Below are 44,804 nucleotides of genomic sequence, written 5' to 3'. Positions count from 1 at the left end.
GACTGGCATAAAAGCCGTGTACTGGATTCCCAAAACAATGCGCAGAAATACCAGCAACACAAACACTAATTTTTACCGACCGGCACCATAACGTTGCCATAACCGGCAGCCGGAGCGCAGCGTAGGCTGTCCGGCGCCGATAGGCGCGAAGTTCATGGCCTTGTTAGAGTTCACTTGCTATAAGACCTGGCCAATCTACAAACTTGTGGATTTCTTGTATTTGGGATAAATCTACGAAACAACCTTTGAAATCACCCTCTTCGACAAAGCCTGCGAGAACCTCTTTAAACTTACCCAATACTTCTTCACCATTTTTACACTTGGAAAAATCAATGACATGCCAAGATCCAGGTATTACATTTGGCTCAATAAGTGAGAAAACTTTTTTGGGTGATTTACTTTTAAGTTTATCGGATTTAGCAATAAAAAAAGAAAAACCACCTTTTCCACGTGCAACTTTAACCCAACCAACTGCACGATTCTGTTCCCAGCTGCAGCCATATTCTGTTTGAAGCCTAGAACGAATTTGAATCTGCAGGCGATCGGGAACACTACCGCCGTTTTCAGGTAGCGATATGTTGTCAATTTCCTTCTGCGCTTTGCTAGCTACAAAATCGTTGAACTCTTCTTTGCTCTGTTTATATATGGGAAGGTAGAAAATCACACGGTCTCCTCTTGAACTCTAACGCCGCAATCAGGCGCGGCTTAATTTGTGCACTTTTTGCACGAAAATGGGAGCGCAGCGACCGTGCAAAAAGTGCACAAAGTAAGACGTCGGCTGCATTGCTTTGTTAGCGATATTTGGGCCTACCGGGGTCTTCGATTTTGACATAGCTAGGCTGACTTTCAGTTCCGCCCAAAGAAATAGCTACAACCTTAACCTTTAGCTCAATAGGCTCTTGGAAATATGAAGCTCCATCCAACCAAACGAACATTAACTCTCGAGAGCCTGGAACAGGTGCGATGTAGTCTTCTGGGAAAATACTATCTTCTGCGACGCCATTCTCAATAGTGAACGAGTAACCCGTATTCAGCTTAAAATTCTCTATTTTTAAAACAAGGATGCCGGCGTCTGCGCACATTCCTGGATCGCCTTTTTCCCCTCGCCTAATTTCCTTTACCGTAATTTTTGGAGCTTCGGGTTTAGCATCCTTTCTATAGATTGAAGGAGCCATCAAAAATTTTTGGTAACCCGGTGCAAATGAACATGCATGAGCATAACGAGAAAGAAAACATGCCAATATAATGCCGATAATGATCTTCATACTTCTTACTCGCTAACATTTTAATCGTAGCCCCGAGGGCTGCTATTCAATGGATTCTATTCCATAAGCCATTTAATGCCAAAAGCCAAAAAAATCCAAGCTGGGCCAATGGCTTAAATTTGCTCCCACCTCCACTACCCAAACTCAAAATAGGTCGCCACGGCTACTATTTCGCTTTGCGGAACCAACGTTAACTTATTGATATATATATCATTTTCCACTACCTCAACGCTACCGTGCGAAATAGTGGTCGACGTGTGTGAAATACGTGTTGACTTTCAGTCAACATTAGCGAATATACTGTATATAAATACAGTCAAAATTTGGATGCAAAGGACTGCATGATGGATGATATTCCGATTCCCCTGCCCACTCATCCCAGCAGGTTTATGGATTGCTTCAGGGCGTTTATTCGTTCACGGCATCTTGCTTACAAAACGGAGAAGACCTACTGCCTTTGGGTGAAGGACTTTATCCGGTTTAATGGTATGCAGCGTCCGGAAGAGTTGGGAAAGACGCAAGTCGATGAATGGCTTGGCTATCTGGCTAATCGTCGCGCGGTTTCTGTCAACACTCAGAAAACAGCACTCAACGCTGTTGTTTTTTTGTACAAGCAGTTTTTGAATGTTGATCTGGGCGATCTGCAGTTTGTGCGAACCAGTAAAGGGAAACGGCTCCCGGTAGTATTTACCCATGAGGAAGCCATAGCGGTCCTTGCGAATATGCAGGGCCACCACAAACTCGCCGCCAGTCTTATGTATGGCTCTGGTCTACGCGTGATGGAAACGGTCCGATTGCGAGTTCAGGATGTGGATTTCGGCCACCAATGCTTGTTTGTTCGTGAAAGCAAAGGAGATAAGTGGCGGCGAACGATATTGCCGCGTTCCCTTTTGCAGCCATTGCAGACCCAGGTCGAGTTCGCGCTAGCATTACACAAGCGTGATCTGGAGGAAGGGTATGGCGAAGTGTATTTGCCTGGAGCCCTTGCCAAAAAGTATCCCAATGCCGCAATAAGCCCTGGTTGGCAGTATGTGTTTCCCGCTCCGGAGAGAGCGAAGGCCCCCCGCAGTGATACCATTCGCCGCCATCATATCGGTGAACAACAAGTTCGCAGGGCGGTGGCAGCGGCATTGAGGGCTACCGACATCCGTAAGAAAGCAAGCTGCCATACGTTCCGGCACTCATTCGCGACAAACCTGCTGTCCAAAGGTACCGATATACGCAACATTCAGGAACTGCTAGGCCACAGCGACGTCAATACCACCATGATTTACACCCATGTCGTTGGTGTGCATGAGCGCGGTGTGGTCAGCCCACTGGACTAAGCCATAAAAAAACCCCGCAAAGCGGGGTTTTTTGTTTGGCTGGAGGCCGGCTTACATCATGCCGCCCATGCCACCCATACCGCCCATGCCGCCCATATCAGGCATTGCGGGCTTATCTTCCGGAATATCAGCAACCATGGCTTCGGTGGTGATCATCAGGCCGGCGATGGAAGCAGCCGCCTGCAATGCAGAGCGGGTAACCTTGGCCGGGTCCAGGATTCCCATTTCCAGCATGTCGCCGTACACACCGGTAGCGGCGTTGTAGCCGAAGTTGCCTTCGCCCTGCTTCACTTTGTCGACAACAACGGAAGCTTCTTCGCCGGCGTTGGCAACGATCTGGCGCAGCGGCATTTCCATTGCACGCAGAGCAGCGGCAATACCATGGTTCTGGTCTTCGTTGTCGCCGACGACCTTGATCGCTTGGGTAGCGCGCACCAGAGCGGTACCGCCGCCGGGAACAACGCCTTCCTCTACCGCAGCACGAGTCGCATGCAGGGCGTCTTCAACGCGGGCTTTCTTCTCTTTCATTTCGACTTCGGTGGCAGCACCAACCTTGATCACGGCAACACCGCCAGCCAGTTTGGCTACGCGCTCTTGCAGTTTCTCTTTGTCGTAGTCGGAAGAGGACTCTTCGATCTGGGCACGGATCTGCTTGACGCGCGCTTCGATGTCAGCAACGTTGCCGGCACCGTCGACGATCACAGTGTTCTCTTTGGACAGGGTGACGCGCTTGGCGGTACCCAGGTGCTCCAGAGTGGCGCTTTCCAGCTCCAGGCCGACTTCTTCGGAGATCACGGTACCGCCGGTCAGGATAGCGATATCCTGCAGCATGGCCTTGCGGCGATCGCCGAAGCCCGGAGCCTTGGCGGCAGCTACTTTCACGATACCGCGCATGCTGTTCACAACCAGGGTAGCCAGCGCTTCACCTTCCACGTCTTCTGCGATGATCAGCAGCGGCTTGGAGGCCTTGGCTACCTGCTCCAGCAGCGGCAGCAGATCGCGGATGTTGGAGATTTTCTTGTCTACCAGCAGGATGAATGGGTTATCCAGCTCGGCAGTCATGTTTTCCTGGTTAGTAATGAAGTATGGAGACAGGTAGCCGCGATCAAACTGCATACCTTCAACCACGTCCAGCTCGTTCTCGAGGCCGGAACCTTCTTCAACGGTGATTACGCCTTCTTTACCTACTTTTTCCATCGCTTCTGCGATGATGGTGCCCACGTGCTCATCGCTGTTGGCGGAGATGGTACCAACCTGGGCGATAGACTTGCTGTCTTCACAGGGGGTGGCCAGGCTGGCGATGTGCTCGACGGCTGCAGCAACGGCTTTATCGATACCGCGCTTCAGGTCCATCGGGTTGAAGCCAGCGGCTACTGACTTGAGGCCTTCGGTCACGATGGCCTGTGCCAGTACGGTAGCGGTAGTGGTGCCGTCACCAGCGGTGTCGGAAGCCTTGGACGCCACTTCTTTCACCATCTGTGCGCCCATGTTCTCGAACTTGTCTTTCAGTTCGATTTCCTTAGCCACGGAAACGCCGTCTTTGGTTACGGTCGGGGCACCGAAGGATTTGTCCAGTACCACGTTGCGGCCTTTCGGGCCCAGGGTGGTTTTTACCGCGTTGGCCAGGATATTTACACCGTTCAGCATTTTCTGACGGGCGTCATCACCGAATTTTACGTCTTTAGCTGCCATGATCTTATTTCCTCAATTCTGTGTGCGATGAAGGTTCAGGAGGCTTATCAGCCTTCCAGAACGCCGTAGATGTCGCTTTCGCTCATGATGATCAGCTCTTCGCCGTCCACCTTGAGGGTGTTGCTGTCGGCGTAACGGCCGAACACCACGGTGTCACCCACTTTTACGGACAAGGCGCGTACATCGCCGTTGTCCAGCAGCTTGCCTTCACCCACGGCAACCACTTCGCCTTGATTCGGTTTTTCTTTTGCAGCGCCCGGCAGAACGATACCGCCGGCGGATTTGGCTTCTTCTTCCTTACGGCGTACTACGACGCGGTCGTGTAAAGGACGAATTTTCATGGATTGGCTCTCCATTGAGTTATTTGGGGTTGCAATAACAAGTGGAATCCACGCCCTTATCCGGTCGTGGGACCAGCCCCACTGCATCAACTGCACCGGGGCAAAAACTTGAGGTGCAGGCTATCTAAGGGCCGAGCGGAGGGATTTCAACGGCGGTAGGAAAAAAACTGGGAAAAAATCTGCAACTAACACCAGCCGGAGATGGAGTAGCGCAAAAAACAGGCAAATCTACGGAATTAGTGATTGTCGCCCCCGGAGTTTTTACTCGATTTTTGATCTCTCCCCTCCCGCTGATAGTCACCATCAATGATATTTCCTCCTCCCTGCTCCGGTCCATTTCCTCCTGGGCCGTAACCAGGCCGGACTACAATGATGCGACCGAGCAGTTTCCCGAGCACCAGCTGACGCAACCCCGGAATCAGGCAGATGAACCCCAGCGTATCGGTGATAAAACCCGGGGTGAGCAATAGCACTCCACCAACCGCAAGGAAAATACCCTCCGCTACTTCCCGCGCGGGCACCTCCCCCGCGCGCATCTTGTCCTGAACGCGCATTAGGGTGGAAATTCCCTGATGACGCAGCAGCGCCACCCCCACAACCGCGGTCAACAGAACCAGACCAATGGTGGGCAATGCGCCAACTACGTCTCCAATAGAGATCAACAGCCATATTTCGAGAATCGGCAGGAGGATAAACAGTATCAACAGTGGACGCATGGTCTTGGGCTCCCCAGGTGTACCGCGCCTAGGCGCTGCCCCTGTGTTGAATACCGGCGAATTCCGGTATTTCTAATATGCTTAACGGGAAAACGCGCAGAACCCACAGTATGGGGAAATCGGCGCAAGTCATCGGGTTCGCAGTGTAGCCACTCCCCTGTGTGACGCGCAAATCCGCGCTACCGAACCCTTATCCACAATGACACGGAATCAGCTGCCAGCTGGTTCCGGCAGTGATAGGAGAGACGGAAATATGGAAAGCGACACCGTTACCAACAACCCGCGAAAGAAGGCGCGCACCAAGTCCAGCGCAACAACGAGTTCCTATGCAACACACCTGCTGGCTGAGCTATTGCGGGCTGCGGACATCAGAATAAATGGCGACCGGCCCTGGGATATACAACTGCATCAAACCCGGGCTCTGGATGAAATTGTCGCCCGCCACAGTCTGGGCCTCGGTGAAACCTATATGCGTGGAGACTGGTCCTGTATCGCGCTGGACGAGTTCTTCTACCGACTCCTACGGGCAGATCTGCAAAACCAGATCAAACCATTTCGCCATCTATGGCGAGTCGCGCGCAGCTATTTCATCAATCTGCAGAGCCAGCGCCGGGCGTTTCAGGTGGGCGAACATCACTACGACCTCGGCAACGATTTCTACCGTTCAATGCTGGACAGTCGGATGACATACAGCTGTGGCTACTGGAAGGACGCCGAAAATCTGGAACAGGCACAAGCGGCAAAGCTCGATCTGATTTGTCGCAAACTCGACCTGCAACCGGGCATGCGCTTACTGGATATCGGTTGCGGCTGGGGCAGTCTCGTCAGCTACGCCGCAGAGCACTATGGCGTTGAGTGCGTGGGGGTAACAGTTTCCCGCGAACAAAAACAGTTTGTCGACGAGCACTACGCCAACTTCCCTATTCGTGTCGAACTGATGGATTACCGCAAGCTCAGCGGAAAATTCGATCGCATCGCCAGTGTCGGTATGTTTGAACATGTTGGTCGCCATAACCACCGCACGTTCATGCAGGTCGCGAAACGCTGCCTAGACCCTGACGGTCTGCTATTACTACACACCATCGGCAAGAACCTGCGCCATACCACCTGCGATCCCTGGATCGAAAAATATATTTTCCCCAACGGGGACCTGCCCGCCAACAGCCAGATCTGCGAAGCTGCGGAAAGCCTCCTGCTGGTGGAAGACCTGCACAATTTCGGTTGCGACTATGATAGAACCCTGATGTCCTGGCATCAGAACTTTGAAAACAGCTGGGAGCGTTTCGCAGACCGATATGGGCCGGAGTTTTATCGTATGTGGCGCTACTATCTACTTTCCTGCGCCGGTGCGTTCCGAGCCCGCCATATACAGTTGTGGCAGTGGATACTTTCTGACCGCCGTCACGGCGGCGTGGTCAGGGTGTGCTGAAGCCCGCACCGCGGGCATCTCTGGAAGACAAGCGCGAAGTGCCAGCAATGAACTACATTCTCGCGCCGCCATCCACCTCGATAACACGCCCACTGATGTAATCGTTGTCGATGATAAAGGCCACGGTGCTGGCGATTTCCGCGGGCTCCCCGATACGTCGCAGCGGCACCTGTTTCACCAGGCTGTCGAGAATTTCCGGGCGCATCTGCGCCACCATATCAGTACCGATAAATCCAGGGGCAATGGCAGCAACCCGCACACCGTAGCGCGCGAGTTCCCGAGCCCACGTCACGGTCATAGTGGCAACGCCCGCCTTGGAGGCCGAGTAATTGGTCTGCCCCATATTGCCGGCGCGCGAAACGCTGGAAATATTGACAATCACACCGCCCTCACCCCGCTCCGCCATAATGGCCGCGGCCGCGCGGGTGCAGAGAAACACTCCGGTCAGATTCACATCAATTACCGACTGCCACTGCGCCAACGACATCCTCTCGGTCACCTTGCCATCTTTCACCTTGAGCAGCATACCGTCCCGCATGATTCCGGCGTTGTTCACCAGTACATGCAACCCACCGAAATCCTCTGCGATCGCCGCGAAGGTGCGATCAACAGCCTCTTCCTCAGCGACATTCACCACATAACTGCGCGCTTCAGCACCGATGCCGACGCAGGCGGCAACACTCTCGTCAAGACCGGCCTGATTAACATCGAGCAACGCAAGCCGTGCGCCACGCTCGGCAAGATAAACGGCCATAGATCGACCGAGGCCCTGACCAGCTCCGGTAATAGCGATAACACTGTGTGCAACCTGCATAGCGCCCTCTAAATTGAATGATCGTGCAGCTTCCGGTAGTTCTTTTTGTCGTCTTACCAGGAATAGCCTACACCGACGGTCATTTTTGTGTCTTCTTTTGCACTGTCGAGCGATGGCGTATTGTCATACTGCCAAGCGTATTTCACTTCCATCAAAATGCCTTTCACGAGCGGGGTCCGGACTCCGATTTCCGCATTGCTCTGATAATCTGCGCTACGATCCAGTGACTGCAGCAGTTCCTGGTTGTAATACACCTCGGGGCCCAGTTCGAATTTGTAGCGAAAATCCCATGCGGTACGGCCCGCCGCATAACGCTTGTCGGACGTTTCACTCAGAGAGGGGTCTATGAACTCGTCCTTTACGCTGCTCATACCCCCCTGGATAGAAAATGCAGATTTGTCCGTATCGAAAAACAGGTAACCAAGGCCGAGACCCACAGTGGTACTAAGATCCAGATTGCGTGCTTCTTCATGCAGGAAGGCGCTGTTGCCGGCGGCAAACCATTTCTCGGAAAAGATCCAGCGCAGATCATAGTTGAAACGATATTTTTCCAGATTATCCACGTCGGCACTGTTCTGGTTCTGGTACTGGGTACCCACCAGATGGTGAAAGTCGCCATTGCGAACATCAAAATTGGCGTTGATATCCCAATCCTCTCGCTCGCGGTTTCCATTCTCGAACACTCCGGATGCCGCCACGTTACCGCGGAATACGATCGGGTCGCCCACAAAGTTGACATAGGGTTCTGCATGATCAATGGCGGGAAAGTCCATCACCCAGCCGTCGCCTTCATCGCAGTAAAGCTCCCACTGTTCGCGACGGTGTCCAGCCAAGGCGCAGGGCTCATCCCTGCCGGCTATTTTCAGATCCTTATCGGTCTCCAGAGACAGGATTTTGCCTTTCTCTACAGTAATATCTCCGAAGGTTTCCGATTTCCACACCACGTGATCGCGCTCCACTACCACGAGCTCGCCGTAAATCCGGTCTCCGTTCGCGAGGCTCAATACACCCGCACTGACCTCTGAAGCAGCAGTGGTCAACAGTGCGACAGTCAACAGCGCCGTGGATAGCGGGCGGAGAACTGAGGAAAAAAAGCGGAAAGTTCTGGAAACTAACGTTCTGGATACATCAGAATGCACGAAACAACCTTTAAATAGCCTGGAGTTATTAGCTGAAAGTGCGCAATAAATCTGGAAATGAAACTGTTAAGACTTCAGGGACCAGTACAATGCGGAAAATCAAAAGCGAGGCCAATGATGCCACAAGTCGCATCTGCCTTGCACTTGCACAGGTCCCGTCGGGCCGGGTTGTCACCTACGGACGCCTCGCGGAGCTGGCCGGATTACCGAGGGCGGCTCGCCTTGTGGGACAAACTTTGCGCAAATTGCCTAAAGATACCCGCTTGCCGTGGCACCGGGTGCTGAATGCGCAAGGGAAAATCTCTCTGCCCGAGCCCGGTGCCCAAAGACAGATGAAACGGCTTGAAGCGGAAGGAATCACCTTGATGAACGGAAAGGTGGATCTCGGGATTTATCTCTGGCCGCAAGAAAAAGAACTTTAGCCATCGCCCCGGTTCCTCAAGTGTGGCTAACTCTGCAGTGTCTCCCTTTTTTCTGCGGCATTCGCCGCTTCCTCATCCTTGTAGCGGTACCAGATATAGATGGACAGCAGAACAGCAGGAATACCGAGAATGGCCACGAGGATAAAGAAGGAGTAATACCCCTCAGCATCCACGACGATGCCGGAAAAACCGCTGATAAATTTGCCCGGCAGCGTCATCAAGGAGCTGAACAGCGCGTACTGGGTCGCGGTATAGGATTGATTGACCAGACTCGAAAGAAAAGCAATAAATACCGAGTTGGAAATGCCTGCGCTGATGTTGTCTGCACTGATCGCAATGGCCAGCCAGGTTTTATCCGCACCCAGAGTGGCCAAATGCGCAAATAGCAGGTTGGTTGCGGCAACCATCACCGCGCCCAGTATCAGTGGGCGTAGGATGCCGTACCGCACAACCATAGCGCCGCCCAGAAAGGCTCCGATCATGGTGCAGACAAAGCCGAACAGCTTGCCGATCTGGGCGATATCGTCCTTGCTAAAACCGAGGTCCAAATAGAAGGGATTCGCCATGACCCCCATGGCAATGTCACTGACGCGGTAGATACCGATGAACAGCAGCAGTACGATCGCAAAACGACCATTCCTTTCAAAGAAATCGATAAACGGGCACGCAACAGAGCGCACAAACCACTCACTGATTCTGCTGTGTTTACCACTTCCCAGTACGCGGTCCACCCACTCGTGTTGAAACTCCTCTCCTTGAGCGCGCGTCTTTTGATGGTCAGGTTCAGATACCAGCAGTGTGGTGACGATACCGACAAGCATCAGCGCCGCCATGGACATATAGGCAATGCTCCAGTTGGCGTACTCTGCAATAAACAGAGCGCCCGCCCCGGCAATCAGCAACGCCACCCGGTAGCCAAACACGTACATTGCCGCCATGGCGCCCTGATACTGCTTCTCCATCGCCTCGATTCGGAATGCGTCAATCACCACATCCTGAGACGCCGAGCAGAACGCCACCAGTACACCAAACCCAAAAATCGCGGGGAGCGCAAGCTGCGGGTTGATCCGGCTCATCGCAAACAATCCTGCGGCAATGCCAATCTGAGATACCAGCATCCAACTGCGCCGCTTACCCATGAGGTTGGTAACGAACGGGATACGCAGTGAGTCTATCACCGGCGCCCATACAAACTTGATGGAAAAGGTAATGCCAATCCAGGCTGCAAACCCGATCGTGGTACGGCTGACACCGTAGTCGCGCAACCACGCCGTCAGTGTGGAAAAAACCAGTAGGAGCGGAAGACCAGCGGATATCCCCAGGAAAAACATGGCCAGCACTTTTGGGCGTGAATAAACCTCAAGTGCCTCTCCCCAGGTCATTTTATTTTGCTGCATGGGCGAGTTCTACATCCTTCCTGTATGTGGCAGACAACCAGCGGCCTAACCCGGCAGATCAACGACGGCGGCTCCCGGGGACGGGATCAACGGCCATAAATGACTTCCAGCTGCGCCTCAGCCAGCTTGTTGGCATTCACGTAGTAAGCCACCATGGCTGCCGGGCTGTTCTCGTCCAATGGCAACTGGTCAACTTTGAGCGCGTAGATCCGGAACTGGTAACGGTGGTCGCCGTGTCCCTCCGGCGGGCAGGCTCCACCATAACCTGAGCTGCCAAAATCGGTGCGGCTCTGAATCGCCTCAGGAATCAGTCCTGATTTGGGATCTCCCGCCCCTTCCGGCAGTGAATTCATATCCGCCGGGATATTGAATACGATCCAGTGCCACCAGCCACTGCCGGTAGGTGCATCCGGGTCATGTACCGTCAACGCAAAACTGCGAGTGCCTTCTGGCGCGCCGTGCCAGTGCAGCTCCGGGGATATATTTTCACCACTGCAGCCAAAGCCAAAGTACAGCTGTGCGGGCTGCATACGCGCACCGTTGACAAAGGTTTTTGATGCCAGCGTAAACTTTTTAACATCCGCATGCGCAACCAGAGGCGCAAGCAGTGGCAGCAACAGCAGAACAGCCGCAAACCGGGATACAACTGCACACAGTGTAGCAGCAGACCACCTAACACATCGCGCCGCACGTCCAGGTTCCAGCCGCGCCACAAAGAAAATATCACCGCGTTTCATCCCGCCCTCCAAGTGCCGTTCACTATTGGTCATTCTCTGGATCGGTCAGCAAACCTGCCACTGCCGCGAGATCCATATTTCCCCCACTCAGCACCACAACCACTCGTTTATTGCGAAAGCGTGCTCCGTGTTCGATTACAGACGCCAGTCCCACCGCGGCCGAAGGCTCTACCAGTTGCTTCGTACGGTGCCACAACAACGCCAGAGCCAATCGAATTCCCGCCTCCGACACCGTCACGATGTCGTTAACGTGCTCGCGGATCACGGCAAAATTGCGCACTCCCAGCGTCGTGCGCAAACCGTCCGCAATGGTCTCGGGAACCTGCTCCGTGACCCGCACGCCGCTACGCAGTGAGCGCTGGGCATCGTCCGCACCTGCGGGCTCAGCGCCGAGCACCTTGATATCCGGGGCCATTGCGGAAATAGCCAGGGCGATACCTGCCAGTAGTCCACCACCTCCCACCGGGGCGACAACCAGATCCGGGCAGAAACCCCGCTCACGGCATTGACCCACAATTTCCTGCGCCACAGTGCCCTGCCCCGCAATGATGTGAGCATCATCAAATGGCGGTACCACATGGGCGCCAGTCTTCGCCACCAGCTCTGCCAGTGCGCCCTCCCTCGCCGCCAGCGTGGGGGCGCAGTAGATGATGTCTGCACCGTATGCGGCCACAGCGGCTTTCTTGGCCTCAGGCGCGTTGTCCGGCATAACCACAGTACAGCGAATGCCCCGCTCAGCTGCAGCCCAGGCCAGCGCCGCGCCGTGATTTCCAGAGGAGTGCGTGGCAACCATTTCCGTGCCCGCCGGCAGCTGCAGTACCGCGTTGGCCGCACCCCGTGCCTTGAAGGCCCCCACTTTCTGCAGATGCTCGCACTTGAAATAGATTTCCGCCCCGAGCCACTGATTGATACTTGCAGACGTCATCAATGGCGTACGGTGAATCCACCCATACAGGCGTTCAGCGGCGGTAAACACGTCCGCTGCCGAAGGCAGATCAGACGGCGGGCTGTCGGTATCGGTCACGTAATCCTCAATGCGCAGATTTCAGGAAATCAAAGTGTCCAAGAGCTTGTGTCGTTAGCTGCCAAACAGCACAGCCAACGCCATCACCGTCAGCCACATCAACAGCGCACGGGAGAGCACGCCCTGCATGGCTTCGAGCTCCGCACCACATAGGCGCTGCCCCTCGCTCACCATTGCGCCTGCGCTGCATTCACTGCTGTCGATTCCACCCAGAGCACCTTCAAGATAATTCTCCAGAATATCTTCGGTTCGACTTTCCCGGCACGTCAAGTGTTCACGCCATACCCGGTAACAACCGGCGAAATTGCCAACGATTGCCAGGGTGAACCCCACGGCCCGCACCGGCAACCACTCGATAAGCCACAGCCAGCGCACGGCCAATTCCCGGTCCGCTACGGGAATGGGAGACGCCTGTGTGTCAGTACCCTCCAGCGCCAAAGTGTCTACCGCAAGCCGGCTCAGTCGGTACAGAATCGCGCCCGGAATACCAAGCAGCAGGAACCAGAACAGCACGGCGAACAGGCGTTCAAATGCGCGATATGCAGCGGCGCGAAATACCAGTTGATGCAAGACCTGCGGATCGCTTACCGATGAGACCTCTGCCATATCTCCCGGCGCCAGCAACGGCTCAGCAGCGGCTTTGGCAGCGTCCATATCCCCCTGATACCAACTCCGCAGATAACCGGACATCGCGCCATTGAAATTGCCGCGCCCGAAGCTGTACAGCAGTGCCGGGACACTCACCAGCAAAAGACCGATACCGCCGAGCACCGACTCCGCCGCGACCAGCAACAATGCCATCAGCAGTGCGGGCCCCAGTACCAGCAGACCAAAGCCGATTCCCGGCCTGTCGCGTACCAGCGCGCGCCGGTAGATGAGTTGCTGCCAGTGGACAAACCAGCCGTCCCGATGCACAGGTCCGCCGGAACCCCAGATCTGCACCAGCCCCAATGCCAAAAGTACGATCAAAAGCGCCATACTACCCCCGCTTCAATTTCTGATTATTTGATTGGTCGATCAATGGACGGTACAACTTCCATCAGCGAGCGCCGGCGCCCGATGAGCCGGCTTCCATCAGTCGATCCAGTTTTTCGAAGTACAGAGCCCAGTCGAACCCTGGACCAGGGTCCAATTTTCTTCCTGGCGCGATGTCCGAGTGACCAGTGATGCGCGACTTGTCGATCAGCGGGTAGGCATCCATGATCGCCAGCGTCACCTCAGCCAGGGACTCGTACTGTGCCTCTGTATAAGTGTCGGTATCCAGCCCTTCGAGCTCGATACCGATGGAGAAATCATTGCAGTTTTCCCGGCCACAAAATACGGACTGCCCCGCATGCCAGGCGCGCTCGGAGAGCGGGACATACTGGGTAACATGACCATTGCGGTCAATCAGCAAATGTGCAGACACCTGCAGACTGGCGATTTCAGAAAAATAGGGGTGTGCATCTACATCCAGATGCCCGAGGAAGAAGTCATCAATGTAGGGCCCGCCGTACTGCCCTGGCGGCAGGCTGATGCTGTGAATGACCAGGAGATCCACAGCTGAGCTTTCCGGGCGGCTGTTGCAGTGTGGGCTCGGCAAGCGACGTGCGCCGGACAACCAGCCGGACTGGACCTGATATTTCACAAACGCGACTCCGCTGGAATTAAGCAGAGTACATTTTATGGAAGCAACGTACCAACTGCCACTGGCAATATCCGATTCTGCAGGCCCACACCACCACGGCCAAGCGCGCGCGCAACATCAGAAATCGCCGAACCCCATCCGCAATGCCGCATATGTAACGCATCCGGGACTGCTTTGCTATCCGCTGCCCGTTACAGCCTTCCGATAATAGGGAGGCGGCCTTCAAACGCTGATGGCGAGTCGGCTTTCACCACTACTTCCCACCACATGCTGCAGCGCGCGCTCAAACAGAGGCCCCTGTTCCAACGGCAGTAACTCCTCATCGCGCAAGGCATGGGCAAGTTCCAGGCGAGAGTAAACACCCACCTTGGCCCCCTGACGATTGACGAACATGAATTGGTCCAAGTCAGAGATGATCGCCGCCAGGCGGCACCGTATCGGCAATTTTTCCAGCTGCCGCAGCAGGAACCAGCTGTCTTTGAGGTGGTAGGTCTGCAGCCAGTAGTCGTCATTCTCGGGTAGTGCGGTCAGACCGCCGGATCTGGTCACACTGGCTTTGGTGACCACCTGCTGGATTTCTTCAACTGCGGGGAGAGCCTTCTGAGTGGAAGGCAGTTCACGTGTATCGTCCAACCTTACGGCCAACACATCAAATTCTTGCGTGGCGGCAGAAGTCACGCCATCCGCCACCGGTATGGCCAACACGCTGTCCGCCTCCCGGCGCAATTCCTGGACCAGGCGCTCGCGGATACGGCGCTCGCGCTCGGACTCCACACGCTCACCGAGTTTCTGCCGCTCCCGGTATAGTGCCTCGAGCCCACCCAGCAAGCGCTGGAGATCACCACCGCTCAGAGACAGTGATTGCGCCCCCTCTTCCAACCGCTTTTTAAGATCCGGCAGCAACTGACGCATTTTAGCGCTGCTCTCAGGCATTGGCGCCGCCACACTCCAAATCAGGTCGCGCGCGGTCAACACATGCTGGCGCCAGGAACCACTGTCGGTCCCGTCTCTCAGACAGGTCCGAAACAGCACGCTGCCCCAAACCCGGTCCAGCCATTCGTGCACAACTTTAGGCAGCTTACGTTCCGCGGTGAGCGCATCGAATACCGCAGCCACCCGGGCCTTGGCCGCCTCTACTCGGGCGGAACCCCGGGCCTCATCAATGGTGCGCCGCTCCATAACCGCGGCCCGCTTGCGCTCACGCGCTGAAAATTCGCGAAAGGATTCCAACAGCCGGGCAAACACCTGCTCATCTTCACCGTATTCCGACAACACACCATCCACGATGGCGCAAATTTCATGATACAAGGGATCGTCGAGATATTTTTCACCGGGCTGCCAGCCAATCGCGGCATCGGCCAGCTCGTTCAGCAAACGCCGAGCCGGGTGTCCACTCTTGCTGAAAAATGCCTTATCCGCCACCGCCAACTTCAACATGGGCAACTGCAGGCGGATCAACTGCGCCTTGATGGGTTCCGCCAAGTTGCGGTCTTCCAGCATGAACGAAAACAGCATGTCTACCAGACGGATCACTTCGCCGTCCAGTTCGTGCAGCGAGGCGCTCTGCTTACTGGCGACAAGACTCTGCTGGATAAGCTCGGTAACATTCACCAACTCACCCATTGCACCGGATTGGACTGGCAAGGACATCTGGAACTGCCCCAGATGTTGCAACAACGCCGGTGTTGCCATTGGGGCAGCACCAGACCCCAGAGGCATTAACCCCGCAATGAAATTGCCGTGGCCGGTGGCACCGCCGCCCGCAACCAGCGCGCCCTCCCGCACTGCGGCAGACTGCTCAGGAGTATGCGCGTCGACGACGCCCGGGGAGCCGGGTACTCGCCCCTGACGACTGCGGCGGTGCAGCGAGTCCTCGATTGCGGGCAGCACCCCCTGCTCAATCAACAGGTTGTTGCAGATCTCATACAGTTCTCCCAGGCGGTTGACCAGCTGCAATTCGAACTTCTTGAACACGGTCATGCGCGCGCGCAATAAGATATCTACATCATCAAGCGCATCGGCAAAGGCGGCACAGATGGCTGCCGGGCCCAGGGGCATGTTTTCGCCGTAAATTTTGCCAGGCAACAGCGTGTCGAGGCGAAGGGACAGCGACGCAATGGATTCCGCCTGGTCCCGTTGGACATTCGACACCATGGTGCGAATGGCCACTTGTTGCTCCAGATCGTCGTCATTGAGTAGCGACAAGGGAGGCAGCGCAGAGGATGGATCGCGCTCAAAGCCCTCCCCCGGGATATCGTTGCGCGGAGCGTGAAATCGCTCTTCCACACCGCCGCAGAAATCGCTCAACAGTTTTCTGTGCGCCCCTCGAATAGCGCGAATCGCCAGAAACAGGCGATCCTGCTCTTCCTGCTGGTGGGACTTTTCGGCCATGCTGAACAGGGAATCGTCCACCTGGGCAAATACTTCTTCCGCCCGGGCCTGCAGCCACTGAATTGCTTTCTGATTGACGAGATTCACAGTTTTGGACAATTGTCGCGGCGCCGATGTACGGAGATTCGCGCGGTTTTTTCGATTGCCATTTGTCATTCTCTTGTCGTCATCCGAAGCACCACCGTCGATGACAAATAGCTTTTTATTATCTCTTTCCATATCGTCCATGCTCACCCCAGCTGCCCTCCTGGCAATTGATCTGAGTACTTCCACCGCAGAGGCGTTTACTGCGCCCCCCAATACTCCGCGGCAGACAAAAAGACATTCCACCTGCCGGACAAGCGCATCAGGTGCAAAACCGTAACGGAGTACTGCCGGCCCCCAAACGACGCCTCGCAGAGGATGGCCATCGATATAAGCGGAACTTTTGCGCAATATCCGGCAAACATAAACGACACACAAGTACCAAAAAGGGCCATTTTTGGTCACTTGGAGTGTATAAATCAGGATTTTATTGACAAGTCAGGAAAGTCACGCACGGAGGGGGCTCAGGGGCGGCAGGTTGCTGCGCTTCGCCGCCCTGGGAGTATTCCGCGACAATATGCGGCGACTGTATGAAAAGCCGCCGAAAGGGTTTAAACGTCGAGATATATCGGAAGACCGTTAGTGCATTTCTCCACGGGACTTGCGCACAGTACCAATAACAGACTGCAGCGCGCGCTCAAACAGCATGCCGTCATCCAGTGGCAGCAGCTGTGCCGCTCGCAATGCCTGCGCCAGCTCCACACGGGTGAACTCTGCCACCTTGGCGCCGTTGCGATTGACGAAGATGAACTGATCGATATCTTTGATCACCGCCGCCAAACGGCAACGGAATTGCTCTTCGCCTCCCCGCTTCAATTCGAACCAACTGCCCTGGGCGAGACGGAAGGTCTGCTGCCAGTAGGAATCATTCTCGGGCACCGCCTCGGTTTCCGCTGTTTGTACCTTGAGTTCGACCTCGGCAACCACCTGCTCCAGCTCTTCCATCTGCGGAAGCTCGACGACCTCTTGCACCTCAGCCTGAGCAACTTGCGAGGCAGCGCGAACCTCCTCAAGCACCTCATCGCGCAATTGCTCTCGCACCTCGTCACGCGCTTCTTCGCGGGCCAGGCGGGCGCGCTCTTCAGTAATGCGCTGTGCCAGCGCAAAGCGTTCACGGTATACATCTTTGAGGCCGGCAAACATGCGTCGCGCTTCAAACGAGTTGAGCGACACTGCCTCCACCCCCACTTTTAGGCGCTCCTGCAACGCAGGCAAGAGTCCCTGCAGTTGCTTGCGACTTTCCGGCATCGGCGCATGCACACTCCACACCAGATCTCTCGCAGTGCGCACATCACGGCTCCAGCTTTCACTGTCGGTACCGTCCTTGATACAGCTCAGGAACAGCATGTTGGACCAGACTTTGTTCAGCCACTCAGTGACCACCGGCGGCAGATCCCGCTCTGCCACCAGGGCATCCATGACGGCAGCCACCCGCGCGCGCGCGGCCTGGGTTTTGGCGCGACCATCGGCCTCGTCCACGATACGTTGTTCGAGTTTCTGGGCGCGCTTACGCTCGCGTTCAATGAACTCGCGAAAGGACTCCAACAGCAAGGAAAAGACATTGATGTCCTGATCAAACTCCGCCAACACCCGGGCGACCACCTCACTGACCTTCTTGAACAGCGGGTCGGACTCATAATTATCTTTTGCCTGCCATCCGGTGCAGGCGTCCGCCAGCTCATTCAGAAGCTTGCGGGCGGGATGGCCTCCTTTGCTGAAGAACGATTTGTCGGCAATGGCCACTTTGAGTAACGGCAACTGCAGACGCCCCAGCTGGGTCTTGATTGGCTCGGCGAGATTGCGGTCTTCGAGGATGAACGAAAACAGCATTTCCACCAGCTTGATAATGTCGCTGTCGACCTTGGTAAGCGCCGCCGACTGGCGCACGTCAACCAGACGCTCCTGAAGCAGACTGTTGACGTTCAGCAACTGAATGCCACCGTCACTGTAGCTGCCAGGCAGGTGGCTCTGTAGAGCGCCGAGATGAGAAAGCAGATCCTGAGCCGCCATGGGAGCAACACCAGAATTCACCGGTAGCAGCCCGTAACCCGCTGCGGTAACACTGCCCCCCAATGCCGCCGGTCCGGCGGGTTGCGCGCCCGAGTGTGGCACCGATGTGCTGGCGGCAGGCCGCTGCTGCTGACGCGCGGCGCGGCGCTGCTGCTTGAGCGAGGGCAATACACCCTGCTCTACAAACAGGTCATTGCACTGGTCGTAGATTTTTCCCAGATTGAGCATGACAACCTGCTCGAATTTTTTCAGCAGGGTCAGGCGGGCACGGATATGCAGGTTCAGCGGGCGCGACGCCTCGACGAATGCATCGCAGATAGCGTCGGGGCCTAGAGGGTTGTTCTTGTCATAGATTTTGACAGATAGCAGGGTATTGAGCCGCAGGGATATTTCGGTCAGCGGCTCGGCAAAATCCCGCTTGGCATTGGCGACCATGGTGTCCACCGCGACCAGCTGTTCGAGGTCGTCGTTGTGCACCAATGACAGGTTATCGGCCGAATACAGATCTTCACGCCCGTCTTCGGAGGAATCCCGCACCAGGAATGCGCGCGCCACATTGTCTGCAAACTGGTCCACCACCTTGCGCCGCTCCACCCGCAGCAGACGCAGCGCCTGGAACAGGCCGTCCTGCTCCTCCTGGCCGTGGGCTTTTTCCGCCATGGCGAAAAGTGAGTCGTCCACTTTGGCAAACAGTAACTTGACCTGCTCGGCGAGCAGAGAACGAGCCTTTTCGCGCACTGCGACCACTGGCGCGGGAAGACTGGCGCCTCTCTTGTTCTCGCGCGGCTCCCGTTGTAAACCCTGAATGGATACCACGTTGTTGGAGTCTGTCATTGCCATTTAGCCTCGGCCGGTGGCCCCGTCGGGCAGCCGGGTGATGCAACCGCAGAAGTTCTGGGAAACCGCCTGCGGACCTGATGTCTTATTTTCTGCGCCTAACGCTCGCCATGTGGCAACCACAACATTGCCGCTGGTAGGGTTACGGGAGAGCGGAACAGCCGCGCGAAACGACCTATTCTGGTCAACTCTCGATTCTACGGACTTACGCGCGGGCAGCACAACCGCTGCATCGCTCGCGCGAACCATTTTGCGACAGTAGTCACAGCCCCCGCATGCGCGAGTCGGCGGAAAATAATAATCCGAGTACAACCGCCAATTCGCTTCTGGCCCACCCTGCGAATTTGCTAGTATTGCCAGCCGCAATATCCGGCCGCCCTTTGCGTCGGACTAACCTAGCCGAGGTTCCCTATGACTCCCGCCGACGCCGCTATCCCCAATCTGCAACAGGATATCCAGAGAGCCGTGACAGTCGCATTGGCGGAAGACATCGGCGATGGCGATATCACTGCACAGCTGATTCCACCGAAGCGCCAGGCGCGCGCGCGGGTAATTACCCGAGAGGACTGCGTGTTCTGCGGAAGGCCCTGGGTAGAGGAAGTGTTTCGGCAGCTGGACCCGGCGCTCCAGTTGCAGTGGTACGTGCAGGATGGGGACCGGGTCGCAGCTGGCAGCACGTTGTTTGAGCTATGCGGCACCGCGCGCTCGATCCTGACCGGCGAGCGCTGTGCACTAAACTTTGTACAGACACTGTCCGGTACGGCAACAACGGCGTCAGAGTATGCGGCTTTGGCCGCGGACTCCGAAATCCGTATTCTCGACACCCGCAAGACCATTCCGGGTCTGCGCACCGCGCAGAAATATGCGGTGCTGTGTGGCGGCTGCCACAACCACCGCGTCGGCCTTTATGACGCTTTTTTGATCAAGGAAAATCATATCGCCGCTGCCGGCGGAATTGACAAAGCGGTAAGTCAGGCGCATCGAATCAAGCCCGGCGCCCTGGTGGAAGTAGAGGTGGAAAGCCTGGAGGAGTTGCAACAGGCACTGGATGCCGGCGCCGATGTGATCATGCTCGACGAGTTCACCGATGACATGACCGCACAGGCACTAACACTCGCGCGCGGCCGCGCAAAAATCGAAATTTCTGGCAGTGTGAATGAAGCGCGACTGAAGCAGCTTGCAGGGCTCGCGGTGGATTACATTTCCTCCGGCAGCCTGACCAAGCACCTGCGCGCTATCGATCTGTCCCTGCGATTGCTGTCGGAATAATCAGGAAATCCGACACCCCGATGCGCCCGCGGCATCCCCGACAGTAAACCGCCCGTTCCGACATCAGAGACCGGGTCGGCACCCACCACTTCCCGCAGATGGAACCGCGGGCGGCGCTTCACCTCTTCGTAGATTTTGCCCAGATACTCTCCGATCACCCCAAGGCAGAGCAGCTGCACACTGCCGATAAACAATACCGGCACCATGATAGATGCCCAACCGGGCACGGCAGAGCTGGAAAAAACCTTTACAAACAACACCCAGGCGATCAACCCCAGTGCCAACCCACCGGACACCAACCCAAGCAGGGTGATCGCCCGCAGCGGTGCAATGGAGAACGCCGTTACTCCCCTCCACGCCAGCGACAGCATCCGCCGCAGCGGGTACTTGCTCTCACCTGCCATACGCGGTCTGCGCGCATAGGCAACCGTGGTGGAGCGAAATCCGAGTTCGCGCACCATGCCGCGCAGAAACAGGTTGGTTTCAGGGTACTCGAGCAGGGTATCTACCGCGCGTCGCGACATCAGGCGAAAGTCGGCGTGGTTGAACACCAGATCCACGCCAAGGCGCTGCATCAGCCGGTAGTAACCTTCCGCTGTCATACGCTTGAACCAAGTATCCGTGCCCCGCTCTTCACGCACCCCAAATACCACCTCAAAGCCGGCGCGGAAGGCGTCTACCATGGCGGTGATATTCTCCGGCCCATCCTGCAGGTCCGCGTCAATACTCACCACCATGTCTTCTTGGGTCTGCGAAAGACCAGCGTACAGTGCATTCTGATGACCGCGGTTACGCGAGAGTGCTACCGCCACAACGCGGTTATCGTCACGCGCGATCTTTTCCAGCATCGACCAGGTGGCATCGCGACTGCCATCGTCGACGTAATAGATTTTCGACGTCGCCGAGATTCGCCCCTCCGACGCCAGATTCTCCAATGTCTTCAGCAATTCCGCAGTGGTATCCGCAATCACCTCCTCCTCGTTGTAGCAAGGGACAACGATGGCCAGCGAGGGGGCCAATAGATCAGCTTCAGTTACGAATTCCATTGGGACTCCCGGTAGATCCAGAATTGATGCAGGAGAAAGTTGCCGATCAGTGTGATCAGCGTGGCGACCAGCTGCGCCAGCAGATAGGGCAACAACAGCAGTGCCAGGGAAAAACACAGGGTGTTAGTGGCGAGCCCGATGGTCGCGACTGCCACGAATTTGGGCAGTGCCTGCCGGTGGCGTGCACCACCGCCGAAGGTGAAATAGAAGTTCAACAAATAGTTGAGCGCTGCGGAAAGTGTAAACGCAAGCGCGGACGACAGCACCGTAGCCATCGCGGCCAGCTCCACCAAAACCACCAGCAGCAGGTACTGGACCAGTGTGGCTAATCCCCCCACCAGGGTAAAGCGCCCCGCTCTACCCAGCAGTTGTCGCAACCACCGGGATGTGCTGATCGCGGAATCAGACGACTGCATCATTTCTTTCCCGCCGCTCATCCGCCACCCAGACCTCGGCGGCAGCTGGCAGCCCTGCTTTCGCGGTCGAACCTGGTGTCTGCCACAGCGGCGCTTCGACTTCACTGTCACTCCGCCGTCGCGTGCGGCGGCGAAGGACAGTGGCCAGCAAAATGGCCTGAGTCAGCAACATCCCTTCCGCGGGCTTGCGGTAACGCCCTTCGTTGACCGCAACAGGGAGCAGCCCCTGCACCAGAATCCAGGTCATCAGCAGCACCGCAAACAGGCGTGCACCCCGCAGCCGGCGCCAACAGAGCACCGTGCCCACAAGCAGCAACAGGGTCAACGGAGCCCACAGCCAGCGGCTCTGGTGGTTCACCGCTTCCAGCCAGCGCTCGCGATTGTTATCCGGCCACGAAGAGCCAAAAAACAGGTAGATCAGGTTCTCCCCGGTCAGCGTCAGGTAGCGCTCTACCGTCCAGGGATATCGCGCCAGAGCGCGATCCCAGTCTTCGACGCCGTTCTCAATGCGGATACGCGCGTGCACCTGGCCTTCGCGGGACGTGGTCCAGTCACTGAGCGGTGCCAACGGTTTTTCGCCGGTGGAGGGAGATCCGAACCAGTAATTCCACTGCGCCCCTTCGCGGCTGTAATGCACACGAATTTCCCGTTTGCCGGAACGCAGGTACAGCGCTACCAGCTGTCCAATGCCGTGGGGTGAGACCATATGCATGGCGGCGTAACTGCGGTAGGCCAGTGGCCCCATCAACAGCCCGAGTAACAGCAGGCTGTAGCCGGCCTTGGCGAGTTTCTGCGACTGCACCAGCCACAACCAGGTGGCCACCACCGCCGCCAGAGGAATGGCAATACCGCGGGTCAGTCCCGCCAGCGCCCACACGGTGACCATCAGGAGAAAGCTCGCCAGTGTCTGTTTGCGCCGGCAGCGCCAGCTAGCATAGAGCGCGGTACCAAGCAGAGGCAGTAGCAGCGTCTCTTGCATGAAATAGCTGTAGATGGCAATCCATGAAGGTAACAGGGAGAGCGCAGCCCAGACCGCCGTCGCCTGCAATCGCCCGGGCAGCAACTCGCGGGCAAAGCGATACCAGATCCAGGGCGTCAGACAGGCCAGTAAAGCAGTAAAAAAAGCCACAAGCAGTGGCTCACCCAGAGTGAGCTTGGCGAGCACCCCCACATAGACCTGGTACATCACCGGATCGGTCAGGGTCATGGGGTCCCGCCGCAGGCTCTCGGTACCCTGCTCCCAGTGACGCTGCGGGTCACTCCAGATGTGGTCCATGGGATTGTGGGTAAACACCTGGTCCACCCGCAGCCAGATACCAACGGCGATCAGCAGGTAGAGCCCGGCGTAGGTCCACCAGCGGTGATTCACCCGTCGCACAGCCGGCGGCGTCCTCTCCCATACCCCGAGGAATACCCCCGCTGCTCCACCGTTGGCGCTAAGTCCCGCACTGCGGTCGCGCCACCAGAGTCGCGCACCTGCGGCCAGCCCCCCCAAAACATTCCCCACCATCTGGCACGACTCCTCAATTTCGCTCAGGGGTTGGCCGACGCGGCAATACCTGAGGAAACACTCCCGGTGACCAGCGGTGCCGGCGGCGGCGCGCCCTCTCCGCGATAGAACAAACGCCCGTTGCCGAAGCGCAGAACGGGGAACCAGCGGCCGAGACAGGCAAACAATCCCCGCTCCCCAATGTAATTGGCATAGGCGACATAGACCGGGTCCCAGGAGAGATGGCGTTCCTCGGTGCGCGCCCGCATGAAATAGATGAAGTTCACCATTAGCAACAACAGCGAATGTCGCAAAGCTTCAGGCACACTGGCACTCACCATGAATGGCATGGAGATCATCCACCAGGAGATATTTTTACTGATGTAAGCCGGGTGTTTGGTATAGCGGTAGGGACCATTGGTAAGAATGCCGCGATGGGTCAGGTTGGAGAAGCGGATTCCGAATGGGATGCTCGCCCACACGTACATGGCGATCAACAGCAGGATAATTGAACCCCAGATGCCATACGCCAGCGGAGTATTCCAGAACCAGTATCCCCAGGCCGGGACATCGTCGTACTTGAGGTAGGTACCGGAGAACAGACTCCAGAATGGCTGGTAACCGATCAGCGCCACCCCCCAGCCAAGAAAGCTGGGTTCGGCAGTGCGGATATGGGAATCAAACAGCCGCAAGGTGCACACATAACCCACAGTAACAAACAGCAGATCGATGTAGAACAGGAAGTTGAAGGTGAAATCGAAGACTGCCTTGAAACTCTGCAGCAGGCGGGAAAAATCAAAGGCCAGCAATGTGCCGAGATTATTGCCCATGTACACGAACATCAACGGAAGGAAGAACAGCTTCACCAGCCATCCGAGGTATAACTGGCCGATGGCCTTGCCGGAAATACCCCGGCGCTTGCCCAACAGCCAACTGCCAAGTTGCCAGTAACTGTCTTTAGGCGAGTGCATGGCACCATCAAGCAGGTAAAAATATGGCACCGCGAGCAGCATCCACCAGGGCAGAACGGCGCGTACCACCGAGAAATAGTTGTCGTAGAAGGAGCCGTGGTACTCGGGGAACAGCCAGTATACGAACGCTACCGAACCCACCGCGAAATAAAAGCCCAGCAGCTTCACCGCCGTGCGGCGCAGGCTGTGATTCCTGCGCCCGAAATCCAGCCCTGCGGACGGGTTGCGGTAGGGCTTCAGGAAAAACCACTCAAGCACAATGATCGGTAGGGCGAGCGCCAGTGCCACGATCACCAGTGCCTGTGTTTTCACCTCCAGATCCTGGCCATAGGCGCGCAGCCAGTAAACCGCCGCGAGTGAGACCGCAAGCGCAAACAGATTGATCCAGATACTGGTGGGGGCATCGGGGCAGCGTTGAATTACTGCGGATTCCGAAGTCGATTTTCTACGCTCGGTACCGTTCGCACCGGCTGATTTGCTTTTTATTTTTTTCATAGCCAATCCAGCTGTCACTTCGCAACGTTCTGGCAACATCGAGTACAGTCGAGTTCACGGCCCAAGTGGTCAGGCCAGAAATTGCACAGGCGCCAGTGTACCTGTAACGTCGGAGATCCGCCACGCCGCGAAAAACGCTTCGGACGACGGCGGGATTCAGTCCGCAGAACCGGCGCCGGAGTTCTCACCCGGATGCGGGTTATGATGATGACCACCGTGGCGATCATCCCGCTCTTCCTCCTGAGACGAATTGGCGGGTACAAAATGATGCTCCACAGGCTCAGAATGGTGTGGAGGCGCGGAATTCTGACCAGAATCGTGATCGACATCATGTTCTGGCGCATGTATGTGCCCGGCAGAGTGATTACTGTGCGCACCGTGATCACCGTGCCCCTGATGCCCCAACGCGCCCCAGATGGTCCAGATTCCAAACAATAACACCAGTGCCGCCATGGTAAGGCGTACTCCTGACCGACGTACGATATTCCGCAAACGCGTCGCCGCAAAACCTGTCGCAAGTACCGCCGGCAATGTACCAACCCCAAATGCGAGCATGGACAGCGCAGCCTGCCCACCGCTGCCCTGAGCCAGCGCAAAAGTGAGCGCGCTGTACACCAGACCGCAAGGGAGCCAGCCCCACAGGGCACCGAGGGCAACGGCCTGTGGCGTGGAACTGACCGGCAAGAGCTTGCGCGACAGCGGCTGTATTCCTCGCCACAGCACAGCCCCCGCGCGCTCAAGGCGCGTCAGCCCACGCCACCAGTCCGCCAGATACAATGCCATGGCAATCAACATCACACCCGCGGCCAGGCGCAGTGGTGCCAGGCTGTTGGCAATATCTGTTGCCAGGTAGGCCCCCAGCAACCCTACTAACAACCCCATTAGGGTGTAGCTGGCCACGCGACCGGCAGAATAGCCGAGCAGGCGTCGCCAGGCGGGTTTCTGCCCGGGCACCGCGAGCCCGAGGGCACCGGAAATACCGCCACACATGCCGATACAGTGGCTGCTGCCCAAAAAACCGATGGCCAAGGCCGCTGCGAGGCTGCTCCACTCAGGCATCAGTGCCGCTCCGGGGTGTCATTCGAAGTTGACGACGGTGATGACTCGCTCCCCTGCCCCGCCTGGTCGATACCGGATTTCCGCGGCTGATCGTCATCAAACAGGATGCGCCGCCCCTCGGTCTCCAGGTCATCGTACTGACCGTTGTTCACCGCCCAGAAGAAAAGCTTTACCGCACAGGCGATAAAGAAAATAACGATAGGAACCAGCAAAAATATACTGTCCAAGACTTACCTCAAACGATTTCAGAGACGGTGGCGGGATTTTCCCGGCGGACCTCATAGTTCCGACGGCAGTCAGATTGCCGGCTGCCAACGGGACAGACGCAGCGCATTGGCCACCACGATCAGTGAGCTCAGCGACATACCGATGGCCGCAGCCCACGGCGGCACCAGGCCGAGAAACGCCAGCGGCAGCGCCAGCAGATTGTAGAGAACGGCCCAGGCCAAATTTTGGCGAATGATTGTGCGGCACTTGCGCGCAAGCGCAAAGGCGCGAGGCAGCGCACGCAGGTCCCCCTGCAGCAGAATGGCATCCGCACGCGACTGGGCCAGGTCTGCAGCGGACATCATCGCGATGGAAACATCCGCCCCAGACAACACTGGCACATCGTTGATGCCATCCCCCACCATCAGTAATCGCTCACCGCGCGCCTGCAGCGACTGCAGATGCGCGAGCTTCTGCTCGGGAGAAGCGCCTCCGCGGAAGTGGTCTATCCCGGATAGTCTGGCCAGTCTCGGCACCTCTGCGGACTGGTCGCCGCTCAGCAACTCCGCCTCAAGCCCCTGCTCGCGCAGCTGTGCAATCGAAACGGGCGCGCTTTCGCGCATGGAATCCCCCAGCCCCAGCCACGCCAGAGGTCCGTTGGAGTCTCCCAGCAGCAGCCACTGTCCGGGCTCCGCCGGTGCCTGTAGTTGTGCCAGCTGACACGCCGTCCCGGCGAACCCCTCCTGCACAAAGTCAGCACGCCCGAGGCGAAAACACTCTCCACCACAGATACCAGACACCCCGCGCCCGGTAACCGAGCGCAATTCCTGTGCGGAGCGATTCCCCCCCCAGGGCCGGAACGCCCGCGCCAGCGGGTGATTGCTGTGGGCCTCCAGCGCGGCGGCGATCTCCCGCACCTCAATATCGCTTCCACCCGCACGCAGGTGCACGATCGTTTGCAACCGCGGCTCGCCCTCCGTGAGAGTACCGGTTTTGTCGAAAATAACCCGGCTGAGTGTTGGTAACGTTTCCAGCACATGGCCCCGCGCCACCAACAGCCCCAACTGCTGCAGGCGCAGGGTTGCGGCGGCCAGCGCCGCCGGCGTCGCCAGGGAGAGCGCACAGGGACAGGTCACGACCAGTACCGACAGCGCAATCCAGAAGGCCCGATCCGGCGCCTGTTGCCACCAGAATACAAAAGCCGCGACGGCGATACACAGTACTGCGGCAATAAACCGCCCCGCCAGACGGTCCGCCAGCGCCACCTGCGCCGGCTTGTCCAGCTGCGCCCGCTCCACCAGCTTTTCGATAGCGGAGAGCCGGGTGCTCTTGCCCGCTGCAGCCACCGCCACAGTAAGCGAGGAGTCACCATTTACACTGCCCGCAAATACGGCGCTGCCTACAACCTTCTGCTGCAGCGCGGACTCACCGGTGAGTATGGACTCATCAACACCACTGGCGCCGTCGATCACCACACCGTCAACGGCAATCGTGTCTCCCGGGCGCAGCAATATACGGTCGCCCACTTTCAATGCGGTGACCGGTACCGACTCCTCGACGGTACCGTCGCCCGCTTCCCGCAGCCGCTGCGCCGCGAGCGGCAGCAATTGGGCCAGTCCGCCGCTGGCGAGCCCCGCTCGATGGCGCGCGCGCATTTCCACCGCGCGCCCCAGCAGCAGGAAGAAGGTGAACATGGAAATCGACTCGAAATACACCTCCCCGGTGTCGAATACCGTGGCGTATACACTGGCGCCGTAGGCGAGACCAATCGCTAGGGACACCGGCACATCCATTACCAGCTGCCCACTGCGCAGTGCCCGCCAGGCCACGGCGAAGAAGGGCTGTGCCGCATAGCACACCACCGGCGTGGCCACCACCAGCGACACCCAGCGGAAAAACTGCTCAAACGCGGTTTCTATGCCCTTGCTGGCGCCAAAGTAGAGCGCGATGGCGAACATCATTACCTGCATGGTACCGAGCCCCGCCACCCCCAGCCGGCGCATGGATGCACGGCGTTCCTGTTGGATCAGGCGTTCACTGTTGGCAGCGGTGGCAGGTGCAGGGCGGTAGCCAATAGCGGCAAGGGCGGCAAATAGCAGGCTGACAGCCACCTGATCAGGATCAAACACGATCTGGGCGCGATGGTTACTGGCGTTAACGGATACCCGCTCCACGCCGGGCATCCGCTGTAGCTGCTTTTCGATCAGCCACACACACGCCGCACAGGTGATGCCGCCGACCAGCAGACTGGCAACCCGCAGGGTGACACCCTCGCCCGCGCGCGCCGGCTGATCGAAATCCCGCACGAATTCATCCTGCACTTCCACCAGGTCATAGGCGCTCCAGCGATCGGCCTCAGGTACCGACTCCGGACGCTGACTGCTCTGCTCGCGGAAGCGATAGAAGTTATCGAACCCACCGGCCACAATCGCGCCCGCCACCGCCTCGCATCCCGGGCAACACATGGGTCGACGTACGCCGTCGATCGCGACAGAAAACGCGCTGCCCTCGGCTACCGGCAGACCGCAGTGAAAGCAGTCCGCGGCATCTGCCGACGCAGGGATGTGTGCGGGAGGGGGAGCAGGCGATGCGGTCATACGCTTACTGCTCGGCGGGTTTCAGGGGCACTCCATTGCCGAGGTCGAAATTGATTTCCCCTTTGAGTCGCCACGGGGCGTTGCGAAACTCTTCCGGGTTCAGTTGCGGCGTTACCTGCAGATACCAGCGGTGTTGCAGCGACGCCTGCACCTCGCCCCGGTAGCGGCCGATGGACAGCTGCTCCAGCAGAATATGCTCATCCAGGTCTGCCTCCACCGGATGACTCAGGGACAGCAACAGTTTGTCCGGGTATTCGAGCTGGCCGCGCAGATCCAGCGTGACGACATTCTCCTCCGGAGAAAACAGCAGTACACCGGCCAGGTTCAGCTCCTTCGCCCGCTGATCCTGCTCCGCACTGTAGTGATACAGACGGCTCTCCTTATAGTAAGTGTCACTCACCACGTCATCGCCGTGGCGCACCGCAACGGAGACCAGGGTGAAAGAAATAATAACCACCAGTACCAGTGGCGACATCACCAGCCAGAACCAGGGTTCGCGGTACCAGGGGCGCGGTGTATCGGCGTTTCGATCGACTGTCTGTGACACTTTCTGTTTAACCATCAATATTCGTTACTGCGCAGGTTAGACGGCATCCGTCCGTCGCCCCACGGTCATTTCGGCCCGATAAACACGGTCTTGTGGCGATCTTCAAGCTCTGGAGCATCTTTGGCCTGAATCACGATCTCGATATCGTGCTTGGTTTCCTTCAGCTGCTGCTGAGGCACACTGACCCGGATGGGCACGGAGTATATCTCACCGGGGTTCACCAGAGCGCCCCGCTGCATCCGCAGTGAGTAGTCGTACCCCTCCTTGCCCTCGATTCGGATAGTGAACTCGTGGGGCTTCTGGTCCATATTGTTGATCTTGACCGTATAGACGTTCTGCACCAGCCCCTGGGATACCCGGTACATACGCGCACCGCGGTCCCGCAGCACTTCAGCCTGGACCGGACTGCGGGTCAGCACCTCGAGAGAGAACAGACCGACCATCAACAGCAGCACCAACGCATACCCGAACAACCGCGGTCGTGCAAACCTGGTTTTCGCACCCTCGAGTTCATCTTCTGAAGTGAAGCGAATCAGGCCGCGAGGGTACTCCATCTTGTCCATGACACTGTTGCAGGCGTCCACACACAGGCCACAGTTGATGCACTCGAACTGCAGCCCGTCGCGGATATCTATATCCACCGGGCACACCTGCACACACCAGTAACAGTCGATACAGTCGCCCATACCCTGGGCCTTGTAGTCGACATTCTTCTTGCGCGGCCCGCGGGCCTCGCCGCGGCGGGCATCGTAATAGACCGCCAGGGTGTCTTTGTCGTACATCACCGACTGGAAACGCGCATAGGGGCACATGTACTTGCACACCTGCTCGCGCAGGAAGCCGGCGTTCATGTAGGTGGCGAAGGTGAAAAAAGCAACCCAGAAGGCGCCCTGGGGATGGGCATTGAAGGTGGCCAGATCCACCACCAGATCGCGGATTCCGTAAAAATATCCCACGAATGCCAGCGCGGTGGCGAGAGAAATAAGCAGCCAGATCCCGTGGGTACCGCTCTTGCGCAGCACTTTTTCCACGCTCCAGGGGGCGGCATCCAGCTTCATCCGCTTGCTGCGATCCCCCTCACATACCCTCTCCGCCCAGATGAACATCAGCGTCCACACGGTCTGCGGACAAGTGAACCCGCACCAGACACGGCCGAGCCAGGTGGTGACCGCAAACAGCGCAAAGGCCGCAATGATCAGCAGCCAGGCCAGCAGGAAGCCGTCCTGGGGACCGAACGTGGCCCACAGAATATGGAACTGTCGTGCGGGGAGATCGAAATGCACCGCCTGGTGCCCGTCGATGTTGAGCCAGGGGATAAAGAAAAACGCCAACAGCAGCGGCAACCCGGTGTATTTTCGAATTCGGGTAAAGACGCCGCGGATATGGCGGATATAGACCTTGTCGTCAGACTCGTAGAGCATGCGATAACGGACTTCGCCGTCGCCGTCCTGCTCTTCTCTGGTGGGTATTCTTTCGCTCACAACACCTCGCTCCCCCGAATAGTTATTCCCGATCAGGGCATGACTGCAGTTACATGCAATGAGGCTTGTTATTCTTCCCTGCGGTGCCCTTCCCGGCGATGCAAGTGGCGGCGATGCCGCCACTTTCCTTTCACACCAGTTCGCTCAAATGAAGCTTACTGCTGGATCTCATCCTGACGAGACAGGCTGTAGACATACGCTGCCACCAGACGGATCTTGTCTTCGCGCAACTTTTCTTTCTGCGCTGGCATATGGTTGCTGCGACCACCGCGAATGGTGTGCTGGATCTCTTCGCGGCTGCTGCCGTAGAGCCAGATATTGTCGGTCAGGTTCGGTGCGCCCAGCGCCTGGTTACCCTTGCCATCGGCACCGTGACACGCCATGCACACAGTACCGAATATCTGCTTGCCCTGCTCCGCCATGGCCGCGTCGTGCTCGAGACCATTCATGGCCAACACGTATTCCGCGGCATTTTTGACACCCGTCTCACCAATCACAGGCCCCTGCGGTGGCATCAGGCCCTGACGGCCATTGTGCAGGGTTTCCAGGATTTTTTCCGGAGTGCCGCCGTACAGCCAGTCGCTGTCGGTCAGGTTCGGGAACCCGTAGTTGCCGCCACCGTCAGCGCCGTGACACACCGCGCAGTTGTTGGCAAAAATCCGCGCACCCATTTTTAGGGCTTCAGGGCTTTCGGCAATTTTCTCGATCGGCATATCCACGTACTGGCCGAAGCTCTCTTTGAATTCGGCCTGCGCTTTGGCCTGATCGGCCTTCAGCGCGCCGACAGAGGTCCAACCACCGATTCCCTTATAGTTTCCCATACCCGGATAGATCACCAGGTAAGCGGCGGAAAACACCAACGTCAGAATGAACAGCAGGAACCACCACTTCGGCAGTGGGTTATCGTATTCCTCAATGCCATCGTACACGTGGCCAGTGGTGCGGTTTTCCGGGTCGTCCTGGTCGCTCACCGCTATTTTGCGGTTGGCAAACAAAACCCAGGTTATCAGTGCGAGATTGGTAAGGGTGAGCACAATTACCCAGATACTCCAACCTGTAGTCATTTGTCTTGCCCCTGTTCCTGTTCCTGTTTGGCTCCGTCTTTATCATCGGAGCGGGATTCGCTCTTTTGAGCGCCCTTTTCAGTTGATTCCTGTTCGTCCGCAAATGGCAATTTGGCGTCCTCGTCAAAGCGCTGTTTACGCTTCGGGGAAAAGGCCCACCAGCAGATTGCCAGGAAGGCAATGGACCCGAGGACCACGCCTATCTGCCGCAAAATATTGATATCCAAAATTTCGCCCCGCCCTTAGCGCTTCTGCTGAACCAGCGTGCCCAGCTGCTGCAGATAGGCCACCAGCGCGTCAATCTCGTGAACGCGACCGCCGACAAATGGCTTGCTGGCATTGGCAATATCTTCATCGGTATAAGGCACACCGATCGCTCGCATCGCGCGCATTTTGTCCGCGGTGTGCTCGCCGGTGACCACGTTGTCAAACAACCATGGGTAGGACGGCATGATCGATTCCGGTACCACGTTGCGCGGGTTGTACATATGCGCACGGTGCCACTCGTCGGAGTAGCGGCCGCCAACACGGGCCAGATCCGGGCCGGTGCGCTTGGAGCCCCACAGGAACGGGTGGTCGTATACAAACTCCTGCGCCATCGAGTAGTGGCCGTAACGCTCCACTTCTGCGCGCAGCGGGCGGACCATCTGGGTGTGGCAGACATGGCAGCCTTCACGGATGTAGATGTCACGCCCTTCCAGCTCTACCGCGCCAAGCGGCTTCAGGCCCGCAATCGGTTCGTTGTTGTCCTTGAGATATAACTGCGGGACGATCTCCACCAGCGCGCCAAAACTGATCGCGACAATGGTCAGGATGATCATCAGGCCGATGTTTTTTTCTACGATGTCATGATTCTTCACGATTCGCTCCCCTTATACCGACTTCGCGATTGGCAGATGTTCATCGTGACGCACCTCATCTTCTTCAGGCTCGTCGGTAATGGTGCGGAATACGTTGTACGCCATCAGGAACATGCCCGTCAGGAAGAAGGCACCGCCCAACCAGCGCACGATGTAGCCAGGATGACTGGCAATCACGCTCTCCACGAAGCTGTAAGTCAGGGTTCCGTCAGCATTGAACGCGCGCCACATCAGGCCCTGGGTAATACCGTTGACCCACATCGCCGCGATGTACAGCACCGTACCCACGGTAGCCAGCCAGAAATGCGCGTTGATCAGCTTCACGCTGTACATCTGCTTGCGATGCCACAGCACCGGCACCAGGTGATACAGCGCGCCGATGGAGATCATCGCAACCCAGCCGAGAGCACCGGAATGCACGTGGCCGATGGTCCAGTCGGTGTTGTGTGACAGCGCGTTCACGGTCTTGATCGACATCATCGGGCCTTCGAACGTGGACATGCCGTAGAAGGACAGGGATACCACCAGGAAGCGCAGGGTCGGGTCGGTGCGGAGTTTGTGCCAGGCACCGGACAGGGTCATGATGCCGTTGATCATACCGCCCCAGGATGGCGCCAGCAGGATCACGGACATCACCATGGCGAGACTCTGGGTCCAATCCGGCAGCGCGGAGTAGTGCAAATGGTGGCCGCCGGCCCAGACATAAATGGAGATCAGCGCCCAGAAATGCACGATGGACAGCTGGTAGGAATAGACCGGACGACCAGCCTGCTTCGGCACAAAGTAGTACATGATCCCGAGGAACGCCGCGGTGAGGAAGAAGCCCACCGCATTGTGCCCGTACCACCACTGGACCATGGCATCCTTGGTGCCCGAGAAGATGGAGTAGGACTTGAACGCGCTGACCGGTATCGCCAGATTATTGACGATGTGCAGCGCAGCAATGGTGATGATGTAGGCGCCGAAGAACCAGTTGGCCACATAGATATGTGATGTACGACGCTTGGCAATAGTGCCGAAAAATACCAGCGCATAGGCAATCCAGATCAACGCGATCAGGATATCGATCGGCCACTCCAGCTCCGCGTACTCTTTGGTCGACGTCAGGCCCTGCGGCAATGTAATGATCGCGGCAATGATGACAACCTGCCAACCCCAGAAGGTAAAGGGGATAAGCCAGCCACCCCAGAGGCGGGTCTGGCAGGTGCGCTGAACCACATAATAGGAAGTGGCGAACAATACGCTACCGCCAAACGCAAAAATCACACCGTTGGTGTGTAGCGGACGAAGACGACCAAAATGCGTAAATGGCTGCCAGAGATCATTCAGTGCAGGCCACGCCAGTTGTGCGGCGATGAGTACGCCGACGCCCATTCCAACAATACCCCAGACCACCGACATAATGGTGAACTGGCGCACAATGTTGTAGTCATAGTCCGGCAGCTTGCCGGCCTCTGCCACTGTTGTCGTCATTGTGTTACTTCCGTTGCTTTTAGAGATTTGTTTCCGTCAAGCGCGAGGATATCCACCACTACGCCAGTGGCTGGTCCCTTCACGGTAGACCGAGCGGGCATAGGAACGACGATTTAAACGCTTCTATCGCCGTTCCCGGCTGATTCAGATCAAGTCCCGGCCTTTACCCGCGGCAATTCGCAGACGCAGGGCATTCAACTTGATGAATCCCTCAGCGTCTTTCTGGTTATAGGCTCCGGCATCGTCCTCAAAGGTGGCGATGCGTTCATCAAACAGGCTGTCTGCGGAACGGCGCCCCACCGCACTGACGCTGCCCTTGTACAGTTTCAAGCGCACCTCACCATTTACAACGGCCTGCGACTCGTCGATGGCCGCCTGCAACATGCGGCGCTCGGGAGACCACCAGTAGCCGTTGTAAATGAGTTTTGCGTAGCGCGGCATCAACTCATCTTTAAGATGCGCCACTTCGCGATCCAGGGTGATGGACTCGATCGCGCGGTGTGCTTTCATCAGAATGGTGCCGCCGGGTGTTTCATAGCAGCCGCGGGACTTCATGCCCACATAGCGGTTTTCCACGATATCCAGGCGACCGACTCCGTTGGCCCCACCCAGCTTGTTCAGAGTTTCCAGCAGCGTGGCGGGACTCATGCGCTCACCATCGATCGCTACAGGGTCTCCCTTCTCAAACTGCAGGGTGATATAGGTAGGTTTGTCGGGAGCGGTCTCGGGGCTAACGCTCCACCGCCACATATCTTCTTCCGCTTCCGCCCAAGGCTCCTCCAGCACGCCACCCTCATAGGAGATATGCAACAGGTTGGCGTCCATGGAGTAAGGAGACTTTTTCTTCTTGTTGGAAAAGTCCACTGGAATATTGTGTTGCTCACAGTACTGCATGAGCTTTTCGCGGGAGGTCAGATCCCACTCGCGCCAGGGGGCAATCACCTGGATGCCCGGTTTCAGCGCATAGGCGCCCAGCTCAAAGCGCACCTGATCGTTGCCCTTACCTGTGGCACCGTGAGAAATAGCATCCGCTCCGGTCTCGTTGGCGATTTCTATCAGGCGCTTGGCAATCAGCGGACGGGCGATAGAGGTACCCAGCAGATACTCGCCTTCATAAATGGTATTGGCACGGAACATAGGGAATACGAAGTCGCGTACAAACTCTTCGCGCAAATCGTCGATATAGATCTCTTTTACGCCTAACGCCTGCGCCTTGGCGCGAGCGGGCTCTACCTCTTCGCCCTGACCGATGTCGGCGGTAAAGGTGACTACCTCGCATCCGTAGGTATCCTGAAGCCAACGTACGATCACCGAAGTATCGAGTCCGCCAGAATACGCCAGTACCACCTTGTCGATCTTGCTCATTACTATCCTCTGTATAGTGGCCCCGAGTCTGGGGCAAAGCCGTCACCAACGGGTGTCACCTCGCTTCAGGAGAAGCCGTTTACCCGTGTATGTTCAATCTGGGGAAGTTGTTTTTGGATATGTGCCCAGGAAGTGCGGAAAGGCCGCCTTTTTTCGGGGCGCGATTGTAGCGCCTAGATTCGCCCACGACTAGCACCCGGCCGATACTCGACAGGTTGCCCACAACGCAAACAGCAACCCCTGTTTACTTTATATTCAATCCGCCGGAGGAAGAGGCAATCTCCGCAGTTTTCGCAATTTAATGGCGCTTCAGGTAGCATCGGCGCCGCGATCAATCCGGGAGGAGATATTCGGTGGACTCCAGACAGCAAATTACTCTGCGCGCACCTGACGACTGGCACATCCATCTGCGAGATGGTACCGCCCTGGAGCGCACCGTTGGCGACGCCGCTCGGCAGTTCCGCCGCGCCATCATCATGCCCAATCTGGTACCTCCGGTCGTGAACGCCGAAGGCGCCCTCGCCTACAAAGCCCGCATCGAAGCCGCCGTGCCGGCCGACAAGGCGTTTACGCCGCTAATGGTCATTTATCTGACCGACAAGACCTCTCCGGAAATCGTGCACCAGGCGCACGCCGCAGGCGTTGTCGCCGCCAAACTGTACCCAGCCGGGGCAACCACCAATTCGGATTCTGGTGTCACCGACATCGCAAATATCTACCCCGCCCTGGAGGCGATGCAATCCTGCGGCATGAAGCTGCTGCTGCACGGAGAAGTAACCACCAGTGACATCGACATTTTCGACCGCGAACGGGTGTTTATCGAGAACATTCTCGGACGGGTGGTCGCGGACTTCCCCAGCCTGAAAATCGTGCTTGAGCATATCACCACTTCCTACGCCGCGGAATTTGTGGCGCAGGCCCGAGATGGGGTGGCGGCGACCATTACCGCCCACCATCTGCTGTACAATCGCAACCACATGCTGGTTGGCGGCATTCGCCCCCACTACTACTGCCTGCCAGTCCTGAAACGCAGCACCCATCAGGAGGCACTGATCGAAGCCGCGACCAGTGGTAGTCCGAAGTTTTTCCTGGGCACTGATTCCGCACCCCATGCCCAGGGCCGAAAGGAAACCGCCTGCGGTTGCGCCGGCTGTTACACCGCCTTCAGCGCCATTGAACTCTACGCCGAAGCCTTCGAGCGCGCGGGCAAACTGGAAAAGCTGGAAGGCTTCGCCAGCGAATTCGGCCCTGATTTTTACGATCTGCCCCGCAACAACGGCACCATCACTCTGGTGCGGGAGCCATGGACACTGCCGAGCGGGCTGCCGATGGGTACAGATGCGCTGATTCCATTGGCGGCGGGCGAAACACTCAACTGGCAGCTGCTCTGACAGCAACTGCGACAACCGACGATAGATAGAAGCACCAGGAAACTACGTGACCCCAGCAGAAGCTCCCACAGGCCCCAAATCACTTCTGGCTCAGCGATTCCGCGGCTTCCTGCCGGTAGTATTGGATCTCGAAACTGCGGGTTTCAACGCCCGCACAGATGCTCTGCTGGAGGTTTCCGCGGTCATCCTGAACATGGGCGAAGACGGCACCCTCTTTCCGGAAGAAACCCACAGCTTCCATATTGAACCATTTGAAGGCGCAAATATTGAGCAATCTGCGCTGGACTTTATCGGCGTCGACCTGGAGTCGCCAGACCGCGATGCCTGGCCCGAAGAGATTGCCCTGCCGGAGCTCTTTCGCCAGATTCGCCGCGCCATTAAAACCCACAGCTGTACCCGCGCTATCATGGTGGCGCACAACGCTCACTTCGATCTCGGCTTTATCAACGCCGCCGTCAGTCGCTGCGGATTGAAGCGCAACCCCTTCCACCCTTTTTCCTGCATGGATACAGCTACCCTTTCCGGTCTCGCCTACGGGCAGACGGTGCTAGCCAAAGCCTGTCAAACCGCAGGAATCGACTTCGACAACAGTGCCGCGCACTCCGCAGAGTACGATGCCCAAAAGACTGCGGAGCTGTTCTGCGGCATCGTCAATCGCTGGCGAGACCTGGGCGGCTGGCCGCTACAGGCGCTGGAGACGGAAAGTGATCTTCCCGCAGATGGATAACCCATTCTGCAGCCAAAGCTAATACCTTGGTCGCATGTTCACCGTTATTTCGCCTCGCTAGGCTGAAGCAGCTCCAGCCCAATAACGGAAAAAGCGATGAACAGAATCAAGCGGTGCGCGCTCCTGGCTTCGAGCCTGGGGCTGTCTGCGGTATTGACTGCCGGTAATACATGGGCAGGCAGCTGGGACCAGAATGTGACCCTTGGGGGGTTCAACAAGGTCCATGTCTATACTCCCGACTCCACCTCCCCGGTAGGTAACGGCCGCTCCCTGCTGCTGATCCTGCACGGATGCACCCAGTCCATCGACGACTACCTGAAAGCAAATCTGGAAATGGCCGCTGAGGAGCACGGGATGGTAATTGCCGTTCCGGATGCTATTCCTGGTCCGGCGGGCAGGATGCAAGCAGTAACTACATCAGCGGTGCCGGCATCAATTACGCTCGCTATCTCGGCCGATACTTTATCGACAACAACAAGCGAGTTGACCGCGAGGCAAAGCCTGAGCTCGCCAGGTGACCAAAGCCCCCTAGCAACCGGGAAAAAGCACGCAAAGGGTAGCGACAGAAATGTGCAAAGTGCCGAAACCACGAACGGAAATCCACGCCTTGCGACCAATAAAATACCGCCTAATCAGAGACGATCCAGGCCGTCAATAGCGGCGGGTGATTTTTTGCACAGATTGCGGTAATATATGCCGCTCATACATGAAGAGTGGGCAAAATAGTGGCGAAGAAAGCATCCAGCGCGAATAAACGGGGCAAGGAAACCGTGTCAACCGAGTCACGTGAAGCAATTGAAGCGCAAGTTCAGGCATTTCTCGCCAATGGCGGGAAAATCGAGCAGATACCTAAGGGAGTCAGCGGACAAACCAACACCGCCGGTCCCAAGCACATCACTCTGGGCAAAAAGCCCCGCGCATAAGCCGAGAAAGCAACGGCGACGCGATCATGTGTGGTTTCCGGAGACTAAAAAGGCGGGAAAACCCGCCTTTTTAGAATTGGAGACCTGCCCGATCAGGGCATATCATCCATCTCGGCTCCTTCCTTGACGGGGGGCATCAAATCTTCCTTGGTGATATTCATCGCCATCAGAATATTCGCAGCCACATAAACCGACGAGAAGGTACCGATCACAATACCTACGATCAGGGCAAGTGAGAAGTTGTGGATCAACTCTCCCCCAAAAAACTGCAGCGCCCAAAGTACCAGCAAGGTCGTGAAGGAGGTCATAAAGGTGCGGCCCAGAGTCTGGCTCATGGAGATATTGATAATCTCCGCTGGTTCCGCCTGGCGCACTTTGCGAAAGTTCTCGCGGATACGGTCAAACACAACAATTGTGTCGTTGATGGAATAGCCGATCACCGCGAGCACCGCAGCGAGCACGGTAAGATCGAAGTCCAGTCTGAATATCGCGAAGAAACCCAGCACGATGATCACATCGTGAATTAATGCCACCACAGCACCAATGGCAAACTTGTACTGGAATCGCAGTGCGACGTAAGCCATTACCACCGCGAGTGCGAACAACATGCCAAGACCGCCATCGTCCCGCAGCTCTTCACCGATTTGCGGACCAACCATTTCTACCCTGCGCAGGTCTATGCCGCCCTCACTGTGCTGAGTCAGCACTTCCACAACTTTGTCGCCAATGGAATTATTGGCCGCAGCGTCGCGGGCATTTTGCTGAGCCAGTGACTCCGCGACTTCGGGAGGCAGTTTGATCAACAGCTCACGATCGGAACCGAAGCGCACCACGGCCGCCCCTTTAAAGCCCGCCTGCTCCAGCTGTGAGCGCACATCTTCGATCTTGGGCGCATTTTCATAGCCCACGTCAATCTGCGTACCGCCAGTGAAGTCGAGCCCTAATTTAAGGCCGTTCATTGCCAGAGCGGCAATAGAAACAACCACTAAAATGATCGAAACGGCTGAAGCGAGCTTCCGCCAGCGCATGAAATCGTACACACGCTTGCCCATATACTCGGTGATCTTGCCGTTTACTTCTTTGGTATTACTCATCACCGCGTCCTCAAATCCAGAGTTTCTGTACACGGCGGCCGCCGTAGAACAAATTGATCAACGCCCGTGTTCCCATGATGGCAGTGAACATGGACGTCAGAATGCCGATAGAAAGGGTCACCGCAAAGCCCTGCACCGGGCCAGAACCAATGGCATAGAGAATGACCGCAACAATCAGCGTGGTGATGTTCGCATCCACAATTGCGCTGTAAGCGTTATCGAAGCCAGAACTGATCGCCGACTGCGGTGAAAGGCCGTTGCGCAACTCCTCCCTTATCCGCGAGAAAATCAGCACGTTGGCATCCACGGCCATACCGATGGTCAACACCATACCGGCGATCCCGGGCAATGTAAGTGTCGCCCCGAGAATGGACATCACCGCCACCAGCAGCACCATATTCACTGTCAGCGCAATTGTCGCAGCAAGCCCAAATACCCGATAGAAAATCAGCATACACAGCACTACCGCCAGCATACCGATCTGCACAGACTTGACACCTACCTTGATATTATCCGCACCCAGCGATGGACCGATAACCCGCTCTTCCACAAAATACATCGGCGCCGCCAGCGCACCGGAACGCAGCAGCAGCGCCAGCTCCTGAGCTTCAGCCGGACTTCCCAGTCCAGTTGTGCGGAACTGACGGCCAAGCGGACTCTGTACCGTCGCCAGGCTGATGATTTTCTTGTCATCAGTGCGCTTCTGGACAACGATCTCATTGCCTTCGGCATCAAGCTGCTTTTCCGGCGTAAAGCGGCTTTCCACAAACAGCGTCCCCATACGGCGACCGACATTTTTCCAGGTTGCCCGATGCATCATTTCACCGCCGCGGGCATCAAGTGTGATGTTCACCTGCGGAAAACCACTCTCGTCGTAACCTACTCGTGCATCGGTCACCCTTTCGCCGGAAATAATGACTTTGCGCTCCAGCCAGGCGCCACCGTAGGCTGCACGCTCCTGCTCGTTGCGGTACTCGAAAAACTCCTTGTTTGTTACCAGCGCATCGGGTTTAGCCTCCATGCGGTATTCCAGATTCGCGGTCTTGCCGATAATCCGCTTGGCTTCCGCGGTGTCCTGAACTCCGGGGAGTTCGACTACGATGCGGTTGCGCCCCTGACGTTGAACAATTGGCTCGGCAACACCAAGTTCGTTCACTCGGTTGCGCAACGTCGTGAGGTTCTGGGTAACGGCATAGTCTTCCAGCTGTTTGATTTCCTGGTCGGAAAGTGTGGCCCGAATCTCAAGGTTTTCACCACTCCCCGACTCAGTCAGCTGCAGAGTGGGAAACTCTTTGCGCAAGGTACGCATCCCAAGGCTGCGCAGCTCCTCGTTACGAAAACTGGCAACGATCTCGCGATCGCCTTCCAATGTGACCCCTCGATAGCGGGCATCTGCCGCACGCAGTTTGGACTTCACATCGGATACGTAGCCTTCCATATTGGTCTTGACGATGGAATTGGTATCCACTTCCATCAGGAAGTGCACCCCTCCAGCGAGATCCAGCCCGAGTTTCATCGGACTCGCCCCCATTCTGTTGAGCCACTCCGGTGTAGTCGGAGCCAGGTTCAGAGCCACCACATACTCGGTGTATCCCAACGCATCCTGGATAGCCCGCTTCGCTGGAAGCTGCTCTTCAATCGACTTTAGGCGCAGCAGGACAGATTTTTCCTGTACCTCACCGCCAAAGTAGGCAATACCGGCATCATCCAGTGCCTTTTCGGCGAGACTGAGCACATTCTGATCAACTTTCAGCGCACTGGACTGCCCGGAAATCTGTACCGCGGGATCGGGACGATACAGGTTCGGCGCCGCGTACAGCAGCCCCAACCCGGCAATGATCAGGATCAGGAGATATTTCCAGAGGGGATAGCGATTCATGCTTTTCTCATTGTTGGAATGGCCCGCTGAGCGGGCTCGTTTTTAGCGATATCCGTGGATATGCGGGCTATCTCTTACCATTACAAGGTCAGTTCACGGTCGAACGGACCTGCCCCCGCTTCGCAGAGGTGATAAAAGGTGGTCGCTGATTATACGGGGATAGAAAGTCGGTACAAATGCACCGCGCCCTCACTCACCCTAAAGGGGGCACCTCTCGTCCGAGGCCGTGATAGAAATCTGCGACAAAACGGTCAAGATCTCCCTCTTCCAGTGCATCCCGAATCTTCTGCATCAGACGCTGATAGTGCCTCAGGTTGTGAATGGTATTCAGCTGGGAACCGAGAATTTCTCCGCACTTGTCGAGATGATGCAGGTAACTGCGGGAAAAATGCGTGCAAGTGTAGCAGTCACATTCTTCTTCCAACGGCCGTGTGTCATGGCGGTGAACCGCATTGCGTATCTTCACCACCCCAGCGAAGGTAAAAAGGTGACCATTGCGCGCATTACGTGTGGGCATTACACAGTCAAACATGTCGACCCCCCGGCGCACGGCCTCGACAATATCTTCCGGCTTGCCAACCCCCATGAGGTAGCGCGGCTTGTCTTCGGGCATCTTGTAAGCAAGGTGATCAAGCACCTTGATCATATCTTCCTTCGGCTCGCCCACAGAGAGACCGCCGATGGCATAGCCATCAAAGCCCAGCTCTGAAAGCCCGGCCAGAGAGATGTCGCGCAGTTCCGGGTACATCCCGCCCTGGACTATACCAAACAGGGCGGAGGGGTTGTCTCCGTGGGCCTGCTTGGATCTTTTGGCCCAGCGCAGGGAAAGCTCCATAGACTTGCGCGCTTCGTCTGTAGTCGCCGGATATGGGGTACACTCGTCAAAGATCATCACAATGTCCGACCCCAAGTCCCGCTGAACCGCCATTGACTCTTCTGGTCCCATAAATACGGGGCTGCCGTCCACCGGGGACTTGAAGGAAACCCCCTCCTCGGTGATTTTACGCATCTGTCCCAGGCTGAACACCTGGAAGCCTCCAGAATCGGTCAGTATCGGCCCGTGCCACTGCATGAAATCGTGCAGATCGCCATGCGCTTTGATGACTTCGGTACCAGGACGCAGCATCAAGTGAAAGGTATTGCCAAGAATGATGTGGGCACCGATAGCCTCCACATCGCGCGGCAACATGCCTTTAACCGTTCCGTAGGTTCCCACGGGCATGAACGCGGGGGTTTCCACTATCCCGCGGGGAAACTTCAGGCGGCCTCGCCGGGCTTTGCCTTGGGTAGTGTCCAGCTCAAACTGCATAAAACACTGGCGACTCACGGGCTTCTCCTCAATTTAATTCCGGGCGCAGCTTTCAATAGACCTACGGCCTTATTCACAGCATCCGACTTCCGCAGGATCCACAGCGGGATTGCGGTCGATCAGCATGGCGTCGCCATAACTAAAAAATCGGTATTTTTGATCCACTGCTTCACGATAGGCATGCATTGCGTGGCGGTAGCCGGCAAATGCGCTGACAAGCATCAGCAACGTGGATTCCGGCAGGTGGAAATTCGTAATCAGGCGATCTACCACTCGAAACTCATAACCGGGATAGATGAAAATTTCGGTCTCCCCCACCGTCGGCTGCAGCTGTCCGGAAGCCGCGGCGCTTTCCAGGGCTCGCACACTGGTGGTGCCCACTGCCACCACCTTGCCCCCCCGGGCGCGACAAGCAGCCACCGCTTGGCACACCGCTTCCGATACATCCAATACCTCGCTGTGCATTTTATGGGTATGGATATCATCCACCCGTACAGGCTGAAAAGTACCTGCGCCCACGTGAAGGGTAACGAATGCGGTCTCGATACCATTCGCACGCAAGGTATCCAGCATCTCTTCGTCGAAATGCAGACCTGCCGTAGGCGCTGCCACGGCACCGGCTTTGCGGCCATACACTGTCTGGTAGCGCTCGCGATCGGTGTCATCGTCCGGTCGGTCAATATAGGGCGGCAGAGGCATGTGTCCAAGCCGCTCCAGCACCGCCAACACCCCTTCTTCAGGGAACGCGAGTTCGAACAGTGCCTCGTGGCGCTGCACCATCTGCAGCGGCGTGCCATCGTCCAGAAGGATTTCAGCGCCCGGCTTGGGCGACTTGCTGGAGCGCACATGGGCCAACACCCTGCGGTCATCCAGGACCCGCTCTACCAGTACTTCCAGCTTGCCACCGCTGGCCTTGCGGCCAAACAACCTTGCGGGAATTACTCGCGTGTCGTTGAACACCAGCAGATCCCCCGGTGCCAACAAGTCTGGCAGGTCGGTGAACTGTCGATGAACCATCTCTCCGCTTGGGCCACTCAGGCACAACAGACGGCTGCCGCGGCGCTCCTTTGCGGGCGAGCGGGCAATCAACTCATCGGGAAGGTCGAAATGAAAATCCTGGCGGTGCATGCAATCAGTCTAGGTGGACAATTTACGGGCGCGAAGATTAACGGAATCCGCCGGCTTCTCCAAATCTGGTTGACCGAAAACGGGCCATCGCTATAATCGTCACCCTTACCGAGGCACAGGAAAGCACATTTGCCTCGCGTTCATGCCAGAGTGGTGAAATTGGTAGACACAGGGGATTCAAAATCCCCCGCCCTTAAAAGCGTGCCGGTTCGAGTCCGGCCTCTGGTACCAAACAAAAAAGCCCTGATTGCGACAGTAATCAGGGCTTTTTTATTTGGTGCTGGAAGTTGGCCAGCCCTGCTCTCGGTTCGACCAACTGGGCCAGCAGTTGGCACGCTGAAGGCACCCGCTGGGGCACATTGGCGCAGCCAATGTGATCAGTCCGGCCTCGGGCAGTTGGCTGCGGGATTGCCTGTAACCGGGTTTTCGCAGGTAGTTATTAAAAGGCCCTGAGCGCGTTGGCGGTCAGGGCCTTTGTCTTGTTAGGGGACTGTGCCGACTGCAAGGGCGATGGCCTACAGTGGATGGCGAGCGGTGGCCGCCATCGTGGTGCGACGCCCTGTGGGCGCCCCAAGCCCGCACCTTTGGTGCTGCCAGGGTCGCGCACGACCTTTCACATGGCAGCGCGGTGCGCTGCGAGGTAGTGGGAGGAGTTCATCGTATCCAAAATAAAAAAAAGGGCCACCCGTTTGGGTGGCCCTTTCTTTTATTTAGAAGCCTGACGATGACCTACTCTCACATGGGGAAACCCCACACTACCATCG

Annotated in this window: 40 protein-coding genes and 1 tRNA gene; 9 read left to right on the top strand and 32 right to left on the bottom strand. The window is 57.1% G+C overall.

From position 1 onward, the window contains the following. Positions 1–163: 163 nt before the first annotated feature. Together FDY93_RS18850 and FDY93_RS18845 are read right to left on the bottom strand one after the other, a co-directional pair. Complete coding sequence (locus tag FDY93_RS18850; protein WP_138237304.1) at positions 164–664, bottom strand: hypothetical protein; 501 nt, start codon at positions 662–664, stop codon at positions 164–166. Between the two features lie 127 nt (positions 665–791). Next, a complete protein-coding gene (locus FDY93_RS18845; protein WP_138237303.1) occupies positions 792–1,265 on the bottom strand; it encodes a hypothetical protein in 474 nt (157 codons plus the stop codon). A 344-nt stretch (positions 1,266–1,609) separates the two neighbouring features. Here FDY93_RS18845 and FDY93_RS18840 point away from each other — a divergent pair, with 344 nt between their 5' ends. Continuing rightward, the gene (locus FDY93_RS18840; protein WP_138237310.1) at positions 1,610–2,590 is read left to right on the top strand and encodes an integron integrase; all 981 of its coding nucleotides are present in this window, start codon (positions 1,610–1,612) and stop codon (positions 2,588–2,590) included. Between the two features lie 51 nt (positions 2,591–2,641). On the opposite strand, the gene groL is transcribed toward FDY93_RS18840, so the two are convergent. The 3 genes from groL to FDY93_RS18825 form a co-directional block, all read right to left on the bottom strand. Continuing rightward, a complete protein-coding gene (gene groL, locus FDY93_RS18835) occupies positions 2,642–4,282 on the bottom strand; it encodes a chaperonin GroEL (RefSeq protein WP_138237302.1) in 1,641 nt (546 codons plus the stop codon). A 47-nt stretch (positions 4,283–4,329) separates the two neighbouring features. Next, positions 4,330–4,623: a co-chaperone GroES gene (locus FDY93_RS18830; RefSeq protein ID WP_105104448.1), complete on the bottom strand. Its 294-nt coding sequence runs from the start codon at positions 4,621–4,623 to the stop codon at positions 4,330–4,332. Between the two features lie 236 nt (positions 4,624–4,859). Further along, positions 4,860–5,339, bottom strand: a complete 480-nt coding sequence (locus tag FDY93_RS18825; protein WP_138237301.1) for an FxsA family protein — start codon at positions 5,337–5,339, stop codon at positions 4,860–4,862. Between the two features lie 253 nt (positions 5,340–5,592). On the opposite strand from FDY93_RS18825, the gene cfa reads away from it, so the two are divergent. Next, a complete protein-coding gene (gene cfa, locus FDY93_RS18820; RefSeq protein WP_138237300.1) occupies positions 5,593–6,768 on the top strand; it encodes a cyclopropane fatty acyl phospholipid synthase in 1,176 nt (391 codons plus the stop codon). 52 nt (positions 6,769–6,820) lie between these two features. On the opposite strand, the gene FDY93_RS18815 is transcribed toward cfa, so the two are convergent. Both FDY93_RS18815 and FDY93_RS18810 read right to left on the bottom strand, forming a co-directional pair. Next, a complete protein-coding gene (locus tag FDY93_RS18815; RefSeq protein WP_138237299.1) occupies positions 6,821–7,582 on the bottom strand; it encodes an SDR family oxidoreductase in 762 nt (253 codons plus the stop codon). Between the two features lie 53 nt (positions 7,583–7,635). Continuing rightward, complete coding sequence (locus FDY93_RS18810; RefSeq protein ID WP_246068657.1) at positions 7,636–8,586, bottom strand: DUF481 domain-containing protein; 951 nt, start codon at positions 8,584–8,586, stop codon at positions 7,636–7,638. A 224-nt stretch (positions 8,587–8,810) separates the two neighbouring features. On the opposite strand from FDY93_RS18810, the gene FDY93_RS18805 reads away from it, so the two are divergent. Next, on the top strand, positions 8,811–9,143 hold the full coding sequence (locus tag FDY93_RS18805) for an MGMT family protein (RefSeq protein WP_138237297.1): 333 nt from the start codon (positions 8,811–8,813) through the stop codon (positions 9,141–9,143). Between the two features lie 26 nt (positions 9,144–9,169). Here FDY93_RS18805 and FDY93_RS18800 read toward each other — a convergent pair whose 3' ends face one another. The 7 genes from FDY93_RS18800 to FDY93_RS18770 all read right to left on the bottom strand — a co-directional run bounded on the left by FDY93_RS18800 (position 9,170) and on the right by FDY93_RS18770 (position 19,253). Next, entirely contained in the window at positions 9,170–10,540 is a 1,371-nt protein-coding gene (locus tag FDY93_RS18800) for an AmpG family muropeptide MFS transporter (protein ID WP_138237296.1), read from the bottom strand. Positions 10,541–10,626: 86 nt separating this feature from the next. Then, the gene (locus tag FDY93_RS18795; protein WP_220446253.1) at positions 10,627–11,070 is read right to left on the bottom strand and encodes a YbhB/YbcL family Raf kinase inhibitor-like protein; all 444 of its coding nucleotides are present in this window, start codon (positions 11,068–11,070) and stop codon (positions 10,627–10,629) included. A gap of 229 nt (positions 11,071–11,299) precedes the next feature. Next, on the bottom strand, positions 11,300–12,301 hold the full coding sequence (locus FDY93_RS18790) for a threonine ammonia-lyase (RefSeq protein WP_246068656.1): 1,002 nt from the start codon (positions 12,299–12,301) through the stop codon (positions 11,300–11,302). A 54-nt stretch (positions 12,302–12,355) separates the two neighbouring features. Further along, positions 12,356–13,279, bottom strand: coding sequence for a regulatory signaling modulator protein AmpE (gene ampE, locus FDY93_RS18785; RefSeq protein WP_138237294.1), 924 nt, complete (start codon positions 13,277–13,279; stop codon positions 12,356–12,358). 61 nt (positions 13,280–13,340) lie between these two features. Further along, on the bottom strand, positions 13,341–13,928 hold the full coding sequence (gene ampD / locus FDY93_RS18780) for a 1,6-anhydro-N-acetylmuramyl-L-alanine amidase AmpD (protein ID WP_138237293.1): 588 nt from the start codon (positions 13,926–13,928) through the stop codon (positions 13,341–13,343). Positions 13,929–14,150: 222 nt separating this feature from the next. After that, entirely contained in the window at positions 14,151–16,538 is a 2,388-nt protein-coding gene (locus FDY93_RS18775) for a DUF1631 family protein (RefSeq protein WP_220446252.1), read from the bottom strand. A gap of 444 nt (positions 16,539–16,982) precedes the next feature. Continuing rightward, a complete protein-coding gene (locus FDY93_RS18770) occupies positions 16,983–19,253 on the bottom strand; it encodes a DUF1631 domain-containing protein (RefSeq protein WP_246068655.1) in 2,271 nt (756 codons plus the stop codon). Between the two features lie 408 nt (positions 19,254–19,661). On the opposite strand from FDY93_RS18770, the gene nadC reads away from it, so the two are divergent. Further along, positions 19,662–20,519, top strand: coding sequence for a carboxylating nicotinate-nucleotide diphosphorylase (gene nadC / locus FDY93_RS18765; RefSeq protein ID WP_138237291.1), 858 nt, complete (start codon positions 19,662–19,664; stop codon positions 20,517–20,519). Here the strand turns inward: nadC and FDY93_RS18760 are convergent. The 14 genes from FDY93_RS18760 to FDY93_RS18695 all read right to left on the bottom strand — a co-directional run bounded on the left by FDY93_RS18760 (position 20,447) and on the right by FDY93_RS18695 (position 35,589). Beyond that, on the bottom strand, positions 20,447–21,565 hold the full coding sequence (locus FDY93_RS18760) for a glycosyltransferase family 2 protein (protein ID WP_138237290.1): 1,119 nt from the start codon (positions 21,563–21,565) through the stop codon (positions 20,447–20,449). The two genes, nadC and FDY93_RS18760, sit on opposite strands and share 73 nt — an antisense overlap. After that, positions 21,553–21,981, bottom strand: a complete 429-nt coding sequence (locus FDY93_RS18755; protein WP_166215256.1) for a GtrA family protein — start codon at positions 21,979–21,981, stop codon at positions 21,553–21,555. Before FDY93_RS18755 ends, FDY93_RS18760 begins: the two co-directional genes overlap by 13 nt. After that, positions 21,968–23,491: a glycosyltransferase family 39 protein gene (locus tag FDY93_RS18750; protein WP_138237288.1), complete on the bottom strand. Its 1,524-nt coding sequence runs from the start codon at positions 23,489–23,491 to the stop codon at positions 21,968–21,970. The genes FDY93_RS18755 and FDY93_RS18750 overlap by 14 nt, the downstream gene beginning before the upstream one ends. Before the next feature lie 23 nt (positions 23,492–23,514). After that, complete coding sequence (locus tag FDY93_RS18745; RefSeq protein ID WP_246068654.1) at positions 23,515–24,936, bottom strand: isoprenylcysteine carboxylmethyltransferase family protein; 1,422 nt, start codon at positions 24,934–24,936, stop codon at positions 23,515–23,517. Positions 24,937–25,092: 156 nt separating this feature from the next. Beyond that, a complete protein-coding gene (locus FDY93_RS18740) occupies positions 25,093–25,995 on the bottom strand; it encodes a sulfite exporter TauE/SafE family protein (RefSeq protein ID WP_138237287.1) in 903 nt (300 codons plus the stop codon). Further along, positions 25,995–26,222 carry a cbb3-type cytochrome oxidase assembly protein CcoS gene (ccoS, locus tag FDY93_RS18735; protein WP_138237286.1) on the bottom strand — a complete coding sequence of 76 codons (228 nt, stop codon included), beginning with the start codon at positions 26,220–26,222 and terminating at the stop codon, positions 25,995–25,997. The genes FDY93_RS18740 and ccoS overlap by 1 nt, the downstream gene beginning before the upstream one ends. A gap of 69 nt (positions 26,223–26,291) precedes the next feature. After that, positions 26,292–28,799, bottom strand: coding sequence for a heavy metal translocating P-type ATPase (locus FDY93_RS18730; protein ID WP_138237285.1), 2,508 nt, complete (start codon positions 28,797–28,799; stop codon positions 26,292–26,294). A gap of 4 nt (positions 28,800–28,803) precedes the next feature. Then, positions 28,804–29,346 (bottom strand): FixH family protein, encoded by a 543-nt coding sequence (locus tag FDY93_RS18725; protein ID WP_246068653.1) that lies wholly within the window; start codon positions 29,344–29,346, stop codon positions 28,804–28,806. 65 nt (positions 29,347–29,411) lie between these two features. Beyond that, a complete protein-coding gene (ccoG, locus tag FDY93_RS18720; protein ID WP_138237283.1) occupies positions 29,412–30,827 on the bottom strand; it encodes a cytochrome c oxidase accessory protein CcoG in 1,416 nt (471 codons plus the stop codon). A 155-nt stretch (positions 30,828–30,982) separates the two neighbouring features. Continuing rightward, positions 30,983–31,891 (bottom strand): cytochrome-c oxidase, cbb3-type subunit III, encoded by a 909-nt coding sequence (gene ccoP / locus FDY93_RS18715; RefSeq protein ID WP_171019041.1) that lies wholly within the window; start codon positions 31,889–31,891, stop codon positions 30,983–30,985. Further along, positions 31,888–32,118, bottom strand: coding sequence for a cbb3-type cytochrome oxidase subunit 3 (locus FDY93_RS18710; protein WP_138237282.1), 231 nt, complete (start codon positions 32,116–32,118; stop codon positions 31,888–31,890). Before FDY93_RS18710 ends, ccoP begins: the two co-directional genes overlap by 4 nt. Before the next feature lie 15 nt (positions 32,119–32,133). Beyond that, the gene (gene ccoO / locus FDY93_RS18705; protein WP_138237281.1) at positions 32,134–32,751 is read right to left on the bottom strand and encodes a cytochrome-c oxidase, cbb3-type subunit II; all 618 of its coding nucleotides are present in this window, start codon (positions 32,749–32,751) and stop codon (positions 32,134–32,136) included. A gap of 12 nt (positions 32,752–32,763) precedes the next feature. Then, entirely contained in the window at positions 32,764–34,224 is a 1,461-nt protein-coding gene (gene ccoN / locus FDY93_RS18700) for a cytochrome-c oxidase, cbb3-type subunit I (RefSeq protein WP_138237280.1), read from the bottom strand. 144 nt (positions 34,225–34,368) lie between these two features. Beyond that, positions 34,369–35,589 carry an argininosuccinate synthase gene (locus tag FDY93_RS18695; RefSeq protein ID WP_138237279.1) on the bottom strand — a complete coding sequence of 407 codons (1,221 nt, stop codon included), beginning with the start codon at positions 35,587–35,589 and terminating at the stop codon, positions 34,369–34,371. A gap of 353 nt (positions 35,590–35,942) precedes the next feature. On the opposite strand from FDY93_RS18695, the gene pyrC reads away from it, so the two are divergent. The 4 genes from pyrC (at position 35,943) to FDY93_RS18675 (ending at position 38,630) form a co-directional block, all read left to right on the top strand. Further along, positions 35,943–36,980, top strand: a complete 1,038-nt coding sequence (gene pyrC / locus FDY93_RS18690) for a dihydroorotase (protein WP_138237278.1) — start codon at positions 35,943–35,945, stop codon at positions 36,978–36,980. A 46-nt stretch (positions 36,981–37,026) separates the two neighbouring features. Further along, positions 37,027–37,707: a ribonuclease T gene (rnt, locus tag FDY93_RS18685; protein ID WP_138237277.1), complete on the top strand. Its 681-nt coding sequence runs from the start codon at positions 37,027–37,029 to the stop codon at positions 37,705–37,707. 96 nt (positions 37,708–37,803) lie between these two features. Continuing rightward, positions 37,804–38,397, top strand: coding sequence for an alpha/beta hydrolase family protein (locus FDY93_RS19825; RefSeq protein ID WP_246068652.1), 594 nt, complete (start codon positions 37,804–37,806; stop codon positions 38,395–38,397). Positions 38,398–38,432: 35 nt separating this feature from the next. Next, on the top strand, positions 38,433–38,630 hold the full coding sequence (locus FDY93_RS18675; RefSeq protein ID WP_138237276.1) for a hypothetical protein: 198 nt from the start codon (positions 38,433–38,435) through the stop codon (positions 38,628–38,630). A 92-nt stretch (positions 38,631–38,722) separates the two neighbouring features. Here FDY93_RS18675 and secF read toward each other — a convergent pair whose 3' ends face one another. From secF to queA, 4 genes are all read right to left on the bottom strand, one after another. Next, positions 38,723–39,724: a protein translocase subunit SecF gene (secF, locus tag FDY93_RS18670; protein ID WP_138237275.1), complete on the bottom strand. Its 1,002-nt coding sequence runs from the start codon at positions 39,722–39,724 to the stop codon at positions 38,723–38,725. 10 nt (positions 39,725–39,734) lie between these two features. Then, a complete protein-coding gene (secD, locus tag FDY93_RS18665; protein WP_138237274.1) occupies positions 39,735–41,603 on the bottom strand; it encodes a protein translocase subunit SecD in 1,869 nt (622 codons plus the stop codon). Positions 41,604–41,796: 193 nt separating this feature from the next. Beyond that, on the bottom strand, positions 41,797–42,912 hold the full coding sequence (gene tgt, locus FDY93_RS18660) for a tRNA guanosine(34) transglycosylase Tgt (protein WP_138237305.1): 1,116 nt from the start codon (positions 42,910–42,912) through the stop codon (positions 41,797–41,799). 69 nt (positions 42,913–42,981) lie between these two features. Continuing rightward, positions 42,982–44,040 carry a tRNA preQ1(34) S-adenosylmethionine ribosyltransferase-isomerase QueA gene (queA, locus tag FDY93_RS18655; RefSeq protein WP_138237273.1) on the bottom strand — a complete coding sequence of 353 codons (1,059 nt, stop codon included), beginning with the start codon at positions 44,038–44,040 and terminating at the stop codon, positions 42,982–42,984. Positions 44,041–44,184: 144 nt separating this feature from the next. Here queA and FDY93_RS18650 point away from each other — a divergent pair. After that, positions 44,185–44,271, top strand: a tRNA-Leu gene (locus tag FDY93_RS18650). The last annotated feature ends 533 nt before the right edge of the window (positions 44,272–44,804 follow it).

Origin of the sequence: Microbulbifer harenosus, from assembly GCF_005771435.1 — a bacterium.
GTDB classification, from domain to species: Bacteria; Pseudomonadota; Gammaproteobacteria; order Pseudomonadales; family Cellvibrionaceae; genus Microbulbifer; species Microbulbifer harenosus.
This window is presented reverse-complemented; position numbering and strand designations above follow the sequence as displayed.

Bases quoted from the DNA above. Each gene is read 5' to 3' on its own strand.
- FDY93_RS18845 (WP_138237303.1), bottom strand. From the start codon at position 1,265: ATGAAGATCATTATCGGCATTATATTGGCATGTTTTCTTTCTCGTTAT.
- FDY93_RS18840 (WP_138237310.1), top strand. From the start codon at position 1,610: ATGGATGATATTCCGATTCCCCTGCCCACTCATCCCAGCAGGTTTATG.
- groL (WP_138237302.1), bottom strand. From the start codon at position 4,282: ATGGCAGCTAAAGACGTAAAATTCGGTGATGACGCCCGTCAGAAAATG.
- FDY93_RS18830 (WP_105104448.1), bottom strand. From the start codon at position 4,623: ATGAAAATTCGTCCTTTACACGACCGCGTCGTAGTACGCCGTAAGGAA.
- FDY93_RS18825 (WP_138237301.1), bottom strand. From the start codon at position 5,339: ATGCGTCCACTGTTGATACTGTTTATCCTCCTGCCGATTCTCGAAATA.
- cfa (WP_138237300.1), top strand. From the start codon at position 5,593: ATGGAAAGCGACACCGTTACCAACAACCCGCGAAAGAAGGCGCGCACC.
- FDY93_RS18815 (WP_138237299.1), bottom strand. From the start codon at position 7,582: ATGCAGGTTGCACACAGTGTTATCGCTATTACCGGAGCTGGTCAGGGC.
- FDY93_RS18805 (WP_138237297.1), top strand. From the start codon at position 8,811: ATGCGGAAAATCAAAAGCGAGGCCAATGATGCCACAAGTCGCATCTGC.
- FDY93_RS18800 (WP_138237296.1), bottom strand. From the start codon at position 10,540: ATGCAGCAAAATAAAATGACCTGGGGAGAGGCACTTGAGGTTTATTCA.
- FDY93_RS18795 (WP_220446253.1), bottom strand. From the start codon at position 11,070: ATGCAGCCCGCACAGCTGTACTTTGGCTTTGGCTGCAGTGGTGAAAAT.
- ampE (WP_138237294.1), bottom strand. From the start codon at position 13,279: ATGGCGCTTTTGATCGTACTTTTGGCATTGGGGCTGGTGCAGATCTGG.
- FDY93_RS18775 (WP_220446252.1), bottom strand. From the start codon at position 16,538: ATGGAAAGAGATAATAAAAAGCTATTTGTCATCGACGGTGGTGCTTCG.
- FDY93_RS18770 (WP_246068655.1), bottom strand. From the start codon at position 19,253: ATGGCAATGACAGACTCCAACAACGTGGTATCCATTCAGGGTTTACAA.
- nadC (WP_138237291.1), top strand. From the start codon at position 19,662: ATGACTCCCGCCGACGCCGCTATCCCCAATCTGCAACAGGATATCCAG.
- FDY93_RS18760 (WP_138237290.1), bottom strand. From the start codon at position 21,565: ATGGAATTCGTAACTGAAGCTGATCTATTGGCCCCCTCGCTGGCCATC.
- FDY93_RS18755 (WP_166215256.1), bottom strand. From the start codon at position 21,981: ATGCAGTCGTCTGATTCCGCGATCAGCACATCCCGGTGGTTGCGACAA.
- FDY93_RS18750 (WP_138237288.1), bottom strand. From the start codon at position 23,491: ATGGTGGGGAATGTTTTGGGGGGGCTGGCCGCAGGTGCGCGACTCTGG.
- FDY93_RS18745 (WP_246068654.1), bottom strand. From the start codon at position 24,936: ATGAAAAAAATAAAAAGCAAATCAGCCGGTGCGAACGGTACCGAGCGT.
- FDY93_RS18740 (WP_138237287.1), bottom strand. From the start codon at position 25,995: ATGCCTGAGTGGAGCAGCCTCGCAGCGGCCTTGGCCATCGGTTTTTTG.
- FDY93_RS18730 (WP_138237285.1), bottom strand. From the start codon at position 28,799: ATGACCGCATCGCCTGCTCCCCCTCCCGCACACATCCCTGCGTCGGCA.
- ccoP (WP_171019041.1), bottom strand. From the start codon at position 31,891: ATGACTACAGGTTGGAGTATCTGGGTAATTGTGCTCACCCTTACCAAT.
- ccoN (WP_138237280.1), bottom strand. From the start codon at position 34,224: ATGACGACAACAGTGGCAGAGGCCGGCAAGCTGCCGGACTATGACTAC.
- FDY93_RS18695 (WP_138237279.1), bottom strand. From the start codon at position 35,589: ATGAGCAAGATCGACAAGGTGGTACTGGCGTATTCTGGCGGACTCGAT.
- FDY93_RS19825 (WP_246068652.1), top strand. From the start codon at position 37,804: ATGAACAGAATCAAGCGGTGCGCGCTCCTGGCTTCGAGCCTGGGGCTG.
- secF (WP_138237275.1), bottom strand. From the start codon at position 39,724: ATGAGTAATACCAAAGAAGTAAACGGCAAGATCACCGAGTATATGGGC.
- secD (WP_138237274.1), bottom strand. From the start codon at position 41,603: ATGAATCGCTATCCCCTCTGGAAATATCTCCTGATCCTGATCATTGCC.
- tgt (WP_138237305.1), bottom strand. From the start codon at position 42,912: ATGCAGTTTGAGCTGGACACTACCCAAGGCAAAGCCCGGCGAGGCCGC.
- queA (WP_138237273.1), bottom strand. From the start codon at position 44,040: ATGCACCGCCAGGATTTTCATTTCGACCTTCCCGATGAGTTGATTGCC.